The sequence below is a fragment of the Janibacter zhangyanbonis genome, from assembly GCF_050507325.1.
Taxonomy (GTDB): Bacteria; Actinomycetota; Actinomycetes; order Actinomycetales; family Dermatophilaceae; genus Janibacter.
Window position 1 is genome coordinate 336325 of record NZ_CP191481.1, and the last position, 54513, is coordinate 390837.

The following is a 54513-nucleotide window of genomic DNA, read 5'->3' on the forward strand; positions in this document are numbered from 1 at the left end:
GATGACGAGGGAGTCGAAGGGGGTCACGCTGCGTCCAACGCAGGTGCGGCCGCGGTTGATCCCGGCTGCGAGACTGTCGCCATGAGTGCACACGAGGTCGCCCGGCTGCCGCGCACCGGGATCGGTGTCGACGTCCACGCCTTCGCCGCGCCCGACTCCGGGCGCGAGCTGTGGGTCGGCGGGCTGCTGTGGCCCGGCGAGGTCGGTCTCGAGGGGCACTCCGACGCCGACGTCGCCTGCCATGCGGCGTGCGACGCGCTCTTCGCCGCGGCCGGCATCGGTGACCTCGGCCAGCACTTCGGCACCGGGCGCCCCGAGCTCGAGGGCGCCTCTGGCGCAAGGCTGCTGGCCGAGGCCGCGCGTCTGGTGCGCGAGGCGGGCTTCGAGATCGGCAACATCGCGGTGCAGGTCATCGGCACCCGGCCCAAGATCGGCACCCGTCGTGACGAGGCGCAGCAGGCGATGTCCGCTGCCTGCGGAGCGCCGGTCAGCCTCAGCGGCACGACGACCGACGGGCTCGGGCTCACCGGTCGGGGCGAGGGTGCGGCTGCGATCGCGACCGCCCTCGTCGTCGCGGTCGCCTAGATGTACTCGGCCGTCAGGTTGTTGACGCCCGCGCTCAGCCCAGGCGCGCGGCGAAGGCCTCGGTCACCGGACGCCACGCGGCCTCGATGGCCGGCTGCGCCTGCTCGACGGCGGCCAGGGCTGCGGGCACGTCGATGCCCTCGACCTCGGGCGCCCCGGCGTCGGAGGCCGCCCAGGCCGTGACGATGTCGAGGTCGGCCTCGGGGTGGCCCTGGACGCCCCAGACGGTCGGGGCGAGCCGGGCGACGAGCAGGTCGCCGCGCTCGTTGTCGGCGAGGGCGACCGCGCCCTCGGGCAGCCGGGTGACGATGTCGTCGTTCCACTGCGGCACGGGCGCGCCCGCCGCCGCAGCGAGCACGGCGTCGTCGGCGAGTTGGTCGGTGCTGCCGACGGTGAGCACGCCGATGGTCCTGCCACCGGGGTTGCGCCCGACCTCGCCGCCGAGCGCGACGGCCGCGAGCTGGTGGCCCAGGCAGATGCCCAGTGCGGGGGTGCCCCCCTTCGCCGCGGTGCTGATGAGGTCACGCACGGCCGGCAGCCACGGGGCCACCTCGTCGTCGCGGCAGCCCATCTGGCCACCGAGCACGAGCAGGCCGTCGTGCCCGGAGAGGTCGGCAGGCAGCGCCTCGCCGGCGTAGGGCCGGCGCACGTCGAGCTCGACCCCGGCGTCCCGAAGCCATGTCCCGACCCGGCCCGGCGGGCAGGTCGTCTGGTGCTGGACGACGAGCAGGCTCATCGCGACGTGCCCGGCGTGCCGCGACGGCCCGAGACGGCGCCGGCGCCGAGGAGCGCCAGGCCCACGACGTTGAGCACGAGGGTGGGCAGCGAGACGATCCAGTAGGCGCGGTAGAAGCCGTCGAGCTGGTAGAGCATGAAGGTGCCCACGACGCTCACGGCCTGCGCGGCGAGGAGCGCGGCGACGCCGCCGACGACGAGCTTCCACCACATCCCCTCGTCACGACGCAGCAGCGCCCACCCGCCGATGACGAGTGCCGTGATGGCCAACGGAGCGGCCCATCCCACCTGCGTGATCAGTTGACGGAAGGCGACGTCGAGTCCCATGGGCCGACCCTATGTCGCGGTCGTCACGTGATGGGCCAAGATGGGAGCGTGAGAGCCGGGCCACCGGTCTCCGCCAAGCGAAGGAGTTGCACCGTGCCGCAGACCGTCAAGGCAGTCATCGCTCGTTCGAAGGGAGGCGATGTCGAGCTCGTCGACATCGTCGTGCCCGACCCGGGCCCGGGTGAGGCCGTCGTCAAGGTCCAGTCGTGCGGGGTGTGCCACACCGACCTGCACTACCGCGAGGGTGGGATCAACGACGAGTTCCCCTTCCTCCTCGGCCACGAGGCCGCGGGTGTCGTCGAGGCTGTCGGCGAGGGGGTCACCGAGGTGGCGCCCGGTGATTTCGTCATCCTCAACTGGCGGGCGGTGTGCGGTCAGTGCCGCGCGTGCCGGAAGGGCAAGCCGCAGTACTGCTTCGACACGCACAACGCGACCCAGAAGATGACCATCGCCGAGACCGGCGAGGAGTTGACCCCCGCGCTGGGTATCGGCGCCTTCGCCGAGAAGACCCTCGTCGCTGCGGGGCAGTGCACCAAGGTCGACGGGGACGCCGACGCGGCGGCCGTGGGCCTGCTGGGCTGCGGTGTGATGGCCGGCTTCGGTGCCGCGGTCAACACCGGTGAGGTCACTCGTGGTGAGTCGATTGCGGTCATCGGGTGCGGTGGTGTCGGTGATGCGGCGATCGCCGGCGCGAAGGTTGCGGGTGCGACGACGATCATCGCGGTGGACATGGATCCGCGGAAGCTGGAGATCGCCAAGGGCTTCGGTGCCACGCACACCGTGGATGCGAGCGCCGAGGACACGGTCGAGCGCATCCGTGAGCTGACCGGCGGCTTCGGCGCCGACGTGGTCGTCGAGGCGGTCGGCCTGCCGCAGACCTACGAGCAGGCCTTCTACGCGCGCGACCTGGCCGGTCGGGTCGTCCTCGTCGGCGTCCCGACCCCGGACAAGGAGGTCACCCTCCCGATGATCGAGATCTTCGGCCGAGGTGGTGCCCTCAAGTCGAGCTGGTACGGCGACTGCCTGCCCAGCCGTGACTTCCCGATGCTCGTCGACCTCTACCGCCAGGGGCGCTTCGACCTCGACGCCTTCGTCACCGAGCGGATCGGTCTGGGCGACATCGAGTCGGCCTTCGACAAGATGCACTCCGGTGATGTGCTGCGCTCGGTGGTGGTCCTGTGACCGCGCGCATCGACAAGGTCGTCACCTCGGGGAGCTTCGAGCTCGACGGCGGCTCGTGGGAGGTCGACAACAACGTCTGGCTCGTCGGCGACGACGCCGAGGTGATCGTCATCGACGCCGGGCACGAGGCCGCCCCGATCCTCGAGGCGGTCGGTGACCGCACCCTCAAGGCGATCGTCAGCACCCACGCCCACAACGACCACGTCAACGCCGCGGCGCAGGTCGCCGAGGCGACGGGCGCGCCGATCCTGCTGCACCCCGACGAAGCACCGCTGTGGCGGATGACCTACCCGGACCGTGCTCCCGACGGCGCGCTCGCGCACGGCCAGGTCATCACCGTCGCCGGCACCGACCTCACGGTGCTGCACACTCCCGGCCACGCACCGGGCGCCTGCTGCCTGCACGCCCCCGAGCTCGGGGTCGTCTTCTCCGGTGACACCCTCTTCCAGGGCGGCCCCGGCGCGACGGGGCGGTCGTACTCCGACTTCCCGACGATCGTGGAGTCCATCCGCAACAAGCTGCTGACCCTCCCTTCGGACACCGTCGTGCACACCGGCCACGGCGACGACACGACGATCGGCGCCGAGGCGCCCCACGTGCAGGAGTGGCTCGACCGGGGGCACTGAGCCGCAGGGTCAGGCCGCGAGTGCCGGGAAGCAGACCGTCACGAGCATCGCCATCTCGACGATGGCGAAGGGGGCACCCAGCCATCGGACCACTGCGGCCTGGCTCTCGTCGGCCCCCGCGCGGGCGAGGGTCTCCTTGTCGGGGGCCAGGCCGGACCGGCTCGGCAGGACGTTGGCGACGACCGGGCCGAGCGGCACGAGGATCGCCACGAGCAGGCCGCCCAGCGGCCACGTCCGGTACGTCGTCTCCTCGCGGACGGCGAGCACGACGAGCCCGCTCATCAGGAGGATCGTGATGAGGACGCCGTGCAGCAGGAGCACCCGCGCGGCCGTGCGCCACGCGCCCGAGCCCGGGCGAAACCACAGCCGCGTGAGCTGACGCCCGAAGGCGATGCCCACGCCGAGGGACCAGAGGCCGAGGAGCACGGCGAGGGTCACGGCCGCCCACGACGGCATCTGGGTCGTCACGAGGCCAAGGTAACCACCTGCGCCCGTTAGCCTTGGGCCCGTGACCCTGCAGCTCTTCGACACCGCCACGCGCGAGCAGCGCGACTTCGTCCCCGTGACCCCCGGTCGGGTGGGGATGTACATCTGTGGGCTCACGACCCAGGGTGCGCCGCACATCGGTCACCTGCGCTTCGCCGTCGCCTTCGATGTGCTGCGCCGCTGGCTCGTGCGCGGTCACGGCTACGACGTGACCCTCGTGCGCAATGTGACGGACATCGACGACAAGATCCTGCGCAAGGCCGCCGACACCGACGAGGAGTGGTGGGCGCTCAGCTATCGCAACGAGCGCTACACGAGCGAGGCGCTCGAGCTGCTCGGCGTGCTGCCGGCGACCTACGAGCCGCGGGCGACCGGGCACGTCCCCGAGATGGTCGAGCTGATCGACCTGCTCGTCGATCGCGGCCACGCCTACCCGGCGGCCGACGGCAGCGGCGACGTCTACTTCGACGTCAAGAGCTGGGCCGACTACGGCGAGCTGAGCCACCAGGGGCTCGACGACATGGTCGCGGCCGAGGACGCCGACCCGCGGGGCAAGCGCGACCCGCGCGACTTCGCGCTGTGGAAGGGCCGCAAGGCCGAGGAGCCGGCCACGGCGAACTGGCCGACCCCCTACGGCGAGGGGCGCCCCGGCTGGCACCTCGAGTGCTCGGCGATGGCCCGCAAGTACCTCGGCGACACCTTCGACATCCACGGCGGCGGCATCGACCTGCGCTTCCCTCACCACGAGAACGAGCAGGCCCAGTCGCGTGCCGCCGGGCTCGACTTCGCCCACTACTGGCTGCACAACGGCTGGGTGACGGTCAAGGGGGAGAAGATGGGCAAGTCCCTCGGCAACGCCCTCGAGGTCCAGCAGCTCGTGCAGGAGCACGACCCGCTGACCGTCCGCTACTTCCTCACCGCGGCGCACTACCGCTCGATGATCGAGTACCACCCCGGCTCCCTCGAGGAGGCGGGCGCGGCGGTCGAGCGCATCGCCGGTTTCCTGCGGCGGGCCCTGCCCAGCCAGACGGTCGTCGAGGCCGACCCGGCCGTCGAGCTGCCCGCCGACTTCGCCGCGTCGATGGACGACGACCTCGGCGTCGCCGGCGCGCTCGCGGTGATCCACGAGGCCGTCCGTGCCGGCAACACAGCCCTCGACGAAGGGGGTCGGGACGAGGCCGCGGAGATCGCCGCCACCGTCGTCGCGATGACCGACGTCCTGGGCATCAACCCCCTGTCGGCGACGTGGGGCGGTGCCGGTGGCAGCCGCGAGGAGGAGCTCACCGACGCCCTCGACGCCCTCGTCCAGCTGCAGGTCGAGGCGCGCGCCAAGGCGCGTGCGGCCCGTGACTACGACACCGCCGACCAGATCCGCGACGCACTCACCGCCGCGGGCATCACCATCGAGGACACCCCGGGCGGCGCCCGGTGGAGCCTCGGCAAGAAGGAGCACTGATGGCCGGCAACAGCCAGCGACGTGGCGCCGTGCGCCGCAGCGGGTCGAAGAAGGGCGCCCAGGTCGGCTCCGGCGGTCAGCGCCGCCGCGGCCTCGAGGGCAAGGGCCCGACGCCCAAGGCGAGCGACCGCCCCAACCACAAGGCCTACAAGATGTCGAAGGCCGCCGACAAGCGCGCCTCCGGCCGCCCGGGCCCGACGCGCAAGAAGTCCGGCTCCACCGAGGTCGTCGCGGGCCGCAACTCCGTGCTCGAGGCGCTGCGCACCGACGTGCCGGTGTCGACGATGTACGTCGCGAGCCGCATCGACAGCGACGACCGGGTCAAGGAGGCGCTCACCCTCGCCGCCGAGGCGGGCATCCCGATCATGGAGACGCCCCGCACCGAGCTCGACCGGATCACCGACGGCGCGGTCCACCAGGGCATGGCGCTGCAGGTGCCGCCCTACGACTACGCGCACCCCAAGGACCTCGTCGACTCGCAGATCCCGGGCACGCCGCTCATCGTCGCCCTCGACGGCATCACCGACCCGCGCAACCTCGGCGCGATCGTCCGCTCGACGGCGGCCTTCGGCGGCCACGGCGTCGTCGTGCCGTCCCGCCGCAGCGCGGGCATGACCGCCTCGGCGTGGAAGACCTCGGCCGGCGCGGCCGCCCGCGTCCCCGTCGCCCAGGCGGCCAACCTCGTGCGGGCGCTCGAGGACTACCGCAAGGCGGGCTTCTTCGTCGTCGGCCTCGACATGGACGGCGACGTCGAGCTGCCCGGCCTCGAGCTGGCGACCTCGCCGCTCGTCGTCGTCGTGGGCTCGGAGGGCAAGGGCCTCTCGCGCCTGGTTCGCGAGACCTGCGACCAGATCGTCTCGATCCCGATGAGCAGCAGCGTCGAGTCGCTCAACGCCGGCCTCGCCGCGGGCGTGACCCTCTACGAGATCGCCCGCCTGCGCACGGCCGCCCGCTGACCTGACCCGCCCCCTGCGCTCTCGGCTCCGGGGGTGCGGCTGCTCGCGGGAGCCCGCTGGCCACTGCTCGACAGGACAAACACCCCCTTCGCAAGGGTTTGGAACTCATGCGAAGGGGGTGATTTCCGGGTCACCCGGAAATCATGGGGCTGGTGTGGCGAGCGCCGTCAGGACTTGTCGACGTGCACGACGTGCGTGTGGCCGGCGATGTCGGCGAGCGTGCGGTCGTCGTGGTCGACGAGCATCCAGATCCAGCTGATGATGCCGGCGAACTGGTGGACCAGCTCGCGCAGCGCCGCCGGCCCGAGCCGCGGCACCGCGCCGGTCTCGGCATCGACGATGCGCAGGCCGGTGAGCCGCTTGCCCAGGCTCTGCCCGGTGCGGGTCACCCGCCACACCCGGTTGTAGGCGAGCATCGCCAGGGCCGTGACGACCGACAGCATCATGAGGACGACGCCGAGGGTGACCAGGGCGGTTGACCCGGTGCCCGGCACGCTGCAGCCGTTGGTGCCGTAGAGCGTGCAGTACTCCCGCTCGGGCAGGCCCTGCACGAAGCAGATGATGCCGATGACGAGCGGCACGAGCCCGGCGAGGGAGACGAGCAGGCTGTCGACGATGCCCGGCAGGATCCGGTCGCCGAAGCTCGCGCTGCGGCCGAAGCGCTGCTCCACCCAGGCGCGCGACCCCGGCCGCATCGGGTCGCTCCCCGTGACGAAGGGAGGGCCCGCGGGCTGCTGCAACGGGTCGGGCACGGTCATCTCGTCTCCCCCGGGTCGACGACGGGCAGCATCTGGGTGTCGGCACCCAGGACGGACTGCTCGTCGGGCTTGCTCGGCAGGACCTCTCGCAGATAGGCGGCGATGGCGTCCTCGATGGGCACATCGTGCCCCAGCCGCTCGGCCATGTACCACCGGTGCTCGAGGATCTCGTGGAAGATCTCGGCGGGCTCGAGCTTCGCCCGCAGCTCCGGCGGGATCCGCCGGGTCGTCGGCTCGTAGACGCGGGTCAGCCAGTCGTGGGCGACGAGCGACTCGTCGTCATTCTGCCGGTCCAGGGCGGCGCGGTAGGAGTCGAGGTCGTTGAGCAGGCGGCGGGCCTGGTTCTCCTCCACGTCGAGGCCGGTGAGGCGCAGCAGGCGCCGGCTGTGGTGGCCGGCGTCGACGACCTTGGGCTCGATGCGCAGGTGGGTGCCGTCGAGGTCGGTCGTGATGGCCAGCTCGTCGACGTCGAAGCCCAGGGCGTTGAGCCGGCGGATCCGCTCGTCGACCCGCCACCGCTCGCCCGCGTCGAACCACTCGTCGCCGGTGAGCTCCTGCCACAGCCCGCGGTAGCGCTCGATGATGTCCTCGGCGATGGCGAGCGGGTCGAGCCCCTCGGGGAGGTAGCCGGCGGCGGCCAGGTCCATCATCTCGCCGGCGATGTTGGTCTCGGCGAGATCGAGGTCGTGCTCGCGCTGCCCGGTGCTCAGCCGGTCGTGCAGCTCACCGGTCTCGGCGTCGACGAGATAGGCGGCGAAGGCGCCCGCGTCGCGGCGGAAGAGCGTGTTGGACAGCGACACGTCACCCCAGAAGAAGCCGGCGAGGTGCATCCGGGCGAGCAGCGCGGCGAGGGCGTCGGCGAGGCGGACGGCGGTGTCCTCGCGCAGGTTCTGGCTGAAGACGATCCGGTAGGGCAGGGAGAACTGCAGGTGCCGGGTGACGAGGCAGGCGTCGAGCGGCTCCCCGTGGGCGTCGGTGCGCCCGGAGACGACCGCGAGCGGCTCGACGCACGGCAGGTCGAGGCGGCGCAGCTGCCGCAGCAGCCGGTACTCGTTGCGGGCGAGGTCGGCCTTGATCTCCTTGACCGCGACGATCCCGCCGGACAGCCGCGCGAAGCGCACGACGTGCCGCGAGATGCCGCGCGGCAGCGCGGCGAGCCGCTCGGCGGGCCAGTCCTCGAGCGGCACCGACCACGGCAGGTCGAGCAGGGCCGGGTCGGGCCGGGCGGCTGAGATGTCGAGGGGCACGGGTCCTCCCTTTCGCGGGTCCGGGTGGGCCCATCCGCCCAGTGTGGCGCAGCCGCCTCAGCGAAGGGAGGCAAGCGTCGCGAGGATCTCGGGCACGGCCGTGGCGTCGTCGACCCGGGCACTCGCGGCGGTCTCGCCGGCCCCGACCTTGATCCCGAGGTCACCCTCCCCGAGCACGGCGAAGGCGTGCTCGTCGGTGACGTCGTCGCCGAGGTAGACGGTCGCGTCGACCCCGAGCGCGCTCGCGAGCTCGCGCAAGGCGGTGCCCTTGTCGGCCCGCAGCACGCTCAGCTCGTGCACGCCCTTGCCGGCCAGGTGGGTGACACCGGGGGCGGCGGCGGCCTCGTCGGCGATCGCGGCAGCCGTAGGCAGCACGTCGTCGGGCAGGCCCCGGGTGTGCAGCACGACCGCAGCAGGCTTGTGCTCCAGGCGGATGCGCGGCTCGCTGGCCGCGACGGCGGCCTCGACGGCCCCGCGTAGTGCGGCGATCGCGGCCGCGGTGCCCTCGGGCAGGTCGCCGCCCCGGCTCGACTGGGCGCCGTGGCTGCCGATGCGGGTCACGGTCGACCCGGCGAGCCCGGTCAGCTCGTCGAGGGTCGCCAGGTCGCGCCCGGAGACGACGGCCGACCACGTCGCCGGGGCGGCCGCCAGCGCGGTGAGCGCCTCGAGTGTGCCCGGCTGGGCCCGGGAGTCCATCGGGTCGACGACGAAGGGAGCGAGCACCCCGTCGAAGTCCGTGGCGACGAGCAGCCGCGGTGCGGCCGCGACCGCGGCCAGGGCCGTGGTGAGCTCCTGCGGCAGGGGCACGTCAGGCCCCCTTCGTGCCGGGCTTGTGCGGTGCCGTCTCGAGGTTGGTGAGGAAACGGTCGGCCCACCGCTGCACGTCGTTGTCGGCGACGCGGCGGCGCAGCGCCCGCATGAGGCGACGCCGCTCCTTGTCGTCGGTGCGCAGGGCCCGCAGGATCGTCTGCTTGAGCCCCTCGATGTCGTGGGGGTTGCAGACGAAGGACTGGTGCAGCTCGTGCCACGCGCCGGTGAACTCGCTGAGCACGAGGGCCCCGCCGTTGTCGTGGCGGCAGGTGACGTACTCCTTGGCGACGAGGTTCATCCCGTCGCGCAGCGGGGTCACGAGCATGACGTCGGCCGCCTGGAAGAGCGCCGCCATCTCCTCGCGCGGATAGCTCTGGTGCAGGTAGTGCACGGCCGGGGCGCCGAGCGCGCCGTAGGTGCCGTTGATCCGGCCGACGGTCGTCTCGACCTCGGTCCGCAGCCGCTTGTAGGCCTCGACCCGCTCGCGGCTCGGGGTCGCGACCTGGACGAAGGTGACCTCCGGAGGCCGCAGCGTGCCCTGCGCGAGCAGCTCCTCGTAGGCCTTGAGCCGGTGGCGGATCCCCTTCGTGTAGTCAAGCCGGTCGACGCCGAGCATGACGATGTCGGGGTTGCCGAGCGAGGTGCGGATCTGCCGCGCCCGCTCCTGCACGGGCTCGCTGCGGGCGAGCTCCTCAAGGCCGGAGGCGTCGATGCTGATCGGCACGGCGGAGGCGCGCACGACCCGCTCGGTACCGTCCGCGTCGCGCGTGGTCACCGTGTCGCCGCGGGTGGCGCGGCCGTCGAGCCGGCGGGCGGCGCGCAGGAAGTTCTGCGCGTCGGCGACCCGCTGGAAGCCGAGGTAGTCGGCGCCGAGCAGCCCCTCGATGATCTGCGAGCGCCACGGCAGCTGGGCGAAGAGCTCCACGGGCGGGAAGGGGATGTGGTTGAACCACCCGATCCGCACGTCGGGCCGCATTCTGCGCACGAGCGCCGGCACGAGCTGCAGCTGGTAGTCGTGGATCCAGACCTTCGCCCCGGGTGCGGCGACCTCGCACACCGCCGCGGCGAAGCGCTCGTTGACCCGCTCGTAGGCCTGCCACCACTCGCGGTGGAAGTGCGCCGGGACGATGACGTCGTGGTAGATCGGCCAGAGCGTGTCGTTGCTGAAGCCCTCGTAGTAGGTCTCGAGCTCGTCGGCGGACACGGGCACGGGGTGCAGCCACATGCCGGCCTCGGCGAAGGGAGCGGGAGCCTCGCCGGGCTCGCCGGCCCAGCCGACCCAGGCCCCGTCGCGACCGCGCATCACCGAGTCCATCGCGGTGACCAGGCCGCCGGGGGAGCGGTGCCACTCCTCGCTCCCGTCGGCGGTGAGGACCCGGTCCACGGGCAGGCGGTTGGCGGCGATGACGAGGTCGTACGTGCGCTGGGTCGTCACGGGGGTGCACCTCCGGGGCTCGATGTCCCCACCCTATGTGCCCGCGCTCGACCTTCCCTCGGCGGTCCCGGGCCACTACCGTCGGTACATGAAGATCTCGGACGTACTGCGCAGCAAGGGCACCGACGTCGTCACCGTCGCGCCCGATGCCACGGTCGGTGAGCTCCTCGCCCTGCTCGCCGAGCACCGCATCGGTGCGGTCGTGGTCTCCACGGGCGAAGGGAGTGTCGACGGCATCGTCTCGGAGCGAGATGTCGTGCGTCGCCTCCACAGCGACGGTGTCGGCGTCCTCGAGGGCCCGGTGAGCGCGATCATGACCGCCGAGGTGCACACCTGCGACGAGCACGCCGACGTGCGTGACCTGGCGGGCGAGATGACCGACCGGCGCATCCGGCACGTGCCCGTCGTGCGTGACGGGCAGCTCGTCGCCATCGTGAGCATCGGCGACATCGTCAAGCAGCGCATCCGCGACCTCGCGGCCGAGCGCGACCAGCTCGAGGCCTACATCACCCAGTGACGGCGGCGCCACAGGCCGCGCTCAGGAGGTGCTCCGTGATCTCACAAGGTCGGCCTTCTACGCTGATCCCATGACGACAGAGCTCATCGGGGACGACCCCGCCCCGGACGAGCGCGGCCACGTCAGCGTCGCGGACTTCGACACGATCGGTCCCTACCGCGTGCTCCAGCAGCTCGGGCAGGGCGGGATGGGCATCGTCCACCTCGCGCTCGACGCCCGTGGGCGCGCGGTGGCGGTCAAGGTGCTGCGCACGCACGTCGCCCACGACGACGACGCCCGCGCCCGCCTCGCCCGCGAGGTCGACACGCTGGCGCGGGTGCGCTCGCAGCGCATCGCGCCGGTCTTCGACGCCGACCTCGAGGCCGACCAGCCCTACATCGTCACCCGTTACGTCCCCGGCCCGAGCCTCGAGCAGCACGTCCGCGAGGAGGGCCCGCTCGACGCCGAGTCGCTGCTGCGCCTGGCCCGCGGCCTGGCCGAGGCGCTGCGCGCCATCCACGAGGTCGGCGTCATCCACCGCGACCTCAAGCCGGGAAACGTCCTCATGCTCGACGGCGACCCGGTCGTCATCGACTTCGGCATCGCGCACGTCGCCGACACCTCGCGCATGACGATGACCGGCCTCGTCATGGGCACGCCCGGCTACCTCTCGCCCGAGCTCGTCGAGGGCGGCGACGTCACCCCGGCGACCGACTGGTGGGGCTGGGCGGCGACGCTCGTCTTCGCCGCGACCGGCCGCTCTCCCTTCGGCCGTGGCGGCATGGAGGCGGTCCTCGCCCGCGTGTGCCGCGGCGACGCCGACCTGCACGAGGTCGACCCCGAGCTCGCACCGCTGCTCTACGCGGCGCTCACCCCCGACCCGCAGCTGCGCCCGGACGCCGACGAGGTGCTCATCGCCCTCGAGGCCTGGGCGCGCGGCCGGCCGGTGACCGACGTGCTCCCGCAGCGCACCCGCGCCCTGCAGGCCGACGCGACCCGCACGCTGCCGCCGGTCGCGGCCGCCGGCGCAGCAGGCGCTGCCGCGGGCGCCGCCGGTGCGGCTGCCGGCCGTGCGCCCGCGCCGCAGCGCGCCGAGCCCCCGGCACCGTGGGGGAGCGGTGACTGGACCGACCCCCGGCCGGCCCCCGCACCCGACCCCACGCCCGCCCCGGTGGCCCAGCCCGACCGCGGCGGCTGGGGCATGCTGCCCGGGCAGGAGCGTGCCCCGTGGCCCGGTGCCGGTGCACCCGCGGCCGGAGCGCTCGATCGCCCCGGCGACCCGCGCATCGGCAAGCCGCGCCGCAGCGACGTGCTCGCCGCCCTGCTCGCGGCCGCGGTCGCGATGGCGACGGCCGTCCCCTTCGTCGGTCTGGCCCTGGCCGTCCTGTGGTCCTGGCTCGCTCGCACCGTCGACCGGTCGATGACCGCGACGGTGCGCCGCCGGCACCAGGCCGGTCGTCGACGCAGCGACGGGGTCGTCGCCGCGATGGCCTCGCCATGGCACCTCGTCACGGCCGCGCTCGCGACCGTCGTCACCTCCCTGCTGCCGGTCGCCGTCGGCGCCGCCGGACTGCTCGCCGCGGCCCTCGCGCAGAGCGCCGTCGACGGGCTCGGCGTGCGGCTGTCCGCGCCCGTCCCGCTCGCCGTCGGCTCCCTGCTCGCGCTGCTCGTCGCCTGGTGGGGCCCCGGTGGCCCGAGCCTGCGTCGCGGCAGCCGCTCGCTCGTGCGCGGCGTGACCGGCCCGTCGGCGCTGCGCGTCCTCGTCCTCGGCGTGTTCGTCGTCTTCGCCGTCGGCGTGCTCGGCGCACTCGCCGCCGGGGCGCTCGACGTCTCGTGGTGGCCCGACGTCTCCTCGCCCCTGCCCGGCCCGGAGCAGCTGCCCGGACGATGACCAGCAGCACCCCGCCCCCTCCGCGGCCCACTCCCCGGCCGCGGCGCCGACCCGGCCCGACGCCCGAGGAGCTGACGACGACCGGGTCGATCCCGCAGCGTCCGCAGCCCAAGCCGCGGCGCCGCCCGACCCTGCGCGGCGAGCAGCCGACCGAGACGATCCCGCTGCGCGGCTCCCTGCGCGGCACGCCCTACCGCGACCCCCGCGTCACCCGCGCTGTCGCCGAGGAGCAGGCCGCCGCCCACGCGATGGACCTCGCCCTGCGGGTCGCCGAGATCATGCTGCGCTCGGGCTCGTCGGCCGCCGGTGTCGAGGCCGCGACGATCGCCGTCGGCGTGGCCGCCGGCCTCGAGGACCTCGACGTCGACCTGACGATGCAGTCGATGCACATGCAGTGCCGCACGCCCTCCGGGCAGACGATCAGCCGGCTGCGCGTCGTGCGCCAGCCGCGCCTCGACTTCGCCCGGCTGGCGATGGTCCACGCGCTCGTCGACGACCTCGTCTCGGGCGACATCGACCTCGAGCAGGCCGACTCCCAGCTGCGCGAGATCAGCCGCACCCCGCGGATGTGGTCGCGCTGGTTCGTCACGCTCGCCGAGGGTGGCGTCGCCGCCGGTGTCGCGATCATCCTCGGCGCGGGCAACTTCGCCGTCCTCGTCGCGCTGCTCGCCGCCTGCGTGACCATCGGGCTCGCCTCGCTCGTCGACCGGCTCAACCTGCCCGACTTCTACCTCGGCGCCCTCGGCGGGGCGGTCGCGACGTTCGTCGCCTTCCTCGCCTACGTCCTCGGCACGTGGTCCGTCGTGCCGATCTCACCGTCGGACTTCGCCTTCATCGTCGCCGGCGGCATCGTCGCCCTGCTGCCCTCGCGCACCCTCATCTCGGCGATGGAGGACGTGCTCTCCGGGTTCCCCGTGACCGGGTCGGCGCGCATCTTCGCCGTCATGCTGCACACCTTCGGCCTCATCGTCGGTGTGGCCGGCGGCCTGGGCATGAGCCTGCAGGTGGGCGAGCTGCTCGGCATCGGTCTGCAGCCGCCGCCGATCGACAAGCTGGCGTGGGCCTCGGCAGCGGTCCCCATGGTTGTCGCCGGAGCGGTGCTCATCGGGCTCGCCGGTGCGGTCACCCTCCAGGGCAGCCGCCGGATGCTCGTGCCCGCGTCGCTGCTCTGCGCCGTCGGCGTGGCCGTCGCCGCGGTGATCACGCAGGCCGGCCTCGGACGGGTCACCGCGACGGGCATCGCCGCCGTCGTCATCGGCTTCGCCGCCCGGGTCATCGCGCTGCGCATGGACGCGCCGGCCCTGACGATCGCCGTGCCCGCGACCTTCGGCCTCTTCCCCGGACTGGGCATCTTCGTCGGTCTGTACCACATGACCAGCCCCACGACATCGAGCGGCGGGGACACGACGCAGGGTCTCTTCAGCGTCCTCGGGGCGCTCGGCGTCATCATGGCGATCGCCACCGGGACCACCCTCGGGGACCGGCTGGCGGCCCCCTTCGACGCCCCTGTGGCACAACGGCGCCGGGCCGCTGTCGAGCAGGAGGGCGCGGGTCGCGAGGACGAGGGCTGGGAGATCGTCTGACCCGTCGGGCGGTCGCCGACCTGGTGTGGCCTTGACCATGTCCTGACGAAATCCGGGCGGATCGTTTGACTCGCTAGATCACGAACAGGTAACGTCGCCGCCGTCCGTGACAAAGCCAGATCCCCTGGCCCGCTTCGACCACGAAGCCCCTGAACTCCGTGGAAGGAACCACACCCCCATGTTCTACAGCCCCAAGCACGCCCAGACGAAGCAGTCCTCGCCCGCTCGCCGCCGCATCGCCGGCGTCGCCGTGGCCGGTGCGACCGCCACCGTGGGCACCATCGCGTCCGCCCAGGGCGCCTCCGCTGCCACCACCTCCTCCGTCTGGGACGCCGTCGCCCAGTGCGAGAGCGGTGGCAACTGGTCCATCAACACCGGCAACGGCTTCTACGGTGGCCTGCAGTTCACCACCCAGACCTGGAACGGCTTCGGTGGCGGCAAGTACGCCCCGAACGCCCACCAGGCCACCAAGGCGCAGCAGATCGAGATCGCCCAGAAGGTCCTCGCGACCCAGGGCCCCGGCGCCTGGCCCGTCTGCTCGCAGAAGGCCGGCCTGACCCAGGCCAACGGCGGCGCCGCCGTCGCCTCCACCCCGGAGCCCGCCCCGGCCCCGGCCCCGGCCCCGGCCCCGGCCCCGGCCCCGAAGCCGGCCCCGGCCCCGGCCCCGAAGCCGGCCCAGCAGACCGAGCAGCAGGCGCCGCAGACCGCGTCGCGCTCCGAGGTCCGCACCCCGGCCGCCACCGGCGCCGGTCTGGCCGTCGACGGCATCCGCGGCCCGAAGACCAACGCCGCCATCGAGAAGTGGGTTGGCGCCCAGCAGGACGGCACCCTCTCCGTCGACGACATCAAGGCCCTCCAGGGCGAGGTCGGCACGGCGCAGGACGGCATCATCGGCCCGAAGACCACCGGTGCGCTGCAGTCGGTCGTCGGCGCCACGCAGGACGGCATCTGGGGTCCCAAGACCACCGCTGCCCTCCAGACCTACCTCAACGGTCGCTGATCGCAGCAGGCTGACGGGCCGAGCTGATCGGCCCGACTCCTCCGCACGAAGGGGAGGGGAGACCACTGGTCTCCCCTCCCCTTCGTCATGCCCGGACGGTGGGCGAAGGGGGCGTGGAGGCCGTGACGGAAGGTGTCCGAGGGCCCTGAGTTACAGGTCTGTATTTACGTTGCAGGTGTTGTCTGTGTGACTGGAGTGTCCTTAGCGTCTCTCTCGGACCTGCGCGGGGACCCCTGCCGCGCTCCGTCGAAAGAGGATCTTCATGTTCAGCACCAACGACTTCCCCGACCAGCCCGTCGGGCGCCGTGGCCGTCGTCTGCGGATGGCCGGTGGCGCCGTCGCGGCCGGCGCGCTCGTCGCCGGCGGCTTCGTCGTCGCCTCCAATGCCGGCGCGTCCGACACGGTCTGGGACCGCGTCGCGATGTGCGAGTCGTCCGGCAACTGGTCGATCAACACCGGCAACGGCTTCTACGGCGGCCTGCAGTTCACCTTCCAGACCTGGAAGGGCTTCGGTGGGCAGAAGTACGCCTACACGGCCAACCGGGCGACCAAGGCGCAGCAGATCGAGATCGCGCAGGAGGTGCTCAAGGTCCAGGGCCCCGGCGCCTGGCCCGTGTGCTCCCAGCGCGCCGGCCTGACGGTCGCCAACGGCCTGGCCGTCGACCCCTACGGCACCGGTGAGCGCCCCTCGCGCGACACCACGCGTCCGCCCGTGACGTCGACCGGCGGCAAGCTCGTCGTCGACGGCATCCAGGGCCCGCGCACCAACGCCGGCATCGAGAAGTGGGGCGGCCGCCCGATGAACGGCTACCTCGACTCCGGTGACAAGCGCGCCCTCCAGGCCCGCGTCGGCACCGCGCAGGACGGCGTCATCGGCCCGATGACCACCCGCGCGCTGCAGCGCAAGGTCGGCGCCGACGTCGACGGCAAGTGGGGCCCGCAGACCACCTCGCGCCTGCAGAGCTGGCTCAACAACAACGTGCTCTGATCGCACGACCGGCTCGGTGACGACCGGGGCCGCGGGCTACGATGCCGCGGTCCCGGTCGTCGCACGTCCGGGCCCGCTGGCGTGGCGCAATTGGTAGCGCACCTGTCTTGTAAACAGGTGGTTGAGGGTTCGAGTCCCTTCGCCAGCTCCACGGTGCCAGCGCGTCGTCCTGCAGTTCGTGGCGCGGCCTGATCTGAGGCCCCGGAGATCCAACGGTTCTGCTGGCGCGGAGAGGCGAACTGCAGGGCGACACGCGGTCGGGCTCAGCCTCGCTCTGCCAGCCAGGCGTCGATCGACTCCTTGAGCGGGGTCTCCTGGTCGCCCACGAGGACCGTGCCGGCGTCACCCGCCGACGAGGTGGGGGTGACCCCCTTCGTCTCGCCGTCGGCACCGATGATCACGTCGACCTCGCCGCGGTCCACGGCAGAGGCCAGGGCGTCGAGCTCGCCGACCTGCCAGCTCGGGTGCGCCCCGATGGAGTCGGCGTAGTCGCTGATGAGGTCGGCGGCCGGGCCGGTGACCTCGCCACCCTCGGTGGGAACGGTCCGGGGCGGGTTGTCGACGACGCCGACGGTGAGGATGCCTGTGCTCTCGGCACGCGACAGCGCGGACCCGGGGTCGGAGCACGCGGCCAGCAGCAGCGGCAGCACCAGGGTCGCCAGGAGTCGTCGCATGGCCCCCATCTTGCCTGCATACGATGAGCGACATGCGCCCGTCGACCCGTGAGTGGCTGTCGGCGCGCAGCCACGTCCACACGGACTTCGACGCCGCCTCCCTCGTCGCCGACCTCGGGGCGAAGGGGGAGTCCGTCGCCGTGGTGGTCCCGGCCCGCAACGAGGCCGCCACCGTCGGCGATGTCGTGACCGGTCTGCGGCGCGAGCTCGTCGAGGCGGTCCCGCTCGTCTCCGAGCTCATCGTCATCGACTCCGACTCGACCGACGACACCGCGAGCATCGCGGCCGACGCCGGCGCGACGGTCCACCGCGCCGCGGACATCGCGCCCCACCTCGGCACCCACCAGGGCAAGGGCGAGGCGCTGTGGAAGTCGCTCTTCGTCACCACCGCCGACCTGCTCGTCTTCGTCGACGCCGACCTCACCGAGTGGGGTCCCCACTTCGTCACGGGCCTCGTCGGCGCCCTGACCGCCGACCCGGCGACGATGCTCGTCAAGGGCTGGTACGACCGCGTCATGGACGTGCCCGGCCGCGCCCCGAGCACCGAGGGCGGGCGCGTCACCGAGCTCGTCGCCCGCCCGGTCCTCGACCTCTGGTGGCCCGACCTCGCCGGCGTCGTCCAACCGCTCGCCGGGGAGTGGGCGGCCCGCCGCTCGCTCATGGAGCGCCTGACCGTCCCGACCGGCTACGGCGTCGAGATCGCCTCGCTCCTCGACACCCACACCCGCCACGGCCTCGACGCGATCGCCCAGGTCGACCTCGGCGCTCGCGCCCACCGCCACCAGAAGGACCACGACCTCGCCGTCATGGCCGCCGAGCTCCTCGCCGTCGTCCACGCCCGCCGCCACGGCGAGCCGGTCGACGTCGCCGTGGCGAGCGAGGAGCTCGAGCAGTTCACCCGCGACGGCGGCTGGCGGACCCGGGCGGTCCCCCTTCGCCAGCGGCCACCGGCGATCACCCAGCCCGGCTACCCCGCAGGAGCCCGATGAGACTCGGCCGTCACCCCTTCGCCGACGACGCGATGCTCGTCATGGCGATCGTCAACCGCACCCCCGACTCCTTCTACGACAAGGGCGCGACCTTCGCCGAGGACAAGGCGATGGAGCGCGTCGACCTCGTCGTCGAGCAGGGCGCCGACATCGTCGACATCGGTGGGGTCAAGGCCGCGCCCGGCGGTGACGTCGACGTCGCCGAGGAGATCGACCGGGTCGCCGGGCTCGTCGCCCGCGTCCGCGAGGCCCACCCGCAACTGGTGATCTCGGTCGACACGTGGCGGGCCGAGGTGGGCGAAGCCGTCTGTGCCGCAGGCGCGGACGTGCTCAACGACGCCTGGGGCGGAGCCGACCCGGGCCTCGTGGACGTCGCCGCTGCGCACGACGCCGCCATCATCTGCACGCACACCGGCGGGGTCGAGCCCCGCACCCGGCCCTTCCGCACCGGCTTCGAGCGGGACGTCGTCGCAGACGTCATCGAGGGGGTCCTCGGCTACGCCGAGCGGGCGGTGGCCGCCGGCGTCGCCCGCGAGTCGGTCGTCATCGACCCGGCGCACGACTTCGGCAAGAACACCCACCACACCCTCGAGGTCACCCGCCGCCTCGACGAGATGGTCGAGACCGGCTGGCCCGTGCTGGTGTCGTTGTCCAACAAGGACTTCGTCGGCGAGACCCTCGATCGCCCGGTCGACGAGCGCCTCATCGGCACGCTCGCGACGACCGCCGTCTCCGCGTGGCTCGGCGCGCGGATCTACCGCGTCCACGAGGTCGCCGAGACCCGCCAGGTCCTCGACATGGTCGCCACCCTGCGCGGCGAACGCCCTCCGGCCCGCACGATCCGGGGGCTGGCATGATCCGCGCCGCCGTTGTCGTCCCGGCCGCCCCCGCCCTGCTGCCCGGCATCGGCGGCACCGCCGATCCGCTGGCTGACGTACGCGAGCGGGCTGCCGCACTCGTCGCCGCCACGGCAGGGACGAAGGGGGCCGACCGTCTCGTCGTCGTGGGGTCGGGCCCGGCCACTCGCGTGTGGCTCGGCGACGCGCCCTCGGGCGCAGCCCGCTTCACCACCGGCCGCGTTCTCGACGGGGCGCTGCCCACCGACCTCGAGATCGGGCGCCTGCTCGCCCCCTCCACAGGGGGCGAGGTCGTCCTCCAGTCGGTCGCCGCCGACGCGACGCCGCAGGAGTGCGCGAGCCTCGGCCACGAGCTGGCAGCCGACCTGCCCGCCGTGCTGCTCGTCGTCGCCGACGGCCCCGCGACGCTCACCGAGAAGGCGCCGGGTCACCTGCAGCCGGACGCCGCTCCCTTCGCCGCGGAGCTGAGCAGGGCTGTGGCGCAGGCGGACTCGGCTGCGCTCGCCGCCCTCGACCCGGCCGTCTGCGACCGGCTCTGGATGCGCGGTCGACCGGCCCTGCAGGTGCTCGCCGCCGCGACCGACGGTCTGGCCGGCGAGCTCGTCGCGGACGAGGCCCCCTTCGGCGTGCAGTACCTGCTCGCCCGCTGGGCCTGAGGGGTCACAGGGGCTGGCCGGTGTCGCAGTCGATGTAGGTGAAGGTCTTGCCGCCCGGCGCATAACTGCGGCAGGGCGCAGCGTTGTTGGGCCGGGGCTTGGGCGCAGAGGTCGTCGGCGGGGGCGCGCTCGTCGTCTGCGGCGTCGGTGTGGGCGCGGGTGGCGGGGCAACAGGGGTGGGCGTCGTCGTCGGAGCGGGTGGGGGCGCCGGCGTCGTCGGTGCCGACGGCTGCGGGGCACTCGTCGTCGGCCGGGGCGCGGGCTTGGGCTTCGGCGTGGGGGAGGGCGAGGGCTGCGAGGTCGGGCTCGGCTTCGAGGTGGCCTTGGGCTTGGGGGCGACCCTCTGGTTCTGCGTGGCCTTGGGCTTCGGCGTGTGGCGCGCGACGATCTTGCTGAGGCGGCTGATGGTGCGGGCGCGCTCGGTCGTGCCCATCAGGCGTGAGCCGAAGCTGTCCGGGTCGCGCAGGATGGCCCGCAGGGCCACAGCCTCCTTGTAGGCCGCCGCCCGGTCGCCGTCCTCGACGGCTTGGTCGACCCGCTCGCTGCGGGCGGCGACGGTGCAGCCGTGCGCCGGGTCGAAGAGCCCGATCTCATTGCTCGAGGCCTGCTCGTGCGCCGCATCCACCGCCGCGCGATAGCGGAAGTTGGGCGCGATGTGCATCGGCACGGCGAGGCCGAGGCGCACGAGGTCGGCGTTGACGAAGCCGCGCCCGTCGTGGACGCCGCGCAGCTCACGGTCGTAGCGGTCCCGGCTGTCCTCGTCACGGGAGAGCTTGACCTCGCTGCCGACGGGCAGCCGCTCCCGCAGGTAGTCCGTGGCCTCCTCGGCAAGGCACTCGGAGTCGGCGCCCTGACGCCCCACCTCCGGGGTGTCGATGTTGAGCAGGCGGACCCGGTGGACGCTGCCGGAGTAGCGCACGTCCAATGTGTCGCCGTCGACGATCTTCACCACCTCGGCGACACGGTCGTCCGGCTGGCGGACCGCGGCGGCGACAGTGAGGCCGCCGGCGGCGACGAATGAGGCGGAGAGGGCGGCGGTGACCACGGCCGCAGTGCTGGGCATGGCTGCACCTTAGAGCCGAGACGCCATACCCGGTAGGGGTGTTTCTTTCCGGCGTGACACGGTGCCCCCCGACTCCGGCTGGGGGAGGGGTCACACCTCGAGCTTGAAGCCCTCGTGCGTCGCGACGTAGCCGAGCCGCTCGTAGAAGCGGTGCGCCTCGGGGCGCCGCTTGTCGCTCGTCAGCTGCACAAGGGTCACCCCGCGGGCGCGCGCCTGGTCGTGGGCCCACTCCATGAGGGCACCGCCGAGGCCGCTGCCGCGGGTGCTCGAGTGGACCCGCACGCCCTCGACGATCATCCGCATCGCGCCGCCGCGGCTCAGGCCGGGGACGAAGGTCAGCTGCAGCGTGCCGACCGGCACGTCCTGCTCGTCGCGCACGATCGCGAGCAGCTGCTGCGGGTCGGCGTCGACCGCGTCGAAGGCCGCGAGATCGGGGGTCAGGTCCGTGCCCTCGCGGCCGGCGCCGATGACGTCGTCGCGCAGCAGCGCCGCGATGTCGGCGACGTCCTCGCGGGTGGCGCGGGTGACGACGTCGGCCGTCGCGGTGGTGATGCGGTCCATGGGTCTCCTCGGCGGTGCCGTCAGTGGCGGCGCGAGACGATCTCGACGACCTGCATGGCGCGGTCGGGCCCCGCGCCCAGCGCCTTGGCCCGGGCGAGGTACTCGCGGGCGGCGTCCTCGAGCAGCGACGTCGCGGCCGCGCTCGCGGAGCTCGGCCGGTCGGCCACCCGGGTGCCGCCCCCGCGCCGGGTGACGACGAGCCCGGCGGACTCGAGCTCCCGATAGGCGCGCGCGACCGTGCCGGTCGCCAGGCCGAGGTCACCGGCGAGCTGGCGCACGGACGGCAGGCGCTCGCCCGTGACGAGCTGGCCGGTCTCGATGAGCAGGGTCAGCTGGCGGCGCACCTGCTCGAAGGGGGGAGTCGGGTCGACGAGGTCGATCGTCACGACGTCGCTCACAGCGGCACCCCCACGGGCGAGCGGTCGGAGCTGCCCGGAGGCGGCGCCTGACCCGGCCGCAGGCGCGGCCCAGTGCACAGCGCGGCGAAGGTCCCGATCGCAGCCACCGCCGACACGAGCGCACCTGCGCCGAAGGTGAGCTGGAGGGCTCGCGTCGAAGAGGTCGTGCAGCTGCCGCCGGAGTGCGCAGCGGTCATGAGCAGCAGCAGCGGCACGAGGGTCGCCCAGCACACGAGCGCGACGGCGAGCAGCACCGACCGCGTCGACCAGCGCCGCACGGCGTCGTCGACGTCGGCCCCCTCGGCCCCCTGGGCGGGGCGGGCGGCGATCGTGCGGCAGGTGACCGCGGCGGCCACCAGGCCGACGAGCAGGGCGGCGGCGATCGGGATGGCGTAGTAGCTGCCGGGCCACGGGGTGCGGATCGTCGTGACGTCCCCGCACACCGTCGTCAGCGCGCGCCCGGCCCGGCCGAGGTCGTCAGGCGAGCCCATGACCGTGCCGACGACGAGGGTCGTGGCGAGCGCGGCGACCGCGATCGTCGCGAGGGCGAGCGGGCCGGCGCCGATGTGGTCGCGCACCCGTCGGGGTCGGGCCAGCGCGGTGCGGGTGAGGGTCGTCTGCCGCGGGCTGCGCAGCTCGCCGACGCACATGACCAGGATCAGGGCCATGCCGCCGACCGCCGGTGCGAGGGCGGCGACCCGCCCCAGCGAGACGCCGGCCAGGGCGAAGAGCGCGACCGTCGTGACCAGCGCGAGGACGACGGCCCAGGCGAACCACCGGGTCGAGCGGCGGTGCAGGTACACCACGGCCGCGTGCTCCGGTGCCGTGAGCGGGGTGCGCGAGCGGGCGAGCAGCCACACGAGGAGCGCGACGGCGAGCACCGCCAGGAGGACGAAGGGGAGGACGAGCACGCTGGCCATGGCCGGCTCCTTGTGTCAGGTGAGTGTGACAAGACGAGAGTCCTCCTCCCTTCGCCTTGTGTCAAGTGCATGTGACAAGTCGTCGTGCGCCGACCCGTGGACGCGATTGCCTGCATGGCGCACGGATTCGTATCATCTATCCAGTGACCGGTCCCCGACAGTTGCACTCCATCGGCCGACGACGCGCCTACGCCATCTGGGGTGCCGCCCTGGCGGTCTACGTCCTCGCGGTCTTCCACCGCACCTCGCTCGGCGTCGCGGGCCTGCTCGCCGCCGACCGGTTCGGGATCAACGCCAGCCAGCTCGCGACCTTCACCGTCCTCCAGCTCGCGGTCTACGCGGCGATGCAGGTGCCGGTCGGGGTGGCGCTCGACCGCTTCGGCTCGCGCGCCCTGATCATCAGCGGGCTCGTGTGCATGACCATCGGGCAGCTGTGGTTCGCCGTCGCCGACAGCTTCGCCATGGGCCTGGGGGCCCGCGCCCTCGTCGGCGCCGGCGACGCGATGGTCTTCACCGCCGTCCTGCGGCTCGTCGCGGTGTGGTTCCTCGTGCGACAGGCGCCGGTCATCACCCAGATCACCGGCATGATCGGCCAGATGGGCGCCGTCGCCGCGGCGGTGCCGCTGAGCGCCGCCCTGCACGACCTCGGCTGGACCCGCACCTATGCGCTCGCCGCCTCGCTCGGCGTCATCCTCCTGCTCAGCGCCTTCGCGATCATCAAGGACTCGCCCTACGAGCGCGGCGAGGTCGAGCGGATCAAGCTGCGCGCCCTGCGGCACAGCCTCACCGAGGTCTGGCGCGACCCCGGCACCCGGCTCGGGCTGTCGGTCCACTTCACCTCGCAGTTCGCCCCGACGGTCTTCACCCTGCTGTGGGGGTACCCCTTCCTCGTGTCGGGGCAGGGCCTGTCGCCGACGACCGCCTCGACGCTGCTCACCCTGATGACCTTCGTCGCGCTCGTCGCCGGCCCGACGATCGGCCGCTGGACCGGACGCAACCCCTACTACCGCTCGGTCGTCGCCCTCGGTGTCGTCGGCGCCATCGCGATCGTCTGGGCGGTCGTCCTTGCCCTGCCCGACCGTGCGCCGCTGTGGCTGCTCGTCGTGCTCGTCGCCGTCACCGCGGTGGGCGGCCCCGGGTCGATGATCGCCTTCGACCTCGCCCGCACCTTCCACCGCAACGACCGCCTCGGGCGTGCCTCCGGCGTGGTCAACATGGGCGGTTTCATCGCCTCGCTCGTGACGATGGCGCTCATCGGTCTCGTCCTCGACCGGCTGGCTCCCAGCGGCCCCGACACCTACACCCTCGACGACTTCCGCATCGCGATGAGCGTGCAGTTCCTGCTGTGGGGCTTCGGCGCGGCGATGATCCTGCGCTACCGCCGGTTGAGCCTGCGGCGGGTCGCCGACGCCGGCGCGATGGAGGCCCTGCGTCGGGGTGAGGCGCTGCTCCCGGGCATCTCCCGGGACCACGAGGACTGACGGACGAAGGGGGTCAGAGCCCGGCGAGCAGCTGGCGCGAGATGACCAGCCGCTGGATCTGGTTGGTCCCCTCGAAGATCTGGGTCACCTTCGCCTCGCGGAAGTAGCGCTCGACGGGGAAGTCCTGGGTGAAGCCGGCGCCGCCGAGGACCTGGATCGCCTCGGTCGTCACCCGCATCGCCGCGTCGGTCGCGACGAGCTTGGCCACCGCCGCCTCCTTGCCGAAGGCCCGCCCGGCGTCGCGCAGCCGCGCCGCGTGCAGGTAGGTCGCCCGGGCGCTCGTCACGGCGGCCTCCATGTCGGCGAGGAGGAAGGCCAGGCCCTGGTTGCTCGCGATGGTCCGGCCGAACTGCTCGCGCTCGCTCGCGTAGCGGGCCGCGACGTCGAGGGCCGCCTGCCCCAGACCCGTCGCCACCGCGGCGATGCCCAGGCGTCCGGCGTCGAGCCCGGCGAGCGCCATCGGCACCCCGCGCCCGAGCTCGCCGACCTGGCGGTCACCGCTCACCGGCACGTCCTCGAAGATCACCTCGCGCACGGTGTCGCCGTGCAGGCCCATCTTCTTCTCGGGGGTGCCGAAGGACAGCCCCTCGGCATCGGCCGGCACGACGAAGCAGCTGACCCCGCGGCCGCCGTCGTCGCTCGTGCGGGCGAAGGTCGTGTAGTAGTCGGCGTGACCGGCGTGCGAGATCCACGCCTTGCGCCCGCGGATGCGCCAGTCGTCGCCGTCGGGGGTCGCCCGCGTCGTCATCGCGCCGATGTCGGAGCCGGCGAGCGGCTCCGAGAGGGCATAGGCGCCGAGGGTCTCGCCGGAGAGCATGTCGGGCAGCAGGGCCTGCTGCTGTTCCGGAGTGCCGTAGGTGTGCACGGCATAGGCCGTCAGCGAGTGGACCGAGACGCCGACCGCGACCGCAGCCCAGGCCGAGGCGATCTCCTCGACGACCTGCAGGTAGACCTCGTAGGGCTGTCCACCGCCACCGAGCTCCTCGGGATAGGGCAGCGAGAGCAACCCCGCCCGCCCGAGTGTGCGGAAGACCTCCCGCGGGAAGAGCTCCTCCGTCGCCGCGCGCGCCTCGACCTCGTCCACCTGCGGTCGCAGGGTCTTGTCGCAGATCGCCCGGGTGAGCTCGATGAGATCGTCACCGATGTCCGTGGGCATGAGCCTCGTTGCTGCCATGGGCATCACTGTAGGTGCGGCATCGCTGCCGGCGCCCCTCCGGTGGGCCACCTACGGTGGAGGGGTGAGACCTCCCTTCGCCCGCACCGCAGCGACGACGACCGCCATCGCGCTGGCCCTGGCCGCCTGCTCCGCCGACGAGACCTCGAGCCCCACCTCGTCGTCGTCCACCTCCTCTGCCGCGACGTCCTCGCAGCCGACGACGTCGTCGAGCAGCACCACCGCCCCGGCACCTCGCGTCACCGGTGCCCCGGCCTCGCTGACCGCGGCGGTCGCGAAGAAGTACGGCAGGAGCCCGCTGCGCGGCAAGGCCTCGCTCGGCACCTGGCGCGGCGCGAAGGTCGCGGTGGTCACCGCCGGCGACGACGCGACCTTCGCCGTGCGGCCCAAGGGCCGGCAGGGGTGGAAGGTCGTCGGCGGCTGGTGGCCCAGCCTCGGTGCGACCCGCGGCAAGGCCGACGTCGGGGGCAGCCGTCACGTCCTCGTCATCGGCTCCGACGCCCGCGAGGGTCAGGACGTGGAGCACTCGCGGGCCGACGCGATCCAGCTCCTCGGGGTCGACGGGGTCGGCGGCGCCGGCCTCATGGGCTTCGCCCGCGACCTGTGGGTGCCGATCCCCGGCCACGGCGAGGGCAAGCTCAACTCCTCGATGGTCTTCGCCGGCCCGAGCGGGCAGACGGAGTCGGTGAGCAGCGTGAGCGGCATCGACGCCGACGGCTACGTCGTCACCGGCTTCGACGGCTTCAAGGCCATCGTCGACGACCTCGGCGGGCTGAACTTCATGGCGCCGAAGGCGATGGACTCGCACCTGAGCGGTGGCCAGGTCAAGAAGGGCTACAACCACCTCGACGGCATGGAGGCCCTCGCCTGGTCGCGCGAGCGCAAGACCCTGCCCGGTGGCGACTTCGACCGCTCGCGCAACCAGGGCCTGCTCCTGGCCTCGGCGGCGATCCAGGCGCGCCTGCGCGGGCCGGGCGCCCTGCCCGAGGCGCTCACGGTCATCGACGAGCACGCGAGCAGCAACCTCTCGGCGGAGGAGATGCTCCTCTTCACCGCGGCCTTCTTCCGGGTCAACCCCACGCAGGTCGGGCACGCCGTGGCGAAGGGGCCGACGGGCATGCAGTCGGGCCAGTCGATCGTGCGTCTCGACGAGGACTCCCGGCGGGCCTTCCGCGACTTCCGCGACGGTCGCCTCAGCTGATCGGCGCGGCGTGCGCCGGGTGCACCCGCACCTGCGTCGCCTTGAGCGAGACCCACACCGGGTCGCCCGGCCGCAGCGGCACGTCGGTCAGGGCGGCGGGCGTGACCTCCGCTCCCATGACGAAGGGGGAGTCCAGCCGGACCCGCACGCGGCCGGCGTGGGTCTCCACCCGCGCGACCCGGCCACGCCAGACATTGCGCGGCGACCCCTCGGGCCGGGTGCGGTGCAGCGAGAGCGCGTCGGGGGCGAAGGACACCCAGCAGTCACCCGTGAGGTCGTGCGGTCCGGTCGCGATCTCGACCGGGGCGCCCGTCTCCTCGTGGGCCACGGCCCCGCCGCCGGCGACCGCCCGGGCGCGCACGAGGTTGACCCCGGCGAGCCCGGCGGTGAATCCGCTGCGCGGACGCGCCAGGACCTCGCGCACCGGGCCGTGCTCGACCGGGTCGCCGAGCACCGTGAGCGTGTCCCGCGGTCCGTCGCACACGGTGAGCACGTCGAGCACGTCGTGGGTGACGAGCACGACGACGAGGTCGGTGCGCTCGTGCGTGACATCGGCGAGGACGGCGCGCATCGCCGGGGTCGCCTCGACGTCGAGGGCGGCGAGCGGCTCGTCGAGCAGCAGGGCCGCCGGCTCGGCGGCCAGGGCGCGGGCCAGGGCGACGCGGGCGGCCTGTCCGCCGGAGAGCTGGCTCGGGCGACGGTCGGCGAAGGGGGTCATGCCGACGACGTCGAGCCAGTGGTCGGCGGCCACCCGGGCCTCACGGCGGCCGCGGCCGAGGCTGCGCGGGCCGAAGGCGACGTTGTCGCGCACGCCGAGGTGGGGGAAGAGCTGCCCGGCCTGGCTGAGCAGCACGACCCGGCGCCGGTGCGGGGGCAACGCGTCGAGCACCCGGCCGTCGAGGACGACCCGGCTCTCGTCCGCCCGAGCCAGACCGGCGACGACCGACAGCAGCGAGGACTTGCCGGCGCCGTTGGGCCCGGCGACGGCATGCCGACCCGGCGGCAGCTCGAGGTCGACGTCGAGCCCGCGCTGCGCCCACCGGGCGCGCACCTGCAGACTCATCGCGCCCCCTTCGTCGTCCGGGCGTAGACCGCACCGACGATGACGGTGGCGAGCACGACGAGGACGAGCGACAGCGCGATCGCCGCGTCCTGGTCGGTCTCGCGCTGCAGGTAGATCTCGAGCGGCAGGGTGCGGGTGCGGCCCTGGGCCGACCCGGCGAAGGTCAGCGTCGCGCCGAACTCGCCGAGGGCACGGGCGAAGGCGAGGACGGACCCCGATAACAGGCCGGGACCGACGAGCGGCAGGGTGACTCGGGTGAGGCGCCGCCACGGGCTGGCCCCGAGGGTCGCGGCCGCCTCCTCCTGCCGGGGGTCGAGGCCGCGGACGGCACCTTCGAGCGAGAGGACGAGGAAGGGGAGGGCGACGAAGGTCTGCGCGAGGACGACAGCGGTCGTCGTGTAGGAGATCGTGATGCCGGCGGCGACGAGGTGCTCGCCGAGGAGCCCGCGGCGACCGAAGGTCGTCAGCAGTGCGAGGCCGCCGACGACCGGGGGCAGGACGAGCGGGACGAGCACGAGGGCCCGCAGCACGGACTGGCCGGGCCAGCGGCCCCGGGCGAGCAGGATCGCCAGCGGCGCCCCGAGGAGCAGGCACAGCGCGGTGGCGGCCAGTGCGGTGCGGAGCGAGAGCAGCAGGGCGTCGACGGACGCGTCGGAGGTCAGCAGCGGCCAGAGCCGGCCGGGGTCGACGGAGGCGAGCAGCCCGAGCAGCGGGACGACGACGACGAGGACGGCTCCCGCCGCGGGAACCCACAGCCAGCCAGGTGGCCTCACGGGGCGCCGAAGCCCTTGTCCTGCAGGACCTTCTGCCCCTCCGGGCCGAGGACGTAGTCGACGAAGTCGGCGGCGACGTCGGGGGAGGCCGCATCCGTGAGTGCGCCGATCGGGTAGCGGTTGACGACCTTGTCCGCCCCCTTCGTCTGCACCGCCTCGACGTCGTCGCCCGCGCCGGTGGCGTCGGTGACGTAGACGAGCCCGGCGTCGGCCTCGCCGGTGCTCACCTTGGTGAGCACGTCGGTGACCTTCGACTCCTCGCTCGCCGGGTCGAGGGTGACGTCCTGCTGCTCGGTGAGCGTCTTCGTCGCGGCACCGCAGGGCACCTGCTCGGCGCAGACGACGACCGCGAGGTCCGGGTCGGCGAGGTCCTCCAGGCCGGTGATCTGCTTCGGGTTGCCCGGCTCGGTGACGATGGTCAGCACATTGGTCGCGAAGACCTGCGGGTCGTCGACGGCGTCCTTGACCTTGTCCATGTTGGCCTCGTCGGCGGAGGCGAAGACGTCGAGCTGCGCGCCGCCCTCGATCTGCGTCGCGAGGTCGGAGGAGCCGGCGAACTGGAGGTCCACGGTAACCCCCTCGTGGGTCGCCTCGAAGTCCGTGGCGATCTCCTCGAAGGCATCGGTCAGCGAGGCGGCAGCGGCGACGTGCAGGGTCGTCTCGCCGTCGTCCGACGCGTCGGAGGCGTCGGAGCCGCAGGCGGCGAGGGCCAGGGCGAGCACGGCGACGGACGAGGTGGCGGCGAGGCGGCGGATCACGAGGGGGTCCCGGGGGTGGCGATGACGACATTGGTCGACTTGATCGAGGCGACCGCGACGACGCCCGGCTCGAGGCCCAGCTCGTCGGCGGCCTCGCGCGACATGAGCGAGACGATGCGGAAGGGCCCGGCCTGCAGGCTCACCTGCGCCATGACGCCGTCGCGCAGGACCTCGGTGACGATGCCGCGCATGCGGTTGCGCGCGGACTCGTCGCGCACCGTGCCGATGGCCGGTGGTTGCGCGATCTCCTGGGCGAGGCGGGCCAGGTCGGTCCCGTCGACGAGGGTGACGCCGTCCCCCTTCGTCGCCGCGAGGCGCCCACCGTCGATCCAGCGCCGGACCGTGTCGGAGGAGACGGCGAGCAGCTCGGCCGCCTCGGACACCCGCATCTGCGTCATGAGGGGGACGATATCAGCGCATCTGCGGCTCAAACGCTGCAAGACCCTAGGGTCTTGCAGGGTTCGGCACGGTCAGTCGGTGGGCAGGTCCTGCGGGCCGAAGGGGGTCGGCTCGCCGATCTTCGCCGTCACCGAGTCGCCGGAGGAGCGGCCGGTCAGGCGACGCTGCACCCACGGGCCGGCGTAGCCGACCGCCCACCTGGCCTGCTCGGCACGCCGCTGCGCGGCCGGGACCGGGGGCGCCGCGGGCAGCCGCTCGTCCCAGCCCTCCCGGGCGCCGAGGCCGAGCGCCGCGAGGGCTGCCTGGGTGAGCCGCTTGTGCCCCTCGGTGCTCGGGTGGATGCGGTCCTCGCCCCACATGCGCGCATCGCGCATCGACTGCATGCCCCACAGGCCGAGGACGTGCGCGCCGTGCCGGGAGGCGATCGTGTAGAGGTTGGCCGTGTGCACCGCGTGCCGGGTGCGCAGCGCGGAGAAGAGGCCGGCGCCCCGCGGGTCGGTCGGCGTCGCGAGCAGCACGTCGGCGCCGGTGGCGCGGATCCGCTCGACGGCCGACTCGAGCCGCCCGGCGATGTCGTCGAGGTCGACCCGCGGCCGCAGGATGTCGTTGCCGCCGCCGACGATCGACACGAGGTCGGGGGCCATCGTCAGCGCCTGCTCGAGCTGGCGGCCGACGACGTCGTCGAGCTTGCGCCCGCGGATCGCGAGGTTGGCGTAGTGCAGCTCCTCGCCGCCGGTGCGGCCGGCGAGCTCGGCCGCGAGCCGGTCGGCCCAGCCGAGGAAGCGGCCCTCGTGCCGGGGGTCGACGTCGACCATGCCCTCGGTGAAGGAGTCGCCGATCGCGACGTAGCGGCGCCAGGGGTGCTCGGCGGGGGTGGTCGGGTCGGTCACGGCAGGCTCCAGTCGATCGGATCGGCGCCCTGGCGGGTGAGCAGCTCGTTGGTCCGGCTGAAGGGCCGGGAGCCGAAGAACCCGTGGCGGGCGGACAGGGGAGAGGGATGGGCGCTCTCGATGCGCGGCACCTCGCCGAGCGCGGGGGCGAGGTTGCGGGCCTGACGGCCCCAGAGGATCGCGACGAGCGGACCGCCGCGGGCGGCGAGGACCTCGATGGCGCGGTCGGTGACGGCCTCCCAGCCGCGGCCTTGGTGGCTCGCCGGCGCTCCGGGCCGGACGGTGAGGCAGCGGTTGAGCAGCATGACGCCCTGTCGGGCCCACGGGCTCAGGTCGCCATTGCTCGGCTGGGGCAGGCCGAGGTCGTCGACGAGCTCACGGTGGATGTTGGTCAGCGAGCGCGGCAGCGGCCGCACGTCGGGCGCGACGGCGAAGGAGAGCCCGATCGCGTGCCCGGGCGTCGGGTAGGGGTCCTGGCCGACGACGAGGACGCGCACCTCCTCGAGCGGGATGGTGAAGGCGCGCAGCACGTGCTCGCCCGCGGGCAGGTAGCCGTGGCCCTGCGCGACCTCCTCGCGCAGGTAGTCGCCCAGCGCGGCGATCGTCGGAGCCACCGGCTCGAGGGCCTGTGCCCACGAGGGGTGGACGAGCTCGGTCAGCGGTCGCGTGGGCACGCCCCCAACGTACGACGATCCCCCCGGCGCAGGGGTGCCGGGGGGATCGTCGCGGTGCGAAGGGGGATCAGCAGGTGGCGGTCGTCGGCGGCAGGGGCGCGCCGGCGAGGTCGTGCAGCTCGATGCGCACGGCGTGCTCGATGAGCGGCGCAAGGAACTCGGGGTGCGCGTTGGTCGGCTCGATGCGCTCTCGTGCCGAGGCGACCATGGCCTCGATGCGTTCGCAGGCCACCTGGGGGTAGCGCACGCACAGGTCCGTCGCGATGTGGGCGACGGCGTGATCGACGTTGATCGTGAACATGTGGGCCTCCTGGTGGGCCGGGTGAACCATGCGGTCTGCTTTGGTGAACACAAGGTTAACAGAAGGTGGACGAACGACGGGAGCCGGTGTCGGGCCTACAGTTCACGCGTGCACGGATTCGCTGACGACAACATGTCCCTCGCCGAGCTGGCGCAGACGGTCCTCGACTACTCGCGCGAGCGGCTCGAGCTCGACCCGGTGCCGCTCGACCGCACCCTGACGCCGGCCGAGCTGCAGGAGCAGGCGGGGCAGACGATCACCAGCGAGGGCATCGGCGGCCAGCAGGCGATGGACCTCTTCACCGAGGTGCTCGCGCCGGCCTGCCTGTCGGTCGACCATCCGCGCTACCTGTCCTTCATCCCGTGCGCCCCCACCGAGGCGGCCGCGATGTTCGACCTCGTCGTCGGCGCCAGCTCGATCTACGCCGGCTCGTGGCTCGAGGGCTCGGGTGCGGTCTATGCCGAGAACCAGGCGCTGCGCTGGATCGCCGACCTCGTCGGTCTCCCCGAGTCGGCCGGCGGGGTCTTCGTGCCCGGCGGCACGATCGGCAACCTCTCGGCCCTCGTCGCCGCCCGGACCGAGGCGCGCCGCACGGCCGCGCCGGGGCAGCGGCCCTTCCGCGTGGCGACGACCCACGGTGCGCACTCCTCGATCCAGTCGGCCTGCGACGTGATGGACGCCGAGCTGAGCGCCGTGGAGCCCGACGAGCGCGGCCGGCTCACGGGGGAGCGACTGCGCGAGGTGCTCCTGGCCAACGGCCCCGAGACCTACTTCGCCGTCGTCGCGACCGCCGGCACGACGAACTTCGGCATCGTCGACGACCTCGAGTCGGTGGCGCAGGTCTGCCGCGAGCTCGGCATCTGGCTGCACGTCGACGGTGCCTACGGCGGCGCCGGTCTCGCGGCGCCCTCGGTGCGCCACCTCTACGCGGGCATCGAGCACTGCGACAGCTTCATCGTCGACCCGCACAAGTGGCTCTTCGCCCCCTTCGACTGCTGCGCGCTCATCTACCGCAACCCCGCGGCGGCCCGCAATGCCCACACCCAGCACGCCGGTTATCTCGACGTGCTCACCGAGGCCACCGACTGGAACCCCACCGACTACTCCGTCGGCCTGACCCGCCGGGCCCGGGGGCTGCCCTTCTGGTTCTCCCTCGCCACCCACGGGACGCAGGCCTACAGCGACTCGGTGGAGCAGACGCTGTCGGTCGCCGCCTTCGCCGAGGCCGAGATCGCCCGCCGCGACGACCTCGAGCTCGTCGGCGAGCGATTCCTGTCCGTCGTCGTCTTCCGGCGTCGCGGCTGGACGACCGCCGACTACCAGGCGTGGTCCGACCGCATGCTCGACGAGGAGTTCGCCTTCGTCGTGCCGACCAACCACGACGGCGAGACCCTCGCACGATTTGCCGTCGTCAACCCGCAGACGACGACGGAGGACATCGTCGCGATCCTCGACTCCATGCGCTGAGGATCGCGACGAGGTGTCTCACTCCTCGAAGCCGGCGTTGCCCCGACAGGTGTAGCGCGGCGCCTCGGCGGCCAGAGCGTCCTTGAGTCCGAAGGCGACGAACTGGCCGTAGCTCTGCGTGCCGTGGCCGAGGAAGTCGTCGTCGAAGCCGGGCGGGTTGCCCTCGATCTCGTCGGGGGTGTCGAGCCCGGAGAAGGCGCAGATCGAGCGCGCCTTGTGCTCCGTGATCGGCGTCGGCTTGCCGTTGCCGGTGACCTCGCCGGCGGATGCGGCGCTCGCGCTGCCGACGAGCAGCCCGGCTGCCATGACGCAGCCGATGATCGTCCTCTTCATGGTGCTTCCTTCCCGCAGGGATGGCGCTCGGGCCCCCGCTCCCGGGCTGGCGACCCCGTTGTCGCCACCGCAAAAATTTACTCTTCCCTGACCATTGGGGTTCGGCCGTGCGCCGAGCGGTCCATCCTGTGACGGATGGGGCGAAGGGGGCGTGAGTGACCCCCTTCGTCCGGCCTGTCCAGCCGACACGCCGGGAGGAATGACAGGCGTGTGATTACGCCGGTACAGTGCGACGCGTGAACCTCGCAGACCAGACCGCCGCGCCGACCCCCTCGGTCCCGCTCTCGGACCGCGACCGCGAGATCCTCGCCTTCGAGCGCCAGTGGTGGAAGTACGCCGGCTCCAAGGAGCAGGCGATCAAGGAGCTCTTCGACATGAGCTCCACGCGCTACTACCAGGTGCTCAACGCGCTCATCAACAACCCCGCGGCGCTCTCCGAGGACCCGATGCTCATCAAGCGGCTGCGCCGACTGCGCGACCAGCGCCAGCGCACCCGCAGCGCCCGCCGCCTCGGCTTCGAGGTCTGAGCGCCCGCCCCAGATCACAGATCGGTCTCGGATTCAGGTCCGGGCCAACCGGAGCCGCCCCGGCCACGTCTGACTCCACGAGAGGGACGCCGAGGGCGGCTCCGGTGCGCAGGGGGTACCGGAGCCGCCCTCGGGCGTGCGGGCGATCAGACGCTCGTCGCGGTCCACCGGCCGATGCGCGTGCCGCCACCGACATCGAGCGGGCGCCCCTCGAGGCGCCCGTAGCCCCAGGCTGCGGCGTCACGCACCTCGACCGACTGGTCCCTGCCGTCGGTGATGATGATCTGGCGGTCTCCGGAGGCGACGAGCCGGACCTCCAGGTCGAGCGGCACCCGCGCCCAGGCGCCGGCCGTCACGGTCGTGTCGACGACGGCGATGTGCCCGTTGGACCCCACCCGCGTCCCGGCCGGGTCGAAGGTGACCGGCAGGTCGAGGCGCGGGGTGCACCGCCCGGAGGTCCACGTCGGCGTCACCGTGGCACCGCGGGGGCAGTACCAGGAGCGCAGCCGACCCCTCTGGCCGTCGACGCTCTCGACGAGCTGCAGGCGGTGCCGGTTGCCCGGCACTCGGTCGATGGCTCCGGGCGCCACGGCGGTCAGGCGGACGAGGTCGCCAGTCGTCGTGGTCGCGGCTCCTGCCGCCGGTGCGCTGGTCAGGGCGGCAGCCAGGGTCAGTGCCGTCGTGGCGACGGACGCGGCGATGCGGGTCATGGCGTCTCCTCGGGGAGGCGGCCGCCCGACGCGGCCGCTCACCGCTTGGACGGGCGAAGGGGGCGTCCGGTTCCGTCGTCGCGCTGAGGCAACCCGCGACGGGCCGTGTGCGTCGGTGGAGGTGAGGGCCCGTCGCAGGGGCGGGCCCGTTACCACGCGACCTATCTGGGCAAGGCCGCCGGACTGCGGGGCAATGTCCACGAGATGTCGCTCGAGAGCGAGGGCGTCATCAACTACGTGCACAGCTACTTCTGCCCCGCGGGTCAGGACCCGAGGTACACCTCCGGCTGCACGCTGCGTGACCAGCGGATGATCCTGCCCGAGAAGAGCCCGCTGACCTTCCGCGTCAGCTCGACCGGGCTCTCGGCGAAGGTCGTCGGACGGGCTCGGGCCGTCAACCTGGACTCGCACGTCACCCGCGACCTCGCCGTGGACCTCACGCTCAAGGGGTCGCCGTGGACCGGCGTCAACCACGGCATCACGCGTGCCGACGGCACCTTCGCCGGGGTCTCCCGCGACATCGAGCCCGGGGGCTTCATCACCCTCCGGTGACCGTGGTGGTCAGCGGGTCGCCTCGATCCGGTGGATGAAGGAGTCCTCGCGGGTGTTCCAGCGGACCTTCGCCCCGTCGACGCGCCCGCTGACGGTCGCGTGCGTCTGGCGTAGCCGGGTGCCGCCGACCCACTCTCCGGTCCAGGCCCGGCCATCGGCACGCAGGACCAGGTCGGAGGGGAAGGTGCGGCCGGCGCCCTCGAGCGGTCCGTCGACGACGGCCGAGCGCATCGTCGAGCTCACCCGGTAGTCGCTGCGGTCGTGGTCGAGGTAGACCGTGCTGCGGAAGACGCAGCGCGACGAGACCCACCGCGTGTTGACCGTCGCCCCGCTCGGGCAGAAGTAGGAGACGATCTTGCGCTTGCCCCGCGGCCACTGGACGCCCTCGGCGTCGGTCTCGAAGATCAGCCGGTGCTGGTTGCCGCGGACCTGGCTCATCGGGCCGTCGAGCATGACCTGCACGTCGACGTGCTCCTCGATGACGTCGCCGTCGGCCGAGGTCGTCGCCTCGGCGCTCGCGCCTGCAAGCGTCAGGCCGATGGCGGCGGCCAGGGTCGGGATGGTGAGGGTGGCTGTGCGTCGCATGGTGAACCCCTTCGTCGATGAGGAGTCGTCGGTGTGACGAGCCTCACAGCGTAGGACGCGTGGGGCGCCTCGACGGTTGCGTGCAGTCGCTCAGGTGCGCGGGTGCAGCCCCTCGAAGCCGGCGCGCATCTGCCCGTCGGCGTCGGAGCCGACCGGGTCGTCGAGGTCGGCGACGAAGACGGCGACGAGCGCGCGGGCGGGGTTGTCGCCCGCCTCGGTGAGCAGGCCCTGCCAGGCGGCGAGGTTGGGGTGCTCGACCTCGGCGCACGCCTGCGCCGGCGCGAGCCCGTCGACAGCGGCCTGCAGCTGCTCGGCCGAGACGTCGAGCGTGGCCGTGCTGCCGTCGTGGCGCAGCACCGATGCGAGCACGACGGCGGCCAGGCCGTGGCTGCCCCCGGGGAGGTTGACGTGGGGGAACTGCACCTCCGGGTCGCTGCTCGCCGGCGTGATGCCGACGGCCCAGGCAACCGGCGGGGTCCAGCCGTCGATGCGCTCGGCGAGGTGGGCCTTGATCGCGGCGAGGCCGGTGGGCGTGCTCCAGTCGAGATCGCTCATGGCTCCACTGTGCCAAGCCGTCGGGGGCGAAGGGGAGGATCGTTTGCACTCGCAGGGGGAGAGTGCCAATAATGGGCCTTAGCACTCTCCTCGTGAGAGTGACAGTCCTGACCGGTCAGGTGAGGGGCGCGATCGCACGGTGACGTGAGCCGGGTGGTCGCACTCCGTCCGTCGCGGGCACCCCCGGTCGCACCCTTCGATTCGCGTGGAGGAACCACCCGAATGGCAAAGCTCATTGCTTTTGACGAGGAGGCCCGTCGCGGCCTCGAGCGGGGCATGAACACCCTCGCCGACGCCGTCAAGGTCACCCTCGGCCCCAAGGGCCGCAATGTCGTCCTGGAGAAGAAGTGGGGCGCCCCCACGATCACCAACGACGGCGTGTCCATCGCCAAGGAGATCGAGCTCGACGACCCCTACGAGAAGATCGGGGCCGAGCTCGTCAAGGAGGTCGCCAAGAAGACCGACGACGTCGCCGGTGACGGCACGACGACGGCGACCGTCCTCGCCCAGGCACTCGTGCGCGAGGGCCTGCGCAATGTCGCGGCCGGCGCCAACCCGATGGCCCTCAAGCGCGGTATTGAGGCCGCCGTCGCTGCAGTTTCCAGCGAGCTGCTCGCGATGGCCAAGGAGATCGAGACCAAGGAGCAGATCGCTGCCACGGCCTCCATCTCCGCCGCTGACCAGGAGATCGGCGCCAAGATCGCCGAGGCCATGGACAAGGTCGGCAAGGAAGGCGTCATCACCGTCGAGGAGAGCAACACCTTCGGGCTCGAGCTCGAGCTCACCGAGGGCATGCGCTTCGACAAGGGCTACATCTCCGGCTACTTCGTCACCGACACCGAGCGCATGGAGACCGTGCTCGAGGACCCCTACGTCCTCATCGCCAACTCCAAGATCGGCTCGATCAAGGACCTCCTGCCCGTCCTCGAGAAGGTCATGCAGGCCGGCAAGCCGCTGCTGATCATCGCCGAGGACCTCGAGGGCGAGGCCCTGTCGACGCTCGTCGTCAACAAGCTCAAGGGCACCTTCAAGTCCGTCGCCGTCAAGGCCCCGGGCTTCGGTGACCGCCGCAAGGCCATGCTGGCCGACATCGCCATCCTCACCGGTGGCCAGGTCATCTCCGAGGAGGTCGGCCTCTCCCTCGAGACCGCCGAGCTCGACCTGCTCGGCCGCGCTCGCAAGGTCGTCGTCACCAAGGACGAGACGACCATCGTCGAGGGCGCGGGCGACCAGGACCAGATCGCCGGCCGCGTCAACCAGATCAAGGCCGAGATCGAGAACTCCGACTCGGACTACGACCGCGAGAAGCTCCAGGAGCGCCTCGCCAAGCTCGCCGGCGGCGTCGCCGTCATCCGCGCGGGTGCGGCCACCGAGGTCGAGCTCAAGGAGCGCAAGCACCGCATCGAGGACGCCGTGCGCAATGCCAAGGCTGCCGTCGAGGAGGGCATCGTCGCCGGTGGTGGCGTCGCGCTCCTGCAGGCGACCAAGGCCGCCTTCGACAAGCTCTCGCTCGAGGGCGACGAGGCGACCGGTGCCAACATCGTGCGCGTCGCCGCGGGTGCGCCGCTCAAGCAGATCGCGGCCAACGCAGGCCTCAACGGCGGCGTCGTCACCGAGAAGGTCGAGAACCTGCCCGCGGGCGAGGGCCTCAACGCCGCGACCGGTGAGTACGTCGACATGATCGCCCAGGGCATCATCGACCCGGCCAAGGTCACGCGCAGCGCGCTGCAGAACGCCGCCTCCATCGCGGCGCTCTTCCTCACCACCGAGGCCGTCGTCGCCGACAAGCCGGAGAAGGCCGCCCCGGCCATGCCCGGTGGCGACGACATGGGTGGCATGGGCGGCATGGGCTTCTGAGCCCGCCCCCGCACCACCTGCACCACGCGCGAAGGGCGGTTCCCCGGTCACCGGGGGGCCGCCCTTCGGCGTGCTCACAGGTGGACGGGAGAAGATGGCCGGCGATGACCAGCACCAGCCCCCTCGTCCTCGGTCCCCTCCTGCGCTTCGTCGGTGAGCACGACGCCTCCGTCTGGGTGGAGACCGCCGCTCCCGCGCGGGTGACCGTCGCGGCCGACGGCCGCGCGTGGCACGCCGCGAGCTTCGTCGTCGAGGGCCACCACTACGCCCTCGTCCTGCTCGACGGCCTCGAGCCCGGCCGCACCTATGACTACACGGTGAGCGTCGACGACGAGCAGGTGTGGCCGCCGGCCGGCTCCGACCTGCCGCCATCGAGCATCGCGACGCTCGATCACGCGCGTCCGACGCTGCTCGCCTTCGGCTCCTGCCGCACGAGCGTCCCGCACGACGCGGAGCACCACGCGAGCCACGGGGTCGACGCGCTGCGCACCTTCGCCCTGTCCCTGGCGAAGGGGGAGTCCCACCGACCCGACGTCCTCGCCCTCCTCGGCGACCAGGTCTACGCCGACGAGACGAGCCCGGAGATGCACGACTTCATCGCCTCGCGGCGCGACATCGAGGAGCCGCCCGGCGAGGAGATCAAGGACTACGCGGAGTACGCGCACCTCTACCAGCTGGCGTGGAGCGACCCGGCGATCCGGTGGATCCTCTCGGTCGTGCCGAGCGCGATGATCTTCGACGACCACGACATCCGCGACGACTGGAACACCTCGTGGTCGTGGCACCAGGAGATCAGCCGGACCCCGTGGTGGCACGAGCGCCTCGTCGCCGGCCTGACGAGCTACTGGGTGCACCAGCACATCGGCAACCTCGCGCCGGAGGAGCTGGCGCAGGACGAGATCTGGGCCCGGCTCGATGGTGCCGGACCGGGCGAGGTCGACCTGACCGCCCCCCTTCGTGCCCTCGCGGAGCGGGTCGACCGGCAGCCGGAGACCTACCGCTGGAGCTACACCCGGGCCCTCGGCGGCTCGCGGCTGATCATGCTCGACTCCCGCGCCGCGCGGGTCCTCGAGCCGGAGCGCCGCTCGATGCTCGACGACGACGAGCTCGCGTGGCTCGACCAGCAGATGACCGGCGACGTCGACCACCTCTTCGTCGGCACCTCGCTGCCCTTCCTCCTGCCGCCCGGTCTCCACGATGCCGAGGCGATCAGCGAGTCCTTCGCCGGACCGGACCGGTCGCAGCCGGTGCACCGCGCGACCGAGGCCCTGCGCCAGGTCGTCGACCTCGAGCACTGGGGTGCCTTCCAGTCCGGCTTCACCGAGGTCTTCGACCTCGTCATGTCGGTCGCCCGCGGCGAGCGCGGCACCGCGCCCGGCACGATCACCTTCCTCTCCGGCGACGTCCACCACTCCTACGTCGCCGAGGTGAGCGACCCGGCGAGCCACGGCGCGCGCAGCCGCATCGTGCAGGCGGTGTGCAGCCCGATCCGCAACCCCATGCCCCGCGCGCTGCGCGTGCTCATGTCGCAGATGGCCAAGGGGCTCGTCCGCCCGATGCGCTGGCTCGCGGCCCGGACCGACGGCGTGCCCGAGCTGCGCTACCCGTGGGAGCTCACCGAGGGACCGTGGTTCGACAACAACCTCGCGATGGCCCAGGTGCAGGACGGTCGGCTGACGATGCGCTGGGTCACCGGTGACGTCGTCGACGGCGACGACGCCCACCCGCGCCTGCGGGTGGTCTCCACCGTCGAGATCTGAGGCGGGCCCGCGCCCGGCACCGGGGGGATACCCCAGTGACCGGTCGCCGAGCCCGACCCTAGATTGGTCCGCGGACATCCACGACGGACGAGAGCAGGGGACATGGGCACGCAGGTTGCCGCCAGCACGCACGACCTTCGCAAGGTCTACGGCAAGGGAGAGGCGCAGGTCGCTGCGCTCGACGGGATCGACCTCGACATCGGGGCCGGGCAGTTCACGGCGATCATGGGGCCCTCCGGCTCCGGCAAGTCGACGCTCATGCACTGCCTCGCGGGTCTCGACGCGGTGAGCGGCGGGCGTGCCCTCATCGGCGACACCGACATCACCCGGCTCAAGGAGAAGGACCTCACGCGGCTGCGCCGCGACCGGATCGGCTTCATCTTCCAGGCCTTCAACCTCGTGCCGACGCTGACCGCGGAGGAGAACATCCTCCTGCCGCTCGCCATCGCCGGCCGCAAGGCCGACCCGCAGTGGTTCGACCTCGTCATCGAGACGGTCGGCCTGCGCAACCGGCTCGGCCACCGGCCCAACGAGCTCTCCGGCGGTCAGCAGCAGCGCGTCGCGTGCGCCCGCGCCCTGGTGTCGAAGCCCGAGATCATCTTCGCCGACGAGCCGACCGGCAACCTCGACTCCACCTCGGGTGCCGAGGTGCTCGGCTTCCTGCGGCGCAGCGTCGACGACTTCGACCAGACGATCGTCATGGTGACGCACGACCCGGTCGCCGCGAGCCACACCGACCGGGTGCTCTTCCTCGCCGACGGTCGCATCGTCGACGAGCTGTGGGAGCCGGAGCGCGAGACCGTCCTCGAGCGCATGGTCGCGCTGAGCGCCGGGGCCCACTGATGCTCAAGGCCACCTTCAAGAGTCTGCTGGCGCGCAAGGGGCGCCTGCTGATGAGCGCCATGGCGATCGTCCTCGGGACGGCCTTCGTCGCCGGGTCGCTCATCTTCACCGACACTCTCGGTCGCACCTTCGTCGGGATCATGGACGGCACCGTCGGTGACGTCGTCGTCCAGCCCGAGCAAACCGACGACTACGGCGGCTCCGGCGGCGGCCGGGTCACGGCTGCCGACGTCGAGAAGTTCGCCCAGCTGCCCGGTGCCGAGCGCGCCGACGGCTCGGTCGACGCGATCGGCGTCTTCGTCGTGGGCAAGAACGGCAAGGTCGTCGGCGGCCAGGGTGCCCCGGCGCTGTCCTTCAACTACTCCGAAGCGCCCAACCAGCTCGGCAAGAACCCCATCGTCATCGACGACGGCCGGGCCCCCGAGCGCGACGGCGAGGTCATGGTCGACACCGCGACCGCGGAGCGGGCCGGCTACGAGGTCGGCGACGACATCTCCCTCGTCACCACCGGTGACACCCCTGAGATCAAGGCCGAGCTCGTCGGCACGATGACCTTCGGCGAAGGGGGAATGGCCGGCGCCTCGGTCGTCATCTTCGACACGAAGACCATGCAGAAGTACTTCATGGACGGCAAGGACGAGTACTCCTCCGTGTGGGTCACGGCGAAGGACGGCGTGAGCCAGCAGGAGCTGCTCACCCAGGCCGAGCCGCTCGTCCCCGAGGGCTACAAGGGCTGGACCGGCAAGGGCCTCGCGGAGGAGAACCAGAACGACGTGCAGCAGGCGCTCGGGTTCATCACGACCTTCCTGCTCGTCTTCGCCGGGATCGCGCTCTTCGTCGGCTCCTTCCTCATCATCAACACCTTCAGCATCATCGTCGCGCAGCGCGGTCGAGAGCTGGCGCTGCTGCGCGCCATCGGCGCCTCGAAGCGTCAGGTCGTGCGCTCGGTACTCCTCGAGGCCTTCCTCATCGGGGTCGTCGGCGCCACCCTCGGGCTCCTGCTCGGCGTCGTGCTCGCCATGGGCATCAAGGCCCTCTTCGCGACGATCGGCCTCGACCTGTCGGGCAGCGGGCTCGTCTTCGCGCCGCGCACGGTCATCGCCGCCTATGTCGTCGGCATCCTCGTCACGATGGTCGCCGCGTGGGTGCCCGCCCGACGCGCCGGCTCCGTCCCGCCGGTCGCGGCGATGCGCGACTCCATCGACACCGGCATCGGCCACCACCCGGTCCGCCGGGGCCTTGAGGTGGGGGTGCTCGTCCTGGGCGTCGTCGCCTTCCTCTACGGGCTCTTCGTCGCCGACAGCCGCGAGCTGTGGTGGATCGGTGGCGGCATCGTCGGCCTCGTCCTCGGCACGGCCTTCCTCGCTCCCTTCGTCGGTCGGCCGGTGATCGCGGGCCTGGGCGGGGTCTACCGCGCGGTCTTCGGGAGCGTCGGCCGGATGGCGGAGCAGAACTCCGTGCGCAACCCCGGCCGCACCGCCGCCACCGCGTCCGCGCTGATGATCGGTATGACGCTGGTGGCCCTCATGGGGGTCGTCGCGTCGAGCACGACGGCGAGCGTCGACAAGCAGATCGAGGAGACCTTCCGGGCCGACTACATCCTCAGCAATGCCGTCGGGCAACCCTTCTCCTCGACGGTCGCCGACCGGGTGGCGAAGGTCGACGGGGTCCGCGAGGTCTCGCCGGTCCGCTTCAGCAGCGCCCAGGTCGACGGGGGGCAGCTCTACGTGACGGCGATCGACCCGCGCAGCTTCGCCGACGTCGAGCAGATCGAGCCGACGAGCGGCACCGCCGACCTCGACGAGGACTCCGTCATGCTCTCGACGAAGCACGAGGGTGGCCGCTCCGTCGGCGACACCGTCGAGGTGACGATGGGCTCGAGCACCAAGGAGCTGACGGTCGTCGGCTTCTACGACGAGATCCAGGCCATCGGCTCGCCCGAGGTCCTCATGTCCGTCGACACCGTCGAGGCCATGAACGGCTCCGCCGCGGACAACTGGGCCTTCATCTTCCTCGACTCCGGGGCGGACAAGGCACAGGTCGAGTCCGACATCGAGCAGATCGTCGACAAGCAGCCGCTCGTGACGCTCAAGGACCAGGCCGGCTATGCCGACGAGCAGCGGGCGAGCATCAACCAGCTGCTCTACCTGATCTACGCCCTCCTCGGGCTGGCGATCGTCATCGCGGTGCTCGGCATCGTCAACACCCTCGGCCTGTCGGTCATGGAGCGCACCCGCGAGGTCGGGCTGCTGCGTGCCGTCGGCCTCTCCCGCCGCCAGCTGCGGCGGATGATCACGCTCGAGTCGGTGACGATCGCCCTGCTCGGCGCCCTCCTGGGCATCGTCCTCGGGGTCATCGCGGGGGTCGCGATCCAGCGGGCTCTCGTCGACGACGGCATCACCGAGCTGGCGATCCCGTGGGTGCAGATGCTCGTCTTCGTCGGCCTCGCCGGCATCATCGGGGTGCTCGCCGCGCTGCTGCCGGCCCGCCGGGCCTCGCGGATGGACATCCTGCGGGCGATCAGCACGGAGTGACCACGGGCGAAGGGGGCGGCACCCGGCGACGGGTGCCGCCCCCTTCGTCGTGGTGCGGGGTGTCGCGACGGTCAGCGGCCGGGGCGCATCGTGCTCTTGACCGAGCTCTCGGTGTCGTCGTATGTGCGGCCCGCCTCGCCGAGGACCCGACCGATCTCGTCGAGGCTGTCCTTGACCGTGCGCTGCGTGGCCCGCCAGTCGTTGATGAGGTCCTGGAAGGACGAGGAGGCCTCGCCCTGCCACTCGTTCTGCAGCGAGATCAGCCGGCTCATCATGCTCGCGACGGTCGTCTCGACGTCCTCGGAGATCCGGGAGACGTCGGACGCGCTGCTCGCGACCTGTGCGGTGTCGACGGTGAAGCTGGCCATGGTGGTTCCCCTTCTGGTTGCGGTCACCGGGCCCCTCGCCCGGATGTCCTTCAGACCGTAGGCGGGATGGGCGTCGGCGCCGTGGGGTTATCCACAGGCCCCGGCGGCGGGCCGGGCGGGGTCCGGTCGGTTCCCTCGCGGCGCGAGCGCTCGAGGGCCTGGGCATAGCCGGCGCCCATGCCGAGCAGCAGCAGGCCGGCGACGATGAAGGAGACGACCCGGGCGAGGCCGCCGAGGAAGGCGAGGTCGAAGAGCAGCAGCTTGACCACGCTCGCGGCGGCGAGCGTCAGCCCGGCGGGGACGGCGATCGTCGAGCCGCGCAGCCCCCGCAGGAGCAGCAGCGCGGCCGCGGCCATCCAGACGACGGTGGCGCCGGCCTGGCCTGCGGTGAAGCCGCCGCGCGGGTCGTCGAGCAGCTGGCCGAGGAGGACACCGCTGACGACGACCGCGCCGCCGGTGGACACCACGGCCAGGGCGAGCAGCGCCCGCGAGAGCACCGGAGCCGTCGCCGGGATGATCCGGTCGCTGGCCCGGGCGGTCACGACGAGCAGGGCCACGAGCAGCACCGCCGTCACGAGGTGGCGGGGCCCGACGTCGCCCGCCTGGCTGCGCAGGACGACATAGGGCAGGAGGGCGAGCGACCCGAGGAGGGCGATGACGCCCAGCCCCCACGCGACGAGCAGCACCGACCGCTGCCGCAGCACGAGGGCCGCGACGGCCCAGACGAGGGCCACGCCGACGATCGCGACGATCGCGAGGCTGCCGCCGTCGACGGCGCGCGGGGCCGCGGTCAGCGACGTGACGCCGGCGGCCGCGAGCGCGATCTCGGGCACCCGGTGCTGGAGTGCGGTGCCCTCGCGGTGGACGACGAGGCCGGCGGCGAGCAGCAGCAGGCAGGTGGCGACGACGAGGAGTGCGGTGCCGACCCAGCGGTCAGGTGCGGCGACGCCGGCGCTCCACACCGGCATGACCCCGACGGGCACGAGGGCGCCGAGCTGCAGCGGGAGCCGCTCGCTGCGGGTCCCGGCGACGGTCGTGCCGACGACGAGGACGGCGAGGCCGAGCGCGAGGACGACCGGCACGGCCGTGCGCTCCTGGGCCAGCGCGAGGGCGGCGAGGAAGAGACCGGTCGGCACGACCCGGGCCAGCTCGAGGGCCCACCACCGGCGACCGACCTGGGCCGGCCAGGTCGCGATGGTGAGGACGAGGAGGAAGGCCCCGGTGAGCCGGGCGTGCTCGAGGCCGACGAAGGGAGCCATGAGGGCCACCCCGAGCACGGCGACGACGGCGAGCAGCTGGCTGTCCCAGGCCCGGGCGAGCAGCACGCCGCCGAGCGCGATGAGGCCGGCGATGACCATGCCCCCGGCGAGCGGCACCCAGTCGTAGATGCGGGTGACGGCGAGGACGTCGAGGTAGGCGGTCGCGATGCCGGTCGCGGCGAGGCCGAGGGCACCGACGGTGCCGGCCTCGCGGCGGCGCACGAGCGCGGCGGCGCCCACGAGGCCCATGGCGAGCAGAGCGCCGCTCGTCACCCGGGCGACCGGGCCGAAGAAGCCCATCTGGATGGCCAGGGCGAGCAGGAAGGCGACGCCGATGAGGGTGATCGTCGCGCCGACGACGGCGAGGATCTTGGCGACGACGCCGTCGCGCTGCCACCACGGCTCTGCGGGAGGCAGCGGTCGGGCCGGCGGAGGCACAGCGGCCGGGGCGTACGCCGGCGCGTGGGCCGGCGGCGGAGGCGTGACCAGGCCGGCGGGGGCGGTCGGCACGGGGGAGGGCTGCGGGTCGGCCGTCGCTGCGGCCGGCGTCGGGGGAGCGGCGGGCTCCGCGACGGGGGTCCACTGCGCCGGGGAGGCCTCGGTCTCGAGGCGGGCGCGGAGCGTGGCCAGCTCGTTGCCCACGGTGTACATGCGCGACATCGCGTCCGCGAAGTCGTCCTCGATCGCGCGCACCCGCTCGAGGACCGGGTCTCCAGACATGCTCATGCCCCCAGTGTCCTGCTGCCAGGACACCGGGGGCATGAGTTCGGCTACTCAGCGCCGCCTTCAGACGCCACACCCGAAGGCGGGGGTAGCACCCCTGTGGGAGCCGGAGGAAGTCGGTGCCTGCGTCGGGGGAGGAGACGAACGAGCGACCGTTGCTTCCCTTTTCCTGTGCTCCTGAGACCATCCTGCGACACCGGCTTGGGACGGCGCTGGCATCGACCTGTGAGTCTGCTGGGCACGGCTCCCGCAGGTCACCCCTGGGACGCGGGAGCCGTCCCGAGGGTGGCCTCGATCGTCTGCTCCTTGCCGTCGCGCATCACGGCGAGCGAGACCTGGGTGCCGATGCGGTGCGAGTGGATGATGCCGACGAGCGACTCGGCCGAGGTGACGGGGGAGTCGTCGACGCCCACGACGAGGTCGCCCGCCTCCAGACCCGCGTCGGCGGCCGGGCTGCCGTCGGAGACCGAGCGGATCTGCGCACCCGCGCGGGTCGCCGACCCGAGGGTGGCCGTGCCGTCGGTCGGCGTCACGCCGAGGAAGGCGTGCTCCGCGGAGCCGTCCTCGATGAGCTGCTGGGCGATCCACGTGGCCTCGTCGACGGGGATGGCGAAGCCGATGCCGATGCTGCCCGACTGGCCGCTGCTGCTGCCGAGGCTCGCGATGGAGGAGTTGATGCCGACGAGCCGGCCGGCCGCGTCGACGAGCGCGCCGCCGGAGTTGCCGGGGTTGACCGCGGCCGAGGTCTGGATGGCCGAGGTGACGACCGGGCTCGACTGCTGCTGCTGGGCGAAGGGGTCCTGCTGCTCGCTCTCGGAGGAGCTCGTCGTCACCGGGCGGTCGAGGGCGCTGACGATGCCCGTCGTCACGGTGCCCGAGAGGCCGAGCGGGTTGCCCACGGCCATGACCGGGTCGCCGACCTCGAGACCGGCCGAGGAGCCGACGGTGATGGGGGTCAGGTCGCTCGGCGGGTTCTTCAGGGTGACGACCGCGAGGTCGGTGGATGCGTCCTCGCCGGCGATCGTGGCCGCATAGCTGTTGCCGTCGGCCAGGGTGACGGTGATCGTCGGGTTGCTGCCCGCGCCGCTGACGACGTGGTGGTTGGTGAGGATGTGCCCCTTGGTGTCGAGGACGACGCCCGAGCCCTCGCCGCCGGAGCCGTTGCCCTCGACGGTGATCGACACGACGCTCGGCGAGACGGCCGCGGTCACGGCATTCCAGTCCGGGTTGGTCTTCGACGCGCTGCTCACGGGCACGACGCTCGCGGCCGAGGAGCCGTCGGTGGTGCTCGTCGAGGTGCCAGCGGACGCGGCCGAGGCGTCACCGGCGTCGGTCAGCGACATGACACCCCACGTGCCGCCGCTGGCGAGGGCGGCCGTGAGCACGGCGACCGCGGTGAGCTCGCCGAGCCGGCGACCGCGGTGCCGCGGCATGCGCGGCGGCGGGGGCGCGGACAGGGCGCTGGCGTAGGAGGTGGTCGGCACGGGTCCGGCCGCCCCCCGCTGAGGGTGCTGCGGCGGCAGTGGCGCGGTGGGCTGGTCCATCGTGGGGCTCCTTCTCGAGGCTGTGCTCCCACTCTCGTCCGCGCACTTCGGACCGCCCTTGGTCCCACCTGTCAGTCTCCTGTGCGCCCAGCGCCCGGGGTCGCGCTAGACGCGTGCGGGCCGGACCGGGGTCGCACCGGGCAGCTCGACGTGGAAGGTCGCGCCGCCTCCCGGCGTCTCGCGGACGTCGACGTCGCCCTGGTGCTGGCCGACGATCGCGGCGACGATCGCCAGCCCGAGACCGCTGCCGCCGCGGGCGCGCGAGCGGGCCTTGTCGACGCGGAAGAACCGCTCGAAGACCCGCGCGGCCGCCTCGGGGTCGATGCCGGCGCCGTGGTCACGCACCTCGATGACCGCCCGGTCGCCGACCTGCCCGGTGCGCACCTCGACCGCGACGTCGTCGGCGGTGTGCATGAGGGCATTGCCGATGAGGTTGCTGAGCACCTGCCGCAGGCGGCCGTCGTCACCCCGCACGACGACCGGCCGCAGCTCGCCGTCGAGACCGACGAGCTGGATCCGGCGGTGCGGCGCGCGGGCGCGCGCGTCGTGGACGGTCTCGGCGCACAGGACGACGAGGTCGACGTCGGAGAGCTCGAGCGGCCGCTGGTCGTCGAGGCGGGCGAGCAGCAGCAGGTCGTCGACGAGCCCGGTCATGCGTGAGGCCTCGCCCTCGATCCGGTCCATGGCCTGGGTCGTCGCCTCGGGCCCCTGCACCGCGCCCTGGCGGTAGAGCTCGGCGTAGCCGCGGACCGTCGCCAGCGGGGTGCGCAGCTCGTGGCTCGCGTCGGCGACGAACTGGCGCATCTTGGTCTCCGACGCCTCCTGGACGGCGAAGCTGCGCTCGACCTGCCCGAGCATGGAGTTGAGCGAGTCGCTGAGGCTCGCGACCTCGTCGTGGCTGTGCCGCACCGGCACGCGTCGGGTGAGGTCGCCGGCGGCGATGGCCGCGGCGGTGTCCTCGATGCGACGAAGGGGGCGGAAGGCCCGGCGGGTGGCGAACCAGCCGAGGACGCCGCAGGTGACGAGTGCACCGAGGCCGACGGCGAGGGTCACGGCGACGTAGCGGCCGATGATCTTGTTGACGCCCGACAGCGGCATACCGATCGCGAAGGTCGAGCCGTTGGTGTAGCGGCCGGCGATGAAGCGCCACTTGGCGGTGCCGTCGACCGAAGTCACCGTGAAGGGCTCCTGGGTCAGCACGCGCACGTCGTCGGCGTGCAGGACCGGCACGTCGGGCCGGGAGGTCTCGCCGGTGGGGAAGCGGTAGCGCCACGGGCCCCCGTCGCCGGGCTGGCGCACGAAGTAGAGGTTGGTCGGGCTGCCGTCGCTGTCGCTGTAGATGTCGGTCGGGTCGTCGGTGCCGTAGTAGGAGGCCTCGTCCTCGGCGATCGGGATCGCGACCGTGCGCAGCTGCTCGTCGACATTGGCCTCGAGGTCGCGCTGCAGCAGCCAGGCCATGGCGGTCGAGGTCGCGACGAGGGCCGCGAGCAGCAGGGCGAGCAGGATGACGATCAGCCGCCAGGTGAGCGGCATCGCCTCGAGCTTGCGGACGACGGGTGCGGTGACCCGCTCCATGCTCATGCGGGGCTCACTCGGGAGGCAGGCGCAGCACGTAGCCGAAGCCGCGCTTGGTGTGGATCAGGGAGGGCAGGCCCGCGGTGTCGATCTTGCGCCGCAGGTAGGAGATGTAGGACTCGACGATGCCCATCTCGCCGCGGAAGTCGTAGTCCCACACGTGGTCGAGGATCTGCGCCTTGGACAGCACGCGGTTGGGGTTGAGCATGAGGTAGCGCAGCAGCTTGAACTCCGTCGGCGAGACGTCGATGACGCGGCCGGCGCGGCGCACCTCGTGGGCGTCGTCGTCGAGCTCGAGGTCGGCGAAGCTGAGCACCGACTCGCTCGAGGGCACGTCCTGGGTGCGGCGCAGGATCACCCGGATGCGGGCGATGACCTCCTCGAGCGAGAAGGGCTTGGTGACGTAGTCGTCGCCGCCGACGGTCAGGCCCTTGAGCTTGTCGTCGAGGGAGTCGCGTGCGGTGAGGAAGAGGATCGGCTGGTGCCGCTCGGAGGCCCGCAGCTGCGCGGCGACCTCGAAGCCGTCGGTGTCGGGCAGCATGACGTCGAGGACGATGAGGTCGGGCTCCATGCGGTGGACCGCGTCGAGTGCGCTCGCCCCGTCACCCGCCACCTCGACCTCGAAGCCGGCGAAGCGCAGCGACGTGGCGAGCAGCTCGCGGATGTTGGGCTCGTCCTCGACGACCAGCAGGTGGGGGACGTCGACGGAGGTGGTGGGAGTGCTCACCCATCGAGTGTGCGCCCGTTGTCTGGGTGTCTGCTGAACGGGCGCTGGGCGCGCTGTGGTCACGGAGTGACAACGAAGGGGGCGGGAACCCCCCTTCGCGCTGATGATTTGGTCGGGTGGAGGGACTCGGAGGACCGGGACCGGCTCGGGGAAGAGCCTCCGAGGGGAGGAAACCTGTGCGCCACACCAAGACCCTGGCCGGAACGGCCGCGCTGACCCTCGCCCTGACCCTCGCGGCCTGCGGCGACTCCGAGTCGGACAGCTCGTCGGGGGACAAGCTGTCGGAGCTCAAGGACAAGGGGACGATCACCGTCGCCTTCGCCGGCGAGGAGCCCTACTCCTTCGAGAAGGACGGCGAGCTCACGGGAGCGACGATCGCCCTCCACAAGAAGATCTTCAAGGACATGGGGATCGAGGAGGTCAAGGGCGTCAAGACCGAGTGGAATGCCCTCATCCCCGGGCTCAAGGCCGGGCGCTACGACGCCATCTCGGCGGGCATGTCGATCCTGCCGGACCGCTGCAAGGAGGCCTCCTTCGGCGACCCGGAGATCCTCTACACGACGGCGCTCATGGTGCCCGAGGGCAACCCGAAGAACCTCAAGAACCTCGACGACGTCAAGAAGTCCGGCGCCAAGCTCGCGACGATGAGCGGCGCCATCGAGACCGACTACGCCAAGTCGCTCGACATCGAGGCCACCCAGGTCAAGACTCCCCAGGACGGCATGGACGCGGTCGCGCGCGGCAGCAGCGACGTCTTCGCGCTCACCGGGATCTCGCTGCGGACCATGGACGAGAACAACCCCGATGTGAAGGTCGAGGTCACCGACTCCTTCGTCGCCGTCGTCGACGGCAAGGAGCAGGTCGGTGCCGGTGCGACCGTCTTCAAGAAGGGTGACGACACCCTGCGCGACGCCTACAACAAGGAGCTCGCCAAGATCACCGGTGACGAGAAGGCCTACACGGACGTCATCGGTGAGTTCGGCTTCACCGACGCCGAGCGGCCCAAGGGCGACCTGACGACCGAGCAGCTCTGCAAGGGCGAGCTGCCGGACGCCAAGTGACCGATCATCTCGACACGCTCCGGGATGCCCTGCCGAGACTGGGCGAGGGCGTGCTCGTCACGCTCCAGCTCACGCTCGGCGGGGCCCTGGTGGCCTTCGTCGTCTCGGTCGCCCTCGGCCTGCTGAGCATCAGCCCCGTCGCGCCCCTGCGGTGGCTCGCGACGATCATCGTGGAGTTCTTCCGCGGGACCTCGCTCGTCGTCCAGCTCTTCTGGCTCTACTACGTCATGCCGCTCTTCGGCGTCAGCTGGGATGCCGTGCTCACCGGCGTCATCGCGCTGGGGCTCAACTACGGCGCCTACGGGGCCGAGATCGTGCGCGGCTCGATCAATGCCGTCGACCGCGGCCAGTGGGAGGGCGCCAAGGCCCTCAACATGTCGCCGCTGACCCGGATGCGACGGATCATCTGGCCGCAGGCCTGGGTGCTCATGCTCTCGGGCTACAACAACCTGCTTGTCATGCTCATCAAGGGCACGGCCGTGGCCCTCTTCATCGGGCTGCAGGACCTCGCCTACGAGATCGACCAGCTGCGCATCAACACGACGACGGTCTTCGCCTACGGCATCGGCCTGGTCATCTACTACCTCTTCGCGCTCGTCTTCTCCTCCGGGCTGAGGCAGCTGGAGAAGCGGGCGCGCCGGCGGCTCGGCCTGCCCGCTCGGAGCGCCCACGCCGGAGCGGGGGTGGCGCTGTGATGATGCCCGCCATCACCTTCGAGGAGTTCTGGAGCTGGGAGGCCGCGCGCGAGCTGGCCCCCGAGATCATCGAGGCCTTCTTCACGGCCACCCTGCTCATCACCGTCGTCGGCACGGCCGTCGCCGTCGTCGTGGGCCTGCTCCTGGCCGTCATCACCCAGGTCGCGCCGGCGATCCTGTCGCGCCCCGTGCGCTGGGTCATGGACGTCATCAGGATGACGCCGCTCATCGTCCAGCTGGTCTTCGCGAAGTTCCTCGTGCCCGTGGACTGGGACATGCTCTGGGTCGGGACCGTGGTCATCGGCATCCACTACGCGACCTACATGGCCGAGTCCTTCATCGCCGGCATCCGCTCGGTCGACGCCGGCCAGTGGGAGGCGGCCCGCGCGCTCAGCCTCCCGCAGGGGCGCACGTGGCGGGACATCGTCCTCCCGCAGGCGCTGCGGTCGACGCTCCCGGCGCTCGGCAACTGGGCCATCTCGATGTTCAAGGACACCCCGTACCTCTTCGCGATCTCCGTGCTCGAGATGGTCACCGTCGCCCAGCAGGCCGGTGGCAACACCTTCCGCTACAACGAGGTCTTCACCATCGCGGGCCTGATCTTCCTCGTCGCCAGCCTGGTCACCGCGGTGGCCGTGCGCAGATTGGAAAAAGCTCTTGTCTACTGACCCGACCGGGGGGACGCCCCCTTCGTCCACCCCCGTCATCCGCTTCGAGGACGTCGAGAAGTCCTTCGGGGACCACACGGTGCTGTCGGACCTGCACTTCGACGTCGCGCAGGGCGAGCGGGTGACGCTCATCGGCCCGAGCGGCTCGGGCAAGACGACGATCCTGCGGCTCGTCATGACGCTCGAGGAGCTCACCGGCGGCTACATCTGGATCGACGGCAAGCCGCTGACCCACGACCGCCGCGACGGCAAGCGGGTCCGCCTGCGGGAGAAGGAGGTTGCCCAGACCCGCAAGAAGATCGGCATGGTCTTCCAGCACTTCAACCTCTTCCCCAACATGTCGGTCATCGACAACGTCACCGAGGCGCCCGTGCACGTCCTCGGCCGGAGCAAGGAGGAGGCCCGTGAGCGCGGGCTGGCGCTGCTCGACCAGGTGGGGCTGAAGGACCGCGCCGACGAGCACCCCAGCCGCCTCTCCGGCGGTCAGAAGCAGCGCGTCGCGATCGCCCGGGCCCTGGCGATGGACCCCAAGATCCTGCTGCTCGACGAGGTGACCTCGGCCCTCGACCCGGAGCTCGTCGGCGACGTGCTCGGTGTGCTGCGCGATGTCGCGGACTCGACCGACATCTCGATGCTCATCGTCACCCACGAGATGCAGTTCGCCCGCGACGTCTCGCACAAGGTGATGATGTTCGACCACGGCCAGATCCTCGAGCAGGGGACACCCGACGCGATCCTCAGCAACCCCGAGCACGAGCGGACGAAGCGCTTCCTGACGTCGATCCTGTGACGGTCTACAGGTCGTCGGCGTCGACGATGCGATAGGCGTAGCCCTGCTCGGCGAGGAAGCGCTGCCGGTGGGCGGCGAACTCCGCGTCGACGGTGTCGCGGGTGACGACGGTGTAGAAGTGCGCGGTGCGGCCGTCCCCCTTCGGCCGCAGGACGCGACCGAGACGCTGGGCCTCCTCCTGCCGCGAGCCGAAGGTGCCGCTCACCTGGATGGCGACGGTCGCCTCGGGCAGGTCGACGGAGAAGTTGGCGACCTTGGAGACCACGAGCAGGCTGGAGCGGCCCTCGCGGAAGTCGGCGAAGAGCTCCTGGCGCTCCTTGACCGAGGTCTCACCGGTGATGAGGTCGGCGTCGAGCTGCTCGGCGAGCTCGTGCAGCTGGTCGAGGTACTGGCCGATGACGAGGGTCGGCTCGCCGCGGTGCTGCTCGACGAGCGAGCGGACGACGGGCAGCTTGACCGGTGAGCACGACGAGAGCCGGTAGCGGTCGTCGGGCTCGGCCGTCGCATAGGCCATCCGCTCGGAGTCGCTGAGCGTCACCCGGACCTCGACGCAGTCGGCGGGCGCGATGTAGCCCTGCGCCTCGATGTCCTTCCACGGTGCGTCGAAGCGCTTGGGGCCGATGAGCGAGAAGACGTCGGCCTCGCGGCCGTCCTCGCGGACGAGGGTGGCCGTCAGACCGAGCCGGCGGCGGGCCTGCAGGTCGGCGGTCATCCGGAAGATCGGCGCCGGCAGCAGGTGGACCTCGTCGTAGACGATCAGGCCCCAGTCGCGGGCGTCGAGCAGGTCGAGGTGCGGGTAGACGCCCTTGCGCTTGAGCGTGAGCACCTGGTAGGTCGCGATGGTGACCGGGCGGATCTCCTTGCGCGCCCCGGAGTACTCGCCGATCTCGTCCTCGGTGAGCGAGGTGCGCTCGAGCAGCTCCTGCTTCCACTGCCGGGCACTGACGGTGTTGGTCACGAGGATGAGCGTCGTGGCGCTCGCGGCGGCCATCGCGCCGGCCCCGACGAGGGTCTTGCCCGCGCCGCACGGCAGGACGACGACGCCGGAGCCGCCGTCCCAGAAGCCGTCGACCGCCTGCTGCTGGTAGGGCCGCAGGGTCCAGCCGTCCTCGGTGAGGTCGATGGGGTGGGCCTCGCCGTCGACGTAGCCGGCCCGGTCGTCGGCGGGCCAGCCGACCTTGAGCAGCTCCTGCTTGAGCGTGCCCCGCTCGGAGGGGTGGACGACGACCTCGTCGGGGGAGAGCTGTGCGCCGAGCAGCGGCTTGATCTTCTTGTGCCGCATGACCTCGGTGAGCACGGCCCGGTCGGTGGCGCGCAGGACGAGCTGCTCACCATCCTTTTCCAGCACGAGGCGGCCGTAGCGGTCCATCGTCTCGGCGACGTCGACGAGCAGCGCCTGCGGCACCGGGTAGCGCGAGTGGGTGAGCAGGGCGTCGACGACCTGCTCGGCGTCGTGGCCCGCGGCGCGGGCATTCCACAGGCCGAGCGGGGTGACCCGGTAGGTGTGGATGTGCTCCGGGGCGCGCTCGAGCTCGGCGAAGGGGGCGATGGCCCGGCGGGCGTCGGCGGCCCGCTCGTGGTCGACCTCGAGCAGCAGGGTCTTGTCGCTCTGGACGATCAGCGCACCGTCGGGGGCGGCCCCCACCTCAGGCCTCCGACAGGGCGATGGCGACGACCAGGGCGATCACGCCGAGGATGTGGACGGCGGTGGTCGCCGCGAAGCAGATCCAGCCGTAGCGGGTCATCCGGTCGGCCTCGTCGGGCTCCGACGAGTTCTTCGTCAGCGCGATGATGCCGAGCGTGAGCGAGGGGATGCCGATGATGCAGCAGTAGACGCTCATCGTCGCCAGCGCCGACAGGATCACCAGGACGATCGGCGAGGCCGGCACCGGGCGCACGGGCGTCGCGTAGGCATAGGGCGGCGGGGCGCCCGCTCCGGGCGGGGCCGCCATCGGCAGCTGCGTCGTCGGCGGCTGCTGGGGCTGCT

At 72.4% G+C, this 54513-nt stretch carries 58 protein-coding genes and 1 tRNA gene (2 of these 59 cut by a window edge); 27 read left to right on the forward strand and 32 right to left on the reverse strand.

Going from position 1 to position 54513, the window contains the following annotated elements:
- On the reverse strand, positions 1-27 hold the start of the coding sequence (locus ACQBJO_RS01670; protein WP_421008085.1) for an NAD(P)-binding domain-containing protein. Its footprint begins 1038 nt before the window's first position; only the first 27 of its 1065 coding nucleotides appear in the window; its start codon is at positions 25-27; the stop codon falls past the left edge of the window.
- A 54-nt stretch (positions 28-81) separates the two neighbouring features.
- Here ACQBJO_RS01670 and ispF point away from each other — a divergent pair, with 54 nt between their 5' ends.
- Complete coding sequence (ispF, locus tag ACQBJO_RS01675; protein ID WP_255185136.1) at positions 82-585, forward strand: 2-C-methyl-D-erythritol 2,4-cyclodiphosphate synthase; 504 nt, start codon at positions 82-84, stop codon at positions 583-585.
- 34 nt (positions 586-619) lie between these two features.
- Here ispF and ACQBJO_RS01680 read toward each other — a convergent pair whose 3' ends face one another.
- Together ACQBJO_RS01680 and ACQBJO_RS01685 are read right to left on the reverse strand one after the other, a co-directional pair.
- Positions 620-1321, reverse strand: coding sequence for a type 1 glutamine amidotransferase (locus ACQBJO_RS01680; RefSeq protein WP_421008086.1), 702 nt, complete (start codon positions 1319-1321; stop codon positions 620-622).
- Complete coding sequence (locus tag ACQBJO_RS01685; protein ID WP_421008087.1) at positions 1318-1647, reverse strand: hypothetical protein; 330 nt, start codon at positions 1645-1647, stop codon at positions 1318-1320. The genes ACQBJO_RS01680 and ACQBJO_RS01685 overlap by 4 nt, the downstream gene beginning before the upstream one ends.
- Positions 1648-1740: 93 nt before the next feature.
- Here ACQBJO_RS01685 and ACQBJO_RS01690 point away from each other — a divergent pair, with 93 nt between their 5' ends.
- Both ACQBJO_RS01690 and ACQBJO_RS01695 read left to right on the forward strand, forming a co-directional pair.
- Positions 1741-2829 (forward strand): S-(hydroxymethyl)mycothiol dehydrogenase, encoded by a 1089-nt coding sequence (locus tag ACQBJO_RS01690; protein WP_421008088.1) that lies wholly within the window; start codon positions 1741-1743, stop codon positions 2827-2829.
- Positions 2826-3455: an MBL fold metallo-hydrolase gene (locus tag ACQBJO_RS01695; protein ID WP_421008089.1), complete on the forward strand. Its 630-nt coding sequence runs from the start codon at positions 2826-2828 to the stop codon at positions 3453-3455. Before ACQBJO_RS01690 ends, ACQBJO_RS01695 begins: the two co-directional genes overlap by 4 nt.
- A gap of 9 nt (positions 3456-3464) precedes the next feature.
- On the opposite strand, the gene ACQBJO_RS01700 is transcribed toward ACQBJO_RS01695, so the two are convergent.
- The gene (locus ACQBJO_RS01700) at positions 3465-3923 is read right to left on the reverse strand and encodes a hypothetical protein (protein WP_255185141.1); all 459 of its coding nucleotides are present in this window, start codon (positions 3921-3923) and stop codon (positions 3465-3467) included.
- Between the two features lie 40 nt (positions 3924-3963).
- On the opposite strand from ACQBJO_RS01700, the gene cysS reads away from it, so the two are divergent.
- Together cysS and rlmB are read left to right on the forward strand one after the other, a co-directional pair.
- A complete protein-coding gene (gene cysS, locus ACQBJO_RS01705) occupies positions 3964-5397 on the forward strand; it encodes a cysteine--tRNA ligase (protein WP_421008090.1) in 1434 nt (477 codons plus the stop codon).
- The gene (gene rlmB, locus ACQBJO_RS01710) at positions 5397-6353 is read left to right on the forward strand and encodes a 23S rRNA (guanosine(2251)-2'-O)-methyltransferase RlmB (protein WP_255185143.1); all 957 of its coding nucleotides are present in this window, start codon (positions 5397-5399) and stop codon (positions 6351-6353) included. The genes cysS and rlmB overlap by 1 nt, the downstream gene beginning before the upstream one ends.
- 167 nt (positions 6354-6520) lie before the next feature.
- Here the strand turns inward: rlmB and ACQBJO_RS01715 are convergent, their stop codons facing one another.
- The 4 genes from ACQBJO_RS01715 to ACQBJO_RS01730 are packed head-to-tail and all read right to left on the reverse strand — an operon-like array spanning position 6521 to position 10603.
- Complete coding sequence (locus ACQBJO_RS01715; protein WP_421008091.1) at positions 6521-7111, reverse strand: RDD family protein; 591 nt, start codon at positions 7109-7111, stop codon at positions 6521-6523.
- Positions 7108-8358, reverse strand: a complete 1251-nt coding sequence (locus ACQBJO_RS01720) for a DUF4032 domain-containing protein (RefSeq protein WP_421008092.1) — start codon at positions 8356-8358, stop codon at positions 7108-7110. The genes ACQBJO_RS01715 and ACQBJO_RS01720 overlap by 4 nt, the downstream gene beginning before the upstream one ends.
- Before the next feature lie 57 nt (positions 8359-8415).
- Entirely contained in the window at positions 8416-9165 is a 750-nt protein-coding gene (gene otsB, locus ACQBJO_RS01725) for a trehalose-phosphatase (RefSeq protein ID WP_421008093.1), read from the reverse strand.
- A gap of 1 nt (position 9166) precedes the next feature.
- On the reverse strand, positions 9167-10603 hold the full coding sequence (locus ACQBJO_RS01730; protein ID WP_255185147.1) for an alpha,alpha-trehalose-phosphate synthase (UDP-forming): 1437 nt from the start codon (positions 10601-10603) through the stop codon (positions 9167-9169).
- Positions 10604-10691: 88 nt separating this feature from the next.
- Between ACQBJO_RS01730 and ACQBJO_RS01735 the strand changes: the two genes are divergently transcribed.
- From ACQBJO_RS01735 to ACQBJO_RS01760, 6 genes are all read left to right on the forward strand, one after another.
- Positions 10692-11120 (forward strand): CBS domain-containing protein, encoded by a 429-nt coding sequence (locus ACQBJO_RS01735; RefSeq protein ID WP_421008094.1) that lies wholly within the window; start codon positions 10692-10694, stop codon positions 11118-11120.
- 70 nt (positions 11121-11190) lie between these two features.
- Positions 11191-12990 (forward strand): serine/threonine-protein kinase, encoded by a 1800-nt coding sequence (locus tag ACQBJO_RS01740; protein ID WP_421008095.1) that lies wholly within the window; start codon positions 11191-11193, stop codon positions 12988-12990.
- Positions 12987-14573: a threonine/serine ThrE exporter family protein gene (locus ACQBJO_RS01745; RefSeq protein WP_421008096.1), complete on the forward strand. Its 1587-nt coding sequence runs from the start codon at positions 12987-12989 to the stop codon at positions 14571-14573. Before ACQBJO_RS01740 ends, ACQBJO_RS01745 begins: the two co-directional genes overlap by 4 nt.
- Positions 14574-14751: 178 nt before the next feature.
- Complete coding sequence (locus tag ACQBJO_RS01750; RefSeq protein WP_421008097.1) at positions 14752-15573, forward strand: transglycosylase family protein; 822 nt, start codon at positions 14752-14754, stop codon at positions 15571-15573.
- Between the two features lie 262 nt (positions 15574-15835).
- Positions 15836-16561 carry a transglycosylase family protein gene (locus tag ACQBJO_RS01755; protein ID WP_303708012.1) on the forward strand — a complete coding sequence of 242 codons (726 nt, stop codon included), beginning with the start codon at positions 15836-15838 and terminating at the stop codon, positions 16559-16561.
- A gap of 75 nt (positions 16562-16636) precedes the next feature.
- A tRNA-Thr gene (locus ACQBJO_RS01760) sits at positions 16637-16712 on the forward strand.
- Positions 16713-16824: 112 nt separating this feature from the next.
- Here ACQBJO_RS01760 and ACQBJO_RS01765 read toward each other — a convergent pair.
- The gene (locus ACQBJO_RS01765) at positions 16825-17235 is read right to left on the reverse strand and encodes a transporter substrate-binding domain-containing protein (protein ID WP_421008098.1); all 411 of its coding nucleotides are present in this window, start codon (positions 17233-17235) and stop codon (positions 16825-16827) included.
- Between the two features lie 23 nt (positions 17236-17258).
- On the opposite strand from ACQBJO_RS01765, the gene ACQBJO_RS01770 reads away from it, so the two are divergent.
- Genes ACQBJO_RS01770 through ACQBJO_RS01780 form a run of 3 tightly spaced genes read left to right on the forward strand, consistent with a single transcriptional unit; the run spans position 17259 to position 19737 of the window.
- A complete protein-coding gene (locus ACQBJO_RS01770) occupies positions 17259-18224 on the forward strand; it encodes a glucosyl-3-phosphoglycerate synthase (RefSeq protein WP_421008099.1) in 966 nt (321 codons plus the stop codon).
- Positions 18221-19081 (forward strand): dihydropteroate synthase, encoded by an 861-nt coding sequence (gene folP, locus ACQBJO_RS01775; protein WP_421008100.1) that lies wholly within the window; start codon positions 18221-18223, stop codon positions 19079-19081. The genes ACQBJO_RS01770 and folP overlap by 4 nt, the downstream gene beginning before the upstream one ends.
- The gene (locus tag ACQBJO_RS01780; protein WP_421008101.1) at positions 19078-19737 is read left to right on the forward strand and encodes a hypothetical protein; all 660 of its coding nucleotides are present in this window, start codon (positions 19078-19080) and stop codon (positions 19735-19737) included. Before folP ends, ACQBJO_RS01780 begins: the two co-directional genes overlap by 4 nt.
- Before the next feature lie 4 nt (positions 19738-19741).
- Here the strand turns inward: ACQBJO_RS01780 and ACQBJO_RS01785 are convergent, their stop codons facing one another.
- The 4 genes from ACQBJO_RS01785 to ACQBJO_RS01800 form a co-directional block, all read right to left on the reverse strand.
- Positions 19742-20800, reverse strand: a complete 1059-nt coding sequence (locus ACQBJO_RS01785) for a thermonuclease family protein (protein WP_421008102.1) — start codon at positions 20798-20800, stop codon at positions 19742-19744.
- Between the two features lie 90 nt (positions 20801-20890).
- Positions 20891-21361, reverse strand: coding sequence for a GNAT family N-acetyltransferase (locus ACQBJO_RS01790; RefSeq protein WP_421008103.1), 471 nt, complete (start codon positions 21359-21361; stop codon positions 20891-20893).
- Between the two features lie 20 nt (positions 21362-21381).
- A complete protein-coding gene (locus ACQBJO_RS01795; protein ID WP_421008104.1) occupies positions 21382-21759 on the reverse strand; it encodes a GntR family transcriptional regulator in 378 nt (125 codons plus the stop codon).
- A complete protein-coding gene (locus ACQBJO_RS01800) occupies positions 21756-22679 on the reverse strand; it encodes a hypothetical protein (protein ID WP_421008105.1) in 924 nt (307 codons plus the stop codon). Before ACQBJO_RS01800 ends, ACQBJO_RS01795 begins: the two co-directional genes overlap by 4 nt.
- A gap of 143 nt (positions 22680-22822) precedes the next feature.
- Between ACQBJO_RS01800 and ACQBJO_RS01805 the strand changes: the two genes are divergently transcribed.
- Positions 22823-24160, forward strand: coding sequence for an MFS transporter (locus ACQBJO_RS01805; RefSeq protein WP_421008106.1), 1338 nt, complete (start codon positions 22823-22825; stop codon positions 24158-24160).
- 13 nt (positions 24161-24173) lie between these two features.
- Here ACQBJO_RS01805 and ACQBJO_RS01810 read toward each other — a convergent pair whose 3' ends face one another.
- On the reverse strand, positions 24174-25334 hold the full coding sequence (locus ACQBJO_RS01810; protein ID WP_421008107.1) for an acyl-CoA dehydrogenase family protein: 1161 nt from the start codon (positions 25332-25334) through the stop codon (positions 24174-24176).
- 64 nt (positions 25335-25398) lie between these two features.
- Here ACQBJO_RS01810 and ACQBJO_RS01815 point away from each other — a divergent pair, with 64 nt between their 5' ends.
- Positions 25399-26535, forward strand: coding sequence for an LCP family protein (locus tag ACQBJO_RS01815; RefSeq protein WP_421008108.1), 1137 nt, complete (start codon positions 25399-25401; stop codon positions 26533-26535).
- Here the strand turns inward: ACQBJO_RS01815 and ACQBJO_RS01820 are convergent.
- From ACQBJO_RS01820 to ACQBJO_RS01850, 7 genes are all read right to left on the reverse strand, one after another.
- Positions 26528-27598: a sulfate/molybdate ABC transporter ATP-binding protein gene (locus ACQBJO_RS01820; protein WP_421008109.1), complete on the reverse strand. Its 1071-nt coding sequence runs from the start codon at positions 27596-27598 to the stop codon at positions 26528-26530. The genes ACQBJO_RS01815 and ACQBJO_RS01820 overlap by 8 nt on opposite strands.
- The gene (locus ACQBJO_RS01825) at positions 27595-28371 is read right to left on the reverse strand and encodes an ABC transporter permease (protein WP_421008110.1); all 777 of its coding nucleotides are present in this window, start codon (positions 28369-28371) and stop codon (positions 27595-27597) included. Before ACQBJO_RS01825 ends, ACQBJO_RS01820 begins: the two co-directional genes overlap by 4 nt.
- Positions 28368-29129: a molybdate ABC transporter substrate-binding protein gene (gene modA, locus ACQBJO_RS01830; RefSeq protein ID WP_421008111.1), complete on the reverse strand. Its 762-nt coding sequence runs from the start codon at positions 29127-29129 to the stop codon at positions 28368-28370. Before modA ends, ACQBJO_RS01825 begins: the two co-directional genes overlap by 4 nt.
- On the reverse strand, positions 29126-29527 hold the full coding sequence (locus ACQBJO_RS01835; RefSeq protein ID WP_255185163.1) for a TOBE domain-containing protein: 402 nt from the start codon (positions 29525-29527) through the stop codon (positions 29126-29128). The genes modA and ACQBJO_RS01835 overlap by 4 nt, the downstream gene beginning before the upstream one ends.
- A gap of 72 nt (positions 29528-29599) precedes the next feature.
- Complete coding sequence (locus ACQBJO_RS01840) at positions 29600-30418, reverse strand: SGNH/GDSL hydrolase family protein (protein ID WP_255185164.1); 819 nt, start codon at positions 30416-30418, stop codon at positions 29600-29602.
- Positions 30415-31092 (reverse strand): uracil-DNA glycosylase, encoded by a 678-nt coding sequence (locus ACQBJO_RS01845; RefSeq protein WP_421008112.1) that lies wholly within the window; start codon positions 31090-31092, stop codon positions 30415-30417. The genes ACQBJO_RS01840 and ACQBJO_RS01845 overlap by 4 nt, the downstream gene beginning before the upstream one ends.
- Before the next feature lie 67 nt (positions 31093-31159).
- Complete coding sequence (locus ACQBJO_RS01850; RefSeq protein WP_255185166.1) at positions 31160-31423, reverse strand: three-helix bundle dimerization domain-containing protein; 264 nt, start codon at positions 31421-31423, stop codon at positions 31160-31162.
- 78 nt (positions 31424-31501) lie between these two features.
- On the opposite strand from ACQBJO_RS01850, the gene ACQBJO_RS01855 reads away from it, so the two are divergent.
- Entirely contained in the window at positions 31502-32860 is a 1359-nt protein-coding gene (locus tag ACQBJO_RS01855) for a pyridoxal phosphate-dependent decarboxylase family protein (protein ID WP_421008113.1), read from the forward strand.
- Between the two features lie 18 nt (positions 32861-32878).
- Here the strand turns inward: ACQBJO_RS01855 and ACQBJO_RS01860 are convergent, their stop codons facing one another.
- Positions 32879-33193: a hypothetical protein gene (locus tag ACQBJO_RS01860; RefSeq protein ID WP_255185167.1), complete on the reverse strand. Its 315-nt coding sequence runs from the start codon at positions 33191-33193 to the stop codon at positions 32879-32881.
- A 227-nt stretch (positions 33194-33420) separates the two neighbouring features.
- Between ACQBJO_RS01860 and ACQBJO_RS01865 the strand changes: the two genes are divergently transcribed.
- A complete protein-coding gene (locus ACQBJO_RS01865) occupies positions 33421-33720 on the forward strand; it encodes a DUF3263 domain-containing protein (protein ID WP_094078806.1) in 300 nt (99 codons plus the stop codon).
- Between the two features lie 146 nt (positions 33721-33866).
- Here the strand turns inward: ACQBJO_RS01865 and ACQBJO_RS01870 are convergent, their stop codons facing one another.
- Entirely contained in the window at positions 33867-34430 is a 564-nt protein-coding gene (locus ACQBJO_RS01870; RefSeq protein ID WP_421008114.1) for a hypothetical protein, read from the reverse strand.
- 105 nt (positions 34431-34535) lie between these two features.
- Between ACQBJO_RS01870 and ACQBJO_RS01875 the strand changes: the two genes are divergently transcribed.
- Positions 34536-34982, forward strand: coding sequence for a hypothetical protein (locus ACQBJO_RS01875; RefSeq protein ID WP_421008115.1), 447 nt, complete (start codon positions 34536-34538; stop codon positions 34980-34982).
- A 9-nt stretch (positions 34983-34991) separates the two neighbouring features.
- Here ACQBJO_RS01875 and ACQBJO_RS01880 read toward each other — a convergent pair whose 3' ends face one another.
- Together ACQBJO_RS01880 and ACQBJO_RS01885 are read right to left on the reverse strand one after the other, a co-directional pair.
- Positions 34992-35567, reverse strand: coding sequence for a hypothetical protein (locus ACQBJO_RS01880; protein ID WP_421008116.1), 576 nt, complete (start codon positions 35565-35567; stop codon positions 34992-34994).
- Positions 35568-35657: 90 nt separating this feature from the next.
- Complete coding sequence (locus ACQBJO_RS01885; RefSeq protein ID WP_421008117.1) at positions 35658-36122, reverse strand: hypothetical protein; 465 nt, start codon at positions 36120-36122, stop codon at positions 35658-35660.
- A gap of 222 nt (positions 36123-36344) precedes the next feature.
- Here ACQBJO_RS01885 and groL point away from each other — a divergent pair, with 222 nt between their 5' ends.
- The 4 genes from groL to ACQBJO_RS01905 all read left to right on the forward strand — a co-directional run bounded on the left by groL (position 36345) and on the right by ACQBJO_RS01905 (position 43116).
- The gene (gene groL, locus ACQBJO_RS01890; protein ID WP_255185173.1) at positions 36345-37979 is read left to right on the forward strand and encodes a chaperonin GroEL; all 1635 of its coding nucleotides are present in this window, start codon (positions 36345-36347) and stop codon (positions 37977-37979) included.
- A 104-nt stretch (positions 37980-38083) separates the two neighbouring features.
- Entirely contained in the window at positions 38084-39739 is a 1656-nt protein-coding gene (locus tag ACQBJO_RS01895) for an alkaline phosphatase D family protein (protein ID WP_421008118.1), read from the forward strand.
- Positions 39740-39841: 102 nt separating this feature from the next.
- The gene (locus ACQBJO_RS01900; RefSeq protein WP_255185175.1) at positions 39842-40582 is read left to right on the forward strand and encodes an ABC transporter ATP-binding protein; all 741 of its coding nucleotides are present in this window, start codon (positions 39842-39844) and stop codon (positions 40580-40582) included.
- Positions 40582-43116: an ABC transporter permease gene (locus ACQBJO_RS01905; protein WP_421008119.1), complete on the forward strand. Its 2535-nt coding sequence runs from the start codon at positions 40582-40584 to the stop codon at positions 43114-43116. Before ACQBJO_RS01900 ends, ACQBJO_RS01905 begins: the two co-directional genes overlap by 1 nt.
- A gap of 71 nt (positions 43117-43187) precedes the next feature.
- On the opposite strand, the gene ACQBJO_RS01910 is transcribed toward ACQBJO_RS01905, so the two are convergent.
- The 5 genes from ACQBJO_RS01910 to ACQBJO_RS01930 all read right to left on the reverse strand — a co-directional run bounded on the left by ACQBJO_RS01910 (position 43188) and on the right by ACQBJO_RS01930 (position 49312).
- The gene (locus ACQBJO_RS01910; protein ID WP_255185177.1) at positions 43188-43484 is read right to left on the reverse strand and encodes a WXG100 family type VII secretion target; all 297 of its coding nucleotides are present in this window, start codon (positions 43482-43484) and stop codon (positions 43188-43190) included.
- Between the two features lie 50 nt (positions 43485-43534).
- A complete protein-coding gene (locus ACQBJO_RS01915) occupies positions 43535-45469 on the reverse strand; it encodes a DUF2339 domain-containing protein (RefSeq protein ID WP_421008120.1) in 1935 nt (644 codons plus the stop codon).
- 251 nt (positions 45470-45720) lie between these two features.
- Positions 45721-47010, reverse strand: coding sequence for a S1C family serine protease (locus ACQBJO_RS01920; RefSeq protein ID WP_421008121.1), 1290 nt, complete (start codon positions 47008-47010; stop codon positions 45721-45723).
- Between the two features lie 105 nt (positions 47011-47115).
- Positions 47116-48591 (reverse strand): sensor histidine kinase, encoded by a 1476-nt coding sequence (locus tag ACQBJO_RS01925; RefSeq protein WP_421008122.1) that lies wholly within the window; start codon positions 48589-48591, stop codon positions 47116-47118.
- Positions 48592-48598: 7 nt separating this feature from the next.
- The gene (locus tag ACQBJO_RS01930) at positions 48599-49312 is read right to left on the reverse strand and encodes a response regulator transcription factor (protein WP_421008123.1); all 714 of its coding nucleotides are present in this window, start codon (positions 49310-49312) and stop codon (positions 48599-48601) included.
- 176 nt (positions 49313-49488) lie between these two features.
- Between ACQBJO_RS01930 and ehuB the strand changes: the two genes are divergently transcribed.
- The 4 genes from ehuB to ehuA are packed head-to-tail and all read left to right on the forward strand — an operon-like array spanning position 49489 to position 52526.
- Positions 49489-50373: an ectoine/hydroxyectoine ABC transporter substrate-binding protein EhuB gene (ehuB, locus tag ACQBJO_RS01935; RefSeq protein ID WP_255185182.1), complete on the forward strand. Its 885-nt coding sequence runs from the start codon at positions 49489-49491 to the stop codon at positions 50371-50373.
- Positions 50370-51068 (forward strand): ectoine/hydroxyectoine ABC transporter permease subunit EhuC, encoded by a 699-nt coding sequence (ehuC, locus tag ACQBJO_RS01940; protein ID WP_255185183.1) that lies wholly within the window; start codon positions 50370-50372, stop codon positions 51066-51068. The genes ehuB and ehuC overlap by 4 nt, the downstream gene beginning before the upstream one ends.
- A complete protein-coding gene (locus tag ACQBJO_RS01945) occupies positions 51068-51736 on the forward strand; it encodes an amino acid ABC transporter permease (RefSeq protein ID WP_421008124.1) in 669 nt (222 codons plus the stop codon). Before ehuC ends, ACQBJO_RS01945 begins: the two co-directional genes overlap by 1 nt.
- On the forward strand, positions 51726-52526 hold the full coding sequence (gene ehuA, locus ACQBJO_RS01950) for an ectoine/hydroxyectoine ABC transporter ATP-binding protein EhuA (RefSeq protein ID WP_255185185.1): 801 nt from the start codon (positions 51726-51728) through the stop codon (positions 52524-52526). The genes ACQBJO_RS01945 and ehuA overlap by 11 nt, the downstream gene beginning before the upstream one ends.
- Before the next feature lie 4 nt (positions 52527-52530).
- On the opposite strand, the gene ACQBJO_RS01955 is transcribed toward ehuA, so the two are convergent.
- Both ACQBJO_RS01955 and ACQBJO_RS01960 read right to left on the reverse strand, forming a co-directional pair.
- Complete coding sequence (locus ACQBJO_RS01955; protein WP_255185186.1) at positions 52531-54171, reverse strand: DNA repair helicase XPB; 1641 nt, start codon at positions 54169-54171, stop codon at positions 52531-52533.
- 1 nt (position 54172) lies between these two features.
- Positions 54173-54513, reverse strand: the 3' portion of a protein-coding gene (locus ACQBJO_RS01960; protein ID WP_421008125.1) for a hypothetical protein. It continues 124 nt past the right edge of the window; the window shows 341 of its 465 coding nt (coding positions 125-465); the start codon falls outside the window, past its right edge — the gene reads right to left on this strand; its stop codon occupies positions 54173-54175.

Excerpts from the sequence above, each read along its gene's own strand:
- ispF (WP_255185136.1), top strand. The coding sequence starts at position 82 with ATGAGTGCACACGAGGTCGCCCGGCTGCCGCGCACCGGGATCGGTGTC.
- ACQBJO_RS01680 (WP_421008086.1), bottom strand. The coding sequence starts at position 1,321 with ATGAGCCTGCTCGTCGTCCAGCACCAGACGACCTGCCCGCCGGGCCGG.
- ACQBJO_RS01685 (WP_421008087.1), bottom strand. The coding sequence starts at position 1,647 with ATGGGACTCGACGTCGCCTTCCGTCAACTGATCACGCAGGTGGGATGG.
- rlmB (WP_255185143.1), top strand. The coding sequence starts at position 5,397 with ATGGCCGGCAACAGCCAGCGACGTGGCGCCGTGCGCCGCAGCGGGTCG.
- ACQBJO_RS01715 (WP_421008091.1), bottom strand. The coding sequence starts at position 7,111 with ATGACCGTGCCCGACCCGTTGCAGCAGCCCGCGGGCCCTCCCTTCGTC.
- ACQBJO_RS01735 (WP_421008094.1), top strand. The coding sequence starts at position 10,692 with ATGAAGATCTCGGACGTACTGCGCAGCAAGGGCACCGACGTCGTCACC.
- ACQBJO_RS01740 (WP_421008095.1), top strand. The coding sequence starts at position 11,191 with ATGACGACAGAGCTCATCGGGGACGACCCCGCCCCGGACGAGCGCGGC.
- ACQBJO_RS01745 (WP_421008096.1), top strand. The coding sequence starts at position 12,987 with ATGACCAGCAGCACCCCGCCCCCTCCGCGGCCCACTCCCCGGCCGCGG.
- ACQBJO_RS01750 (WP_421008097.1), top strand. The coding sequence starts at position 14,752 with ATGTTCTACAGCCCCAAGCACGCCCAGACGAAGCAGTCCTCGCCCGCT.
- ACQBJO_RS01755 (WP_303708012.1), top strand. The coding sequence starts at position 15,836 with ATGTTCAGCACCAACGACTTCCCCGACCAGCCCGTCGGGCGCCGTGGC.
- ACQBJO_RS01765 (WP_421008098.1), bottom strand. The coding sequence starts at position 17,235 with ATGCGACGACTCCTGGCGACCCTGGTGCTGCCGCTGCTGCTGGCCGCG.
- ACQBJO_RS01770 (WP_421008099.1), top strand. The coding sequence starts at position 17,259 with ATGAGCGACATGCGCCCGTCGACCCGTGAGTGGCTGTCGGCGCGCAGC.
- folP (WP_421008100.1), top strand. The coding sequence starts at position 18,221 with ATGAGACTCGGCCGTCACCCCTTCGCCGACGACGCGATGCTCGTCATG.
- ACQBJO_RS01780 (WP_421008101.1), top strand. The coding sequence starts at position 19,078 with ATGATCCGCGCCGCCGTTGTCGTCCCGGCCGCCCCCGCCCTGCTGCCC.
- ACQBJO_RS01785 (WP_421008102.1), bottom strand. The coding sequence starts at position 20,800 with ATGCCCAGCACTGCGGCCGTGGTCACCGCCGCCCTCTCCGCCTCATTC.
- ACQBJO_RS01790 (WP_421008103.1), bottom strand. The coding sequence starts at position 21,361 with ATGGACCGCATCACCACCGCGACGGCCGACGTCGTCACCCGCGCCACC.
- ACQBJO_RS01800 (WP_421008105.1), bottom strand. The coding sequence starts at position 22,679 with ATGGCCAGCGTGCTCGTCCTCCCCTTCGTCCTCCTGGCGGTGCTCGCC.
- ACQBJO_RS01810 (WP_421008107.1), bottom strand. The coding sequence starts at position 25,334 with ATGGCAGCAACGAGGCTCATGCCCACGGACATCGGTGACGATCTCATC.
- ACQBJO_RS01820 (WP_421008109.1), bottom strand. The coding sequence starts at position 27,598 with ATGAGTCTGCAGGTGCGCGCCCGGTGGGCGCAGCGCGGGCTCGACGTC.
- ACQBJO_RS01835 (WP_255185163.1), bottom strand. The coding sequence starts at position 29,527 with ATGACGCAGATGCGGGTGTCCGAGGCGGCCGAGCTGCTCGCCGTCTCC.
- ACQBJO_RS01850 (WP_255185166.1), bottom strand. The coding sequence starts at position 31,423 with ATGGTTCACCCGGCCCACCAGGAGGCCCACATGTTCACGATCAACGTC.
- ACQBJO_RS01860 (WP_255185167.1), bottom strand. The coding sequence starts at position 33,193 with ATGAAGAGGACGATCATCGGCTGCGTCATGGCAGCCGGGCTGCTCGTC.
- ACQBJO_RS01870 (WP_421008114.1), bottom strand. The coding sequence starts at position 34,430 with ATGACCCGCATCGCCGCGTCCGTCGCCACGACGGCACTGACCCTGGCT.
- ACQBJO_RS01880 (WP_421008116.1), bottom strand. The coding sequence starts at position 35,567 with ATGCGACGCACAGCCACCCTCACCATCCCGACCCTGGCCGCCGCCATC.
- ACQBJO_RS01885 (WP_421008117.1), bottom strand. The coding sequence starts at position 36,122 with ATGAGCGATCTCGACTGGAGCACGCCCACCGGCCTCGCCGCGATCAAG.
- groL (WP_255185173.1), top strand. The coding sequence starts at position 36,345 with ATGGCAAAGCTCATTGCTTTTGACGAGGAGGCCCGTCGCGGCCTCGAG.
- ACQBJO_RS01895 (WP_421008118.1), top strand. The coding sequence starts at position 38,084 with ATGACCAGCACCAGCCCCCTCGTCCTCGGTCCCCTCCTGCGCTTCGTC.
- ACQBJO_RS01900 (WP_255185175.1), top strand. The coding sequence starts at position 39,842 with ATGGGCACGCAGGTTGCCGCCAGCACGCACGACCTTCGCAAGGTCTAC.
- ACQBJO_RS01905 (WP_421008119.1), top strand. The coding sequence starts at position 40,582 with ATGCTCAAGGCCACCTTCAAGAGTCTGCTGGCGCGCAAGGGGCGCCTG.
- ACQBJO_RS01910 (WP_255185177.1), bottom strand. The coding sequence starts at position 43,484 with ATGGCCAGCTTCACCGTCGACACCGCACAGGTCGCGAGCAGCGCGTCC.
- ACQBJO_RS01915 (WP_421008120.1), bottom strand. The coding sequence starts at position 45,469 with ATGAGCATGTCTGGAGACCCGGTCCTCGAGCGGGTGCGCGCGATCGAG.
- ACQBJO_RS01920 (WP_421008121.1), bottom strand. The coding sequence starts at position 47,010 with ATGGACCAGCCCACCGCGCCACTGCCGCCGCAGCACCCTCAGCGGGGG.
- ACQBJO_RS01925 (WP_421008122.1), bottom strand. The coding sequence starts at position 48,591 with ATGAGCATGGAGCGGGTCACCGCACCCGTCGTCCGCAAGCTCGAGGCG.
- ACQBJO_RS01945 (WP_421008124.1), top strand. The coding sequence starts at position 51,068 with ATGATGCCCGCCATCACCTTCGAGGAGTTCTGGAGCTGGGAGGCCGCG.